The sequence below is a fragment of the Lactococcus sp. S47 genome (genome assembly GCF_016517475.1).
GTDB classification, from domain to species: Bacteria; Bacillota; Bacilli; order Lactobacillales; family Streptococcaceae; genus Lactococcus; species Lactococcus lactis.
The window spans coordinates 1-57,161 of sequence record NZ_JACVUB010000005.1 but is presented as its reverse complement, the minus strand read 5'-3'; the positions used below and the strand labels follow the sequence as shown (position 1 = coordinate 57,161).

Annotated in this window: 66 protein-coding genes (1 of these 66 running past the window's edge); 9 read left to right on the top strand and 57 right to left on the bottom strand. The window is 35.9% G+C overall.

Annotated features, from left to right (window positions below; genetic code table 11):
• From IAE52_RS06475 to rpsJ, 24 genes are all read right to left on the bottom strand, one after another.
• A protein-coding gene (locus IAE52_RS06475; RefSeq protein ID WP_010906298.1) for an adenylate kinase crosses the window boundary here: on the bottom strand, positions 1 to 582 show its 5' portion. The gene continues 66 nt to the left of window position 1, outside the view; 582 of the gene's 648 nt are visible here — the first part of the coding sequence; its start codon is at positions 580 to 582; the stop codon falls past the left edge of the window.
• Positions 583 to 721: 139 nt separating this feature from the next.
• Positions 722 to 2,041, bottom strand: coding sequence for a preprotein translocase subunit SecY (secY, locus tag IAE52_RS06470; protein WP_003129919.1), 1,320 nt, complete (start codon positions 2,039 to 2,041; stop codon positions 722 to 724).
• Between the two features lie 77 nt (positions 2,042 to 2,118).
• Complete coding sequence (gene rplO, locus IAE52_RS06465) at positions 2,119 to 2,562, bottom strand: 50S ribosomal protein L15 (RefSeq protein WP_003129920.1); 444 nt, start codon at positions 2,560 to 2,562, stop codon at positions 2,119 to 2,121.
• 274 nt (positions 2,563 to 2,836) lie between these two features.
• Positions 2,837 to 3,016 carry a 50S ribosomal protein L30 gene (gene rpmD / locus IAE52_RS06460; protein WP_003129921.1) on the bottom strand — a complete coding sequence of 60 codons (180 nt, stop codon included), beginning with the start codon at positions 3,014 to 3,016 and terminating at the stop codon, positions 2,837 to 2,839.
• Positions 3,017 to 3,026: 10 nt separating this feature from the next.
• A complete protein-coding gene (gene rpsE, locus IAE52_RS06455) occupies positions 3,027 to 3,533 on the bottom strand; it encodes a 30S ribosomal protein S5 (RefSeq protein ID WP_003129922.1) in 507 nt (168 codons plus the stop codon).
• Between the two features lie 18 nt (positions 3,534 to 3,551).
• The gene (gene rplR / locus IAE52_RS06450; protein ID WP_003129924.1) at positions 3,552 to 3,899 is read right to left on the bottom strand and encodes a 50S ribosomal protein L18; all 348 of its coding nucleotides are present in this window, start codon (positions 3,897 to 3,899) and stop codon (positions 3,552 to 3,554) included.
• Between the two features lie 216 nt (positions 3,900 to 4,115).
• Positions 4,116 to 4,652: a 50S ribosomal protein L6 gene (gene rplF, locus IAE52_RS06445; RefSeq protein ID WP_003129925.1), complete on the bottom strand. Its 537-nt coding sequence runs from the start codon at positions 4,650 to 4,652 to the stop codon at positions 4,116 to 4,118.
• Between the two features lie 216 nt (positions 4,653 to 4,868).
• Entirely contained in the window at positions 4,869 to 5,267 is a 399-nt protein-coding gene (gene rpsH, locus IAE52_RS06440) for a 30S ribosomal protein S8 (RefSeq protein ID WP_003129932.1), read from the bottom strand.
• 208 nt (positions 5,268 to 5,475) lie between these two features.
• Complete coding sequence (locus IAE52_RS11530; protein ID WP_003129934.1) at positions 5,476 to 5,694, bottom strand: hypothetical protein; 219 nt, start codon at positions 5,692 to 5,694, stop codon at positions 5,476 to 5,478.
• Between the two features lie 559 nt (positions 5,695 to 6,253).
• Positions 6,254 to 6,439, bottom strand: coding sequence for a type Z 30S ribosomal protein S14 (locus IAE52_RS06430; RefSeq protein WP_003129946.1), 186 nt, complete (start codon positions 6,437 to 6,439; stop codon positions 6,254 to 6,256).
• Between the two features lie 18 nt (positions 6,440 to 6,457).
• Positions 6,458 to 7,000 carry a 50S ribosomal protein L5 gene (gene rplE / locus IAE52_RS06425; protein ID WP_003129948.1) on the bottom strand — a complete coding sequence of 181 codons (543 nt, stop codon included), beginning with the start codon at positions 6,998 to 7,000 and terminating at the stop codon, positions 6,458 to 6,460.
• A 19-nt stretch (positions 7,001 to 7,019) separates the two neighbouring features.
• Entirely contained in the window at positions 7,020 to 7,325 is a 306-nt protein-coding gene (rplX, locus tag IAE52_RS06420; RefSeq protein WP_003129951.1) for a 50S ribosomal protein L24, read from the bottom strand.
• 133 nt (positions 7,326 to 7,458) lie between these two features.
• The gene (rplN, locus tag IAE52_RS06415) at positions 7,459 to 7,827 is read right to left on the bottom strand and encodes a 50S ribosomal protein L14 (RefSeq protein WP_003129953.1); all 369 of its coding nucleotides are present in this window, start codon (positions 7,825 to 7,827) and stop codon (positions 7,459 to 7,461) included.
• A gap of 22 nt (positions 7,828 to 7,849) precedes the next feature.
• Positions 7,850 to 8,110 (bottom strand): 30S ribosomal protein S17, encoded by a 261-nt coding sequence (gene rpsQ, locus IAE52_RS06410; RefSeq protein WP_003129955.1) that lies wholly within the window; start codon positions 8,108 to 8,110, stop codon positions 7,850 to 7,852.
• A gap of 20 nt (positions 8,111 to 8,130) precedes the next feature.
• A complete protein-coding gene (rpmC, locus tag IAE52_RS06405; protein WP_003129957.1) occupies positions 8,131 to 8,340 on the bottom strand; it encodes a 50S ribosomal protein L29 in 210 nt (69 codons plus the stop codon).
• Positions 8,340 to 8,753: a 50S ribosomal protein L16 gene (gene rplP, locus IAE52_RS06400; RefSeq protein ID WP_003129958.1), complete on the bottom strand. Its 414-nt coding sequence runs from the start codon at positions 8,751 to 8,753 to the stop codon at positions 8,340 to 8,342. The genes rpmC and rplP overlap by 1 nt, the downstream gene beginning before the upstream one ends.
• 3 nt (positions 8,754 to 8,756) lie before the next feature.
• Complete coding sequence (rpsC, locus tag IAE52_RS06395; RefSeq protein WP_003129960.1) at positions 8,757 to 9,410, bottom strand: 30S ribosomal protein S3; 654 nt, start codon at positions 9,408 to 9,410, stop codon at positions 8,757 to 8,759.
• Between the two features lie 12 nt (positions 9,411 to 9,422).
• On the bottom strand, positions 9,423 to 9,770 hold the full coding sequence (gene rplV, locus IAE52_RS06390) for a 50S ribosomal protein L22 (protein ID WP_010906302.1): 348 nt from the start codon (positions 9,768 to 9,770) through the stop codon (positions 9,423 to 9,425).
• A 15-nt stretch (positions 9,771 to 9,785) separates the two neighbouring features.
• Positions 9,786 to 10,064, bottom strand: coding sequence for a 30S ribosomal protein S19 (rpsS, locus tag IAE52_RS06385; RefSeq protein WP_003129963.1), 279 nt, complete (start codon positions 10,062 to 10,064; stop codon positions 9,786 to 9,788).
• A 159-nt stretch (positions 10,065 to 10,223) separates the two neighbouring features.
• Positions 10,224 to 11,054, bottom strand: a complete 831-nt coding sequence (gene rplB / locus IAE52_RS06380) for a 50S ribosomal protein L2 (RefSeq protein WP_003129965.1) — start codon at positions 11,052 to 11,054, stop codon at positions 10,224 to 10,226.
• A gap of 15 nt (positions 11,055 to 11,069) precedes the next feature.
• Entirely contained in the window at positions 11,070 to 11,363 is a 294-nt protein-coding gene (locus IAE52_RS06375; protein ID WP_003129966.1) for a 50S ribosomal protein L23, read from the bottom strand.
• Complete coding sequence (gene rplD / locus IAE52_RS06370) at positions 11,363 to 11,989, bottom strand: 50S ribosomal protein L4 (RefSeq protein ID WP_003129968.1); 627 nt, start codon at positions 11,987 to 11,989, stop codon at positions 11,363 to 11,365. Before rplD ends, IAE52_RS06375 begins: the two co-directional genes overlap by 1 nt.
• Before the next feature lie 25 nt (positions 11,990 to 12,014).
• Positions 12,015 to 12,638, bottom strand: coding sequence for a 50S ribosomal protein L3 (rplC, locus tag IAE52_RS06365; protein WP_003129970.1), 624 nt, complete (start codon positions 12,636 to 12,638; stop codon positions 12,015 to 12,017).
• A gap of 18 nt (positions 12,639 to 12,656) precedes the next feature.
• Entirely contained in the window at positions 12,657 to 12,965 is a 309-nt protein-coding gene (gene rpsJ / locus IAE52_RS06360) for a 30S ribosomal protein S10 (protein WP_003129973.1), read from the bottom strand.
• 311 nt (positions 12,966 to 13,276) lie between these two features.
• Between rpsJ and mscL the strand changes: the two genes are divergently transcribed.
• Positions 13,277 to 13,645, top strand: coding sequence for a large-conductance mechanosensitive channel protein MscL (mscL, locus tag IAE52_RS06355; protein WP_010906303.1), 369 nt, complete (start codon positions 13,277 to 13,279; stop codon positions 13,643 to 13,645).
• Between the two features lie 39 nt (positions 13,646 to 13,684).
• Here mscL and IAE52_RS06350 read toward each other — a convergent pair whose 3' ends face one another.
• From IAE52_RS06350 to IAE52_RS06305, 10 genes are all read right to left on the bottom strand, one after another.
• Positions 13,685 to 14,974 (bottom strand): MATE family efflux transporter, encoded by a 1,290-nt coding sequence (locus IAE52_RS06350; protein WP_033900722.1) that lies wholly within the window; start codon positions 14,972 to 14,974, stop codon positions 13,685 to 13,687.
• Complete coding sequence (gene thrC, locus IAE52_RS06345; RefSeq protein ID WP_033900720.1) at positions 14,971 to 16,461, bottom strand: threonine synthase; 1,491 nt, start codon at positions 16,459 to 16,461, stop codon at positions 14,971 to 14,973. Before thrC ends, IAE52_RS06350 begins: the two co-directional genes overlap by 4 nt.
• Before the next feature lie 101 nt (positions 16,462 to 16,562).
• Entirely contained in the window at positions 16,563 to 17,120 is a 558-nt protein-coding gene (gene nusG / locus IAE52_RS06340; protein ID WP_003129977.1) for a transcription termination/antitermination protein NusG, read from the bottom strand.
• Positions 17,121 to 17,317: 197 nt separating this feature from the next.
• Positions 17,318 to 17,512: a preprotein translocase subunit SecE gene (secE, locus tag IAE52_RS06335; RefSeq protein WP_003129978.1), complete on the bottom strand. Its 195-nt coding sequence runs from the start codon at positions 17,510 to 17,512 to the stop codon at positions 17,318 to 17,320.
• Positions 17,513 to 17,622: 110 nt separating this feature from the next.
• Positions 17,623 to 17,772, bottom strand: coding sequence for a 50S ribosomal protein L33 (gene rpmG, locus IAE52_RS06330; protein WP_010906305.1), 150 nt, complete (start codon positions 17,770 to 17,772; stop codon positions 17,623 to 17,625).
• A 40-nt stretch (positions 17,773 to 17,812) separates the two neighbouring features.
• Positions 17,813 to 19,630, bottom strand: a complete 1,818-nt coding sequence (locus tag IAE52_RS06325) for an acyltransferase family protein (protein WP_039116455.1) — start codon at positions 19,628 to 19,630, stop codon at positions 17,813 to 17,815.
• A 101-nt stretch (positions 19,631 to 19,731) separates the two neighbouring features.
• On the bottom strand, positions 19,732 to 21,963 hold the full coding sequence (locus IAE52_RS06320; RefSeq protein WP_003129980.1) for a PBP1A family penicillin-binding protein: 2,232 nt from the start codon (positions 21,961 to 21,963) through the stop codon (positions 19,732 to 19,734).
• A 308-nt stretch (positions 21,964 to 22,271) separates the two neighbouring features.
• Entirely contained in the window at positions 22,272 to 22,907 is a 636-nt protein-coding gene (locus tag IAE52_RS06315; RefSeq protein WP_012898614.1) for a DUF421 domain-containing protein, read from the bottom strand.
• A 16-nt stretch (positions 22,908 to 22,923) separates the two neighbouring features.
• Positions 22,924 to 23,355 (bottom strand): DUF3290 domain-containing protein, encoded by a 432-nt coding sequence (locus IAE52_RS06310; protein ID WP_010906308.1) that lies wholly within the window; start codon positions 23,353 to 23,355, stop codon positions 22,924 to 22,926.
• A gap of 113 nt (positions 23,356 to 23,468) precedes the next feature.
• Positions 23,469 to 23,846, bottom strand: coding sequence for a pyridoxamine 5'-phosphate oxidase family protein (locus IAE52_RS06305; protein ID WP_033900715.1), 378 nt, complete (start codon positions 23,844 to 23,846; stop codon positions 23,469 to 23,471).
• A gap of 204 nt (positions 23,847 to 24,050) precedes the next feature.
• On the opposite strand from IAE52_RS06305, the gene IAE52_RS06300 reads away from it, so the two are divergent.
• On the top strand, positions 24,051 to 24,917 hold the full coding sequence (locus IAE52_RS06300) for an RluA family pseudouridine synthase (protein WP_033900713.1): 867 nt from the start codon (positions 24,051 to 24,053) through the stop codon (positions 24,915 to 24,917).
• Positions 24,918 to 24,955: 38 nt separating this feature from the next.
• Here IAE52_RS06300 and IAE52_RS06295 read toward each other — a convergent pair whose 3' ends face one another.
• From IAE52_RS06295 to rlmH, 21 genes are all read right to left on the bottom strand, one after another.
• Positions 24,956 to 25,765, bottom strand: coding sequence for a metal ABC transporter permease (locus IAE52_RS06295; RefSeq protein ID WP_033900712.1), 810 nt, complete (start codon positions 25,763 to 25,765; stop codon positions 24,956 to 24,958).
• Positions 25,758 to 26,495, bottom strand: coding sequence for a metal ABC transporter ATP-binding protein (locus tag IAE52_RS06290; RefSeq protein WP_012898617.1), 738 nt, complete (start codon positions 26,493 to 26,495; stop codon positions 25,758 to 25,760). Before IAE52_RS06290 ends, IAE52_RS06295 begins: the two co-directional genes overlap by 8 nt.
• A gap of 176 nt (positions 26,496 to 26,671) precedes the next feature.
• Positions 26,672 to 27,514 carry a metal ABC transporter substrate-binding protein gene (locus IAE52_RS06285; protein ID WP_200136738.1) on the bottom strand — a complete coding sequence of 281 codons (843 nt, stop codon included), beginning with the start codon at positions 27,512 to 27,514 and terminating at the stop codon, positions 26,672 to 26,674.
• Positions 27,511 to 27,948 carry a zinc-dependent MarR family transcriptional regulator gene (locus IAE52_RS06280; protein ID WP_010906313.1) on the bottom strand — a complete coding sequence of 146 codons (438 nt, stop codon included), beginning with the start codon at positions 27,946 to 27,948 and terminating at the stop codon, positions 27,511 to 27,513. Before IAE52_RS06280 ends, IAE52_RS06285 begins: the two co-directional genes overlap by 4 nt.
• A gap of 80 nt (positions 27,949 to 28,028) precedes the next feature.
• Positions 28,029 to 28,313, bottom strand: coding sequence for a competence type IV pilus minor pilin ComGG (gene comGG, locus IAE52_RS06275; RefSeq protein ID WP_017865155.1), 285 nt, complete (start codon positions 28,311 to 28,313; stop codon positions 28,029 to 28,031).
• 38 nt (positions 28,314 to 28,351) lie between these two features.
• Positions 28,352 to 28,798, bottom strand: coding sequence for a competence type IV pilus minor pilin ComGF (gene comGF / locus IAE52_RS06270; RefSeq protein WP_058203710.1), 447 nt, complete (start codon positions 28,796 to 28,798; stop codon positions 28,352 to 28,354).
• Positions 28,761 to 29,057: a competence type IV pilus minor pilin ComGE gene (gene comGE / locus IAE52_RS06265; protein WP_033900709.1), complete on the bottom strand. Its 297-nt coding sequence runs from the start codon at positions 29,055 to 29,057 to the stop codon at positions 28,761 to 28,763. The genes comGF and comGE overlap by 38 nt, the downstream gene beginning before the upstream one ends.
• Positions 29,029 to 29,427 carry a competence type IV pilus minor pilin ComGD gene (gene comGD, locus IAE52_RS06260; protein ID WP_233610962.1) on the bottom strand — a complete coding sequence of 133 codons (399 nt, stop codon included), beginning with the start codon at positions 29,425 to 29,427 and terminating at the stop codon, positions 29,029 to 29,031. The genes comGE and comGD overlap by 29 nt, the downstream gene beginning before the upstream one ends.
• The gene (comGC, locus tag IAE52_RS06255) at positions 29,420 to 29,803 is read right to left on the bottom strand and encodes a competence type IV pilus major pilin ComGC (protein WP_080735951.1); all 384 of its coding nucleotides are present in this window, start codon (positions 29,801 to 29,803) and stop codon (positions 29,420 to 29,422) included. The genes comGD and comGC overlap by 8 nt, the downstream gene beginning before the upstream one ends.
• A gap of 13 nt (positions 29,804 to 29,816) precedes the next feature.
• Complete coding sequence (gene comGB / locus IAE52_RS06250; RefSeq protein ID WP_080735950.1) at positions 29,817 to 30,890, bottom strand: competence type IV pilus assembly protein ComGB; 1,074 nt, start codon at positions 30,888 to 30,890, stop codon at positions 29,817 to 29,819.
• The gene (gene comGA / locus IAE52_RS06245) at positions 30,784 to 31,722 is read right to left on the bottom strand and encodes a competence type IV pilus ATPase ComGA (protein WP_033900707.1); all 939 of its coding nucleotides are present in this window, start codon (positions 31,720 to 31,722) and stop codon (positions 30,784 to 30,786) included. The genes comGB and comGA overlap by 107 nt, the downstream gene beginning before the upstream one ends.
• A gap of 120 nt (positions 31,723 to 31,842) precedes the next feature.
• Positions 31,843 to 36,762 (bottom strand): PolC-type DNA polymerase III, encoded by a 4,920-nt coding sequence (locus IAE52_RS06240; RefSeq protein WP_162551487.1) that lies wholly within the window; start codon positions 36,760 to 36,762, stop codon positions 31,843 to 31,845.
• A gap of 172 nt (positions 36,763 to 36,934) precedes the next feature.
• On the bottom strand, positions 36,935 to 37,471 hold the full coding sequence (locus tag IAE52_RS06235) for a hypothetical protein (RefSeq protein WP_023189020.1): 537 nt from the start codon (positions 37,469 to 37,471) through the stop codon (positions 36,935 to 36,937).
• Between the two features lie 5 nt (positions 37,472 to 37,476).
• Entirely contained in the window at positions 37,477 to 38,808 is a 1,332-nt protein-coding gene (locus IAE52_RS06230; protein ID WP_033900703.1) for an FAD/NAD(P)-binding oxidoreductase, read from the bottom strand.
• Between the two features lie 15 nt (positions 38,809 to 38,823).
• Complete coding sequence (locus tag IAE52_RS06225) at positions 38,824 to 40,674, bottom strand: proline--tRNA ligase (RefSeq protein WP_003130592.1); 1,851 nt, start codon at positions 40,672 to 40,674, stop codon at positions 38,824 to 38,826.
• 69 nt (positions 40,675 to 40,743) lie between these two features.
• Positions 40,744 to 42,030, bottom strand: a complete 1,287-nt coding sequence (rseP, locus tag IAE52_RS06220; protein ID WP_033900700.1) for an RIP metalloprotease RseP — start codon at positions 42,028 to 42,030, stop codon at positions 40,744 to 40,746.
• 18 nt (positions 42,031 to 42,048) lie between these two features.
• A complete protein-coding gene (locus IAE52_RS06215) occupies positions 42,049 to 42,852 on the bottom strand; it encodes a phosphatidate cytidylyltransferase (RefSeq protein WP_003130590.1) in 804 nt (267 codons plus the stop codon).
• The gene (locus tag IAE52_RS06210) at positions 42,852 to 43,586 is read right to left on the bottom strand and encodes an isoprenyl transferase (protein ID WP_200136737.1); all 735 of its coding nucleotides are present in this window, start codon (positions 43,584 to 43,586) and stop codon (positions 42,852 to 42,854) included. Before IAE52_RS06210 ends, IAE52_RS06215 begins: the two co-directional genes overlap by 1 nt.
• 372 nt (positions 43,587 to 43,958) lie before the next feature.
• Positions 43,959 to 44,291 (bottom strand): preprotein translocase subunit YajC, encoded by a 333-nt coding sequence (gene yajC, locus IAE52_RS06205; RefSeq protein WP_109991337.1) that lies wholly within the window; start codon positions 44,289 to 44,291, stop codon positions 43,959 to 43,961.
• Positions 44,292 to 44,385: 94 nt separating this feature from the next.
• Positions 44,386 to 45,084: a DNA alkylation repair protein gene (locus IAE52_RS06200; protein ID WP_200136736.1), complete on the bottom strand. Its 699-nt coding sequence runs from the start codon at positions 45,082 to 45,084 to the stop codon at positions 44,386 to 44,388.
• 18 nt (positions 45,085 to 45,102) lie between these two features.
• Positions 45,103 to 45,582 (bottom strand): 23S rRNA (pseudouridine(1915)-N(3))-methyltransferase RlmH, encoded by a 480-nt coding sequence (rlmH, locus tag IAE52_RS06195; protein ID WP_003130585.1) that lies wholly within the window; start codon positions 45,580 to 45,582, stop codon positions 45,103 to 45,105.
• 375 nt (positions 45,583 to 45,957) lie between these two features.
• Between rlmH and IAE52_RS06190 the strand changes: the two genes are divergently transcribed.
• The 5 genes from IAE52_RS06190 (at position 45,958) to IAE52_RS06170 (ending at position 51,252) form a co-directional block, all read left to right on the top strand.
• Entirely contained in the window at positions 45,958 to 47,184 is a 1,227-nt protein-coding gene (locus tag IAE52_RS06190) for a S1C family serine protease (protein ID WP_012898631.1), read from the top strand.
• Positions 47,185 to 47,309: 125 nt separating this feature from the next.
• Positions 47,310 to 48,308, top strand: a complete 999-nt coding sequence (locus IAE52_RS06185) for a glycosyltransferase family 4 protein (protein WP_023189027.1) — start codon at positions 47,310 to 47,312, stop codon at positions 48,306 to 48,308.
• 125 nt (positions 48,309 to 48,433) lie between these two features.
• Entirely contained in the window at positions 48,434 to 49,774 is a 1,341-nt protein-coding gene (locus IAE52_RS06180; protein ID WP_010906331.1) for a glycosyltransferase family 4 protein, read from the top strand.
• Between the two features lie 107 nt (positions 49,775 to 49,881).
• Positions 49,882 to 50,106: a YkuJ family protein gene (locus IAE52_RS06175; protein WP_003130579.1), complete on the top strand. Its 225-nt coding sequence runs from the start codon at positions 49,882 to 49,884 to the stop codon at positions 50,104 to 50,106.
• Positions 50,107 to 50,247: 141 nt separating this feature from the next.
• A complete protein-coding gene (locus IAE52_RS06170) occupies positions 50,248 to 51,252 on the top strand; it encodes a hypothetical protein (RefSeq protein WP_033900684.1) in 1,005 nt (334 codons plus the stop codon).
• A 40-nt stretch (positions 51,253 to 51,292) separates the two neighbouring features.
• Here the strand turns inward: IAE52_RS06170 and IAE52_RS06165 are convergent, their stop codons facing one another.
• Together IAE52_RS06165 and polA are read right to left on the bottom strand one after the other, a co-directional pair.
• The gene (locus IAE52_RS06165) at positions 51,293 to 52,045 is read right to left on the bottom strand and encodes a tRNA1(Val) (adenine(37)-N6)-methyltransferase (protein WP_010906333.1); all 753 of its coding nucleotides are present in this window, start codon (positions 52,043 to 52,045) and stop codon (positions 51,293 to 51,295) included.
• A 360-nt stretch (positions 52,046 to 52,405) separates the two neighbouring features.
• Complete coding sequence (gene polA / locus IAE52_RS06160) at positions 52,406 to 55,039, bottom strand: DNA polymerase I (RefSeq protein WP_109991338.1); 2,634 nt, start codon at positions 55,037 to 55,039, stop codon at positions 52,406 to 52,408.
• A 238-nt stretch (positions 55,040 to 55,277) separates the two neighbouring features.
• Here polA and IAE52_RS06155 point away from each other — a divergent pair, with 238 nt between their 5' ends.
• Together IAE52_RS06155 and IAE52_RS06150 are read left to right on the top strand one after the other, a co-directional pair.
• Positions 55,278 to 56,087, top strand: a complete 810-nt coding sequence (locus tag IAE52_RS06155; RefSeq protein WP_109991339.1) for a Cof-type HAD-IIB family hydrolase — start codon at positions 55,278 to 55,280, stop codon at positions 56,085 to 56,087.
• On the top strand, positions 56,087 to 57,010 hold the full coding sequence (locus tag IAE52_RS06150; RefSeq protein WP_033900679.1) for a LacI family DNA-binding transcriptional regulator: 924 nt from the start codon (positions 56,087 to 56,089) through the stop codon (positions 57,008 to 57,010). Before IAE52_RS06155 ends, IAE52_RS06150 begins: the two co-directional genes overlap by 1 nt.
• Positions 57,011 to 57,161 lie beyond the last annotated feature (151 nt).

Below are 57,161 nucleotides of genomic sequence, written 5' to 3'. Positions count from 1 at the left end.
AACAAGTCCAAGTTCAGTGTAGTGTTCAATAATTGGAGCTGATTCTTTAATATTGACATCCAAACGATTTTTAACTGTTTCTGGAACATCATCCGCACGTTGATAAAGGTCATGACTACCACAAACGTCACAAACACCTTCAACTTTAGTTGGATTGAAGATTTTATGATAAGTTGCTCCACAGTTACGGCAGATGTAACGGCCACTTAAACGGTCAACCAAAATATCTGGGTTAACAACGATATTTACAACGGCATCAAGTTTAATTCCGAGTTCTTCAAGCATTGTATCAAGTGCATGAGCTTGGTCAATCGTACGTGGATATCCATCAAGCAAGAAGCCTGAAGCTTTGATATCATCTTGTGCTAAACGTTCTTTAACAATTCCGTTCGTTACTTCATCAGGTACGAGTTCACCTTTATCGATGAAAGATTTAGCAAGTTTACCCATTTCAGTTTCGTTTTTCATTGCGGCACGGAACATGTCACCTGTTGAAATGTGATTTACTCCATAATTTTTAACGATGAACTCAGCTTGAGTTCCTTTACCAGCTCCTGGAAGTCCCATGATTAATAAATTCATTTTGTTTTCTCCTGATTTTAATTTATAAATTACTGACAGAACTGTCAGTAAATTGCAGATGTTCTCTGTGATTTTACCTACACTATTTTAGCGTATTTTTGCTAAAAAATAAAGAAAAACCTTGTCTAATGACAAGATTTTATTTTGTTTCAAGTGGATTATCCATAAATCCTGCATATTTACGTTTGAGTAAATATCCTTCAAGTTGTTTCACTGCTTGTATAGCAACTTGAATCAAGATTAAGAGTGATGTTCCTCCAAGAGCGACAATTTTTGGAAGTCCCCAAACGTTTTGGGCGGCAATTGGAATGATTGAAATCAAACCAAGGAAGAGCGCACCTACCGTTGCAAGACGCATTAAGAGACGTGATACATACTTTTCGGTTCCTTTACCCGGACGAACAGATGGAATGTAAGAGCCTTGTTTTTGAAGGTTTTCAGCCATCTTTTCAGGATTGACCTGAACGAATGAGTAGAAGAATGTAAAGAGCACAATCAATAATGCGTAGAAGAGCATTCCTGTCCAAGTCGTATATGACAAGGCGTCTTGTAAAGTTGACAACCAACCTACATTACTTCCTTGCGAACGTTGCAAGAATTGCAAAATCGTAGCTGGAGCAGTTGTAATTGAACCAGCAAAGATAACTGGGATAACCCCAGCTGGATTGACACGAAGTGGCAAATAAGAACTTGTTGGTGCACCTTGAGTTAATTTAGTATATTGAATAGGTACTTTACGTTCTGCTTGTTGAACAAAAGTTGTTACATAAATAATGATAATTGCTGACAATACTAGACCAATGACAAATAACCAAGACATTGGAATTTCTGAAGGTCGAACGTTTAAGAATTTTTCATCATAAACAGATTTGACCGCCGATGGGATACTAGATACAATCCCAGCAAAGATAATTACTGAAACACCTGAACCAAATCCTTTTTCATTAATTTGTTCACCCATCCAAGTGACAACCATTGAACCAGTGGTCAAAATTGCACCAATCATCAAATAGCTTTGCCAATTTGGATTTTGCACAATATTTAACGAGCTCATGGCTTGGAAACCAGCAGTAATCCCGATAGATTGTGCCATAGCAAGCACTAAGGTAATGTAACGTGTCGCTTGATTCAGTTTACGACGTCCAATTTCCCCTTGTTTTGACCACTCAACAAATTTTGGTAAAATATCCATTTGCAACAATTGAACAATGATTGAAGCAGTAATATAAGGCGAAACCCCCATTGCAAAAAGTGAATAGTTTTGCATGGCATTACCAGAAACCAAGTTCATCATGTTCAAGAAAGGAAGATTACTTACTTCTGTCAAGTTTTGAACGTTGACGCCAGGTACCGTAATATGGGCACCTAAGCGGAAAACAAAAAGGATGAAAATCGTAAAGAGAATTCTTGCTCGGACGTCCTTGACCTTAAAGGCTTCCTTAAGCGTCTTAAAAAACATAAAATCTCCTTAAAGCGTTTTAATTGTAAATAGACAATAAGCGGTTGAAAATTCAACCGCCAATTGTAGTGTAAAAATTAAGCTTCTTCTACAGAACCACCAGCAGCTTCGATTGCAGCTTTAGCAGCAGCAGATACTTTAGCAACTTTAACTGTAAGTTTTTTAGCTGTCAATTCACCGTTAGCAAGAACTTTAACACCTGATTTAACGTCCTTGATGATTTTAGCAGCTACAAGAGTTTCAGCTGAAACAGTTGCTCCATCTTCAAGACGGTTCAGAGTTTCAAGGTTGACAATAGCGTATTCTTTACGGTTAACATTCAAGAAACCACGTTTTGGCATGCGACGGAACAATTCTGTTTGTCCACCTTCAAAACCAGGACGTACTCCACCACCTGAACGAGATTTTTGACCTTTTTGTCCACGTCCAGATGTTTTACCGTTACCTGATGATGTACCACGACCTACGCGATTACGTACTTTACGACTGCCTTCAGCAGCTTTCAATGAATGAAGTTCCATTTTTTTCTCCTTATTTTGTACCTTGCTGTCGCCTATTTTCCATGAAAGGAACGTGAAAAATAAACTCGCCGATACGTTAATATATTTATTTGCCTGATATCAGACTTCTATTATTTTACTATTTTTCGATTGGAATTACAAGCCATTTCGTCGTTTGCAAATATATTTTATTATTCTAAAAAATAGCAAATAATCTTTTTTAAAGTACTCTAGATTTCTGTCAGTAAAAAAACAATCCTGTCAGTAAAGACAGAATTGTTTTTTTTAATATTAATTATGCTTCTTCAACTTTTACCAAGTGAGAAATAGAGTTTACCATACCAAGAATAGCAGGTGAACCTTCTTTTACTACTGAGCTGTTGAGTTTACCAAGACCGAGTGCTTTAACAGTTTTGCGTTGAGCAGGGATACGGCCGATTGGTGAGTTTACCAATGTAATTTTAATTTGAGCCATTTTTTCCTCCTTAGGCGAAATCTGATACAGATTTACCGCGTAATGCAGCAACTTCTTCAGCACGTTTCAATTGATTCAATCCATCAACAGTTGCACGAACAACGTTGATTGGTGTGTTTGAACCAAGTGATTTTGATGTTACGTCAGCAACACCAGCGAGTTCGAGGACGGCACGAACGGCACCACCTGCGGCAACTCCAGCACCTTCTACAGCTGGTTTAAGGAGGATTTTACCACCACCGAAGACACCAAGTGCTTCGTGAGGAAGTGTAGTACCTACCATAGGAACTGTAATAAGGTTTTTCTTAGCTGCTTCGATTGCTTTACGGATAGCTTCAGGAACTTCTTGAGCTTTACCAGTACCGAAACCTACGCGACCGTTACGGTCACCAACAACAACAAGTGCTGCAAAGCGAAGACGACGTCCACCTTTAACAACTTTAGTAACGCGGTTAATTGAAACTACGCGTTCTTCAAATTCGCTTTGTTCGCGATCATTTCTTCTGTTTTCTGCCATGTTTAATTACCCCTTTCCTTAGAATTTCAATCCAGCTTCACGAGCTGCTGTAGCGAGTGCTGCAACACGTCCGTGATAGAGGTAACCACCGCGGTCGAAGACAACTTCTTCAACGCCTTTAGCTTTTGCAGCTTCAGCAACGAGTTTACCAACTTCTGCGGCTTGTTCAGTTTTAGTACCAGTCAATTTAAGTGATGAAGCTGATGCAAGTGTTGTACCAGTTACGTCATCAATGACTTGTGCATAAATGTTTGTGTTTGAACGGAAAACGTTCAAACGTGGAGTTTCAGATGTTCCTGAAATTTTACCGCGTACACGTGTGTGACGTTTTTGGCGGAGTTTGTTTTTATCTGGTTTAGAAATCACAATTCTACCTCTATATAATTTTAAATTTCGATAGTTTTTGCCATCGATTTTCTTGCTGACAGTATTACTAGTAATGCTGTCAGCAAGCGGGGAGTTTTTGTCTGTCTAACAAAGTTAGCATTGACAAAATACTGGCAATTTGACAAGTCAAACCACCAATTACGGATAACATTTTTTGCTAAATAAATGTTCAGGAGAACATTATTTTGACAAAAATTATTTACCAGTTTTACCTTCTTTACGGCGAACGTATTCACCAACGTAACGGATCCCTTTACCTTTATAAGGTTCTGGAGAACGACGGCTACGGATGTAAGCTGCTGTTTGACCAACGGCTTCTTTGCTGATACCTTCAACAACGATAGAAGTTGGAGTTGCAACAACAAATTTGATGTTTTCTGGTGCTTCAACTTCGTCTTGGTGAGATTTACCAACTGACAATACAAGTTTAGTTCCTTGTAATTGTGCACGGTACCCAACCCCGATCATTTCAAGTGCTTTAGAGAAACCAGTTGAAACACCTTCTACCATGTTAGCAAGAAGGGCACGAGTAGTTCCGTGGAGCATTTTCATTTCTTTAGTGTCGTTTGGACGTTTTACAGTGATTTCGTTTTCAGCGATATCAAGTGTGATGTTTTCGTTGAATGAACGAACGAGTTCACCTTTAGGTCCTTTGACAGTGACAGTTGCACCGTTTACTTCTACAGATACGCCTGCAGGGATAACGATGACTTTGTTACCAATACGTGACATTTTTTTCTCCTGTTAAATTATCAGATTTAATTCAATCTGTTTTCACGGGTTTTAAATCAAAATTTGATTTAAAAGAACTTTTATTTTACTGACAGGCATAAAAATATTTCTGTCAGTAATTTTGACTTACGAAAAATTCGCTCGTCAGTTTAATATCATCAAAAGTCGATATTAAAGATTTAGATCAACTCCATCAATGAAGTCTCTCCGAACTAATTACCAGATGTAGGCAATTACTTCACCACCAACATTTGTTTCACGAGCAACTTTATCAGTTACTACACCAGTAGATGTTGAGATGATTGCTGTACCAAGTCCGTTAAGAACTTTAGGAACATCATCAGATTTCACGTAAACACGAAGACCTGGTTTTGAAATACGTTTCAAGTTAGTGATAACTTTTTCACCGTTTTTACCGTATTTAAGGAAAACGCGGATTACGCCTTGTTTGTTATCTTCAACGTATTCAACGTCTTTCACGTAACCTTCAGCTTTGAGGATTTCAGCGATTTGACGTTTGATTTTTGATGCAGGTGCTTCAACAACATCGAATTTACGCATGTTACCATTACGAATACGAGTCAAGAAATCTGCGATTGGGTCAGTCATTACCATAGTGTAATTTCTCCTTATTTGTAGTTTGGGCTTGTTCAAATCCCACTTTCAAATTAATGAGGTCTTTTTCATAAAAAGACCGAACTTAATTAGTATAGCAGAAGTTCCGCACCATGTCAACACTTTTCTTTACAATGTTTTCGGGTGTGTCATGGTTTTTCTATAAAAAAATACTGACAGAATTTCTGTCAGCAACTTTCATCCTGGCTTACGAATTCGGACTTGTTGTATCATTACTTATCTTGTAAAAAAATGACGTTGGGTTAGTATCAAATATTTCCATACCCTCATCATTTGAAGTTATTGCAAATCTATCTTTTGTCCTATCTGTTTTATCCGTTTGTGAAGAGTTTGCAAAAGTTGGCGAGCTGTTAGCCGCAGCAAACATGAACCCCATGTATTTCCCAAGATTCACAGCACCGGCCATAATAATCCCATTCTTTGATTGTGGTCCAGATATAACTCTTTGATATTCTGAACTAAAAATGATGGTACCATTTTTCAGAACAGCTTTACCACCTCCGTCAGTAGTTTGCCATGTTCCGTTTAAAGAAGAATAGTCACCTGCAAGAATTTGTGAACTATTAGCAGCCTCATACTGACTAGTTGAACTTGGACTTATGTCCGAACTTGAACTCGTACTTATACTTGAAGATTGTGAACTACTGCTTGGGAGACTTTCCTTATTTTTTATACTTTGTGACGAACTAGTATGCTCAGCTTTTTCACTTTCTTTACTTCCGCTACCGCAAGCTGTTAAAGTCGCTAAAGCTCATAAAAAAATTACAGAAACTGTTGCATACCTTTTAATTTTAACAAATATCTTTTCCATAAATTTCTCCTATTCTTTAGCTATTATAGCAAATTATTACATTTATTTCACTATTTTCGAAAACGCTCCCATATCATAGAATTCTAAGATACAAAAAAAATTACTGACAGAAATCCTGTCAGTAATTTTTATTCGTTACACGATAATTAACAAATTACCATGAAGCTTTTTTAACGCCTGGCAATTGACCTTTGTAAGCCAATTCGCGAAGACAGATACGGCAAAGTTTAAATTTGCGGTAAACTGAATGTGGACGTCCGCAACGTTCGCAACGAGTATAAGCTTGTGTTGAGAATTTTGCAGGGCGTTGGTTTTTAACAACCATAGATTTCTTAGCCATTTATGTATTCTCCCTATCTTATTTAGCGAACGGCATGCCGAGTTTAGCAAGCAATTCACGTGATTCTTCGTCAGTGTTAGCAGTTGTTACGATAACAATATCCATACCACGAACTTTATCAACATCATCATAGTTGATTTCTGGGAAAATCAATTGTTCTTTCACACCAAGTGTGTAGTTACCGCGACCGTCAAACGCTTTGTTTGAAACACCGTGGAAGTCACGTACACGTGGGAGTGAAACAGTAACCAATTTGTCCAAGAATTCGAACATACGTTCGCCACGAAGAGTTACTTTCGCACCGATTGGCATACCTTCACGAAGACGGAAAGCAGCAACTGATTTTTTAGCTTTAGTAATCAATGGTTTTTGACCAGAGATCAAAGCCAATTCAGCAACAGCTTTATCAAGGTTTTTAGAGTTGTTTACAGCATCTCCAACACCCATGTTGATAACGATTTTATCAACTTTTGGTACAGCCATGATTGAAGTGTAATTGAATTGTTCAGTCAACGCTGGTACTACTTCGTTAGTATATTTTTCTTTCAAACGATTAGTCATATTATTTCTCCTTTCCGCCTTAGTCTAAAATTTCGCCAGATTTTTTGTTGAAACGAACTTTTTTATCGTCAACAACTTTGTAACCTACACGACCAGCAACACCATTTTTGTCGAGCACTTGTACGTTAGAAACGTGGATAGGAGCTTCGATTTCAAGAATAGCACCACTTGGGTTTTCTGAGTTTGGTTTTTGGTGTTTCTTCATGATAGCAACACCTTCAACGACAACTTTATTTACTTTTGGCAAAGCTTTGATTACTTTACCAGTAGTACCGCGGTCTTTACCTGCGATAACTTTAACTGTATCACCAGTTTTTACAAACATGTTTAATTCCTTTCTTACGCCCGATGGGCACCCTAATATTTTGTTACTAGGGGACTATTCTGTTAATAATAACAGTAAAATATGATTCTGTCAAAAAATTTTTCCGACAAAACCATATCTCTATAATGCTTGATTAGAGTACTTCTGGAGCAAGTGAAACGATCTTCATGTAGCCACCTTCGCGGAGTTCGCGGGCAACTGGGCCAAAGATACGTGTTCCGCGAGGAGTTTTATCGTCACGGATGAGCACTGCTGCATTTTCATCAAATTTGATGTATGAACCGTCAGGACGTTTCGCACCAGATTTAGTACGAACGATGACTGCTTTCACAACTTCACCTTTTTTAACTGCTCCACCAGGGGCAGCTGATTTAACTGTAGCTACAACGATATCACCGATACCAGCGAACTTACGTGATGAACCACCGAGAACACGGATAGTCAAAAGTTCTTTAGCACCTGAGTTATCTGCAACTTTCAAACGAGATTCTGTTTGAATCATGCTATATTCCTCCTAGTTTTGCTTAGATAATAACTGCTTCTTCAACGATTTCTACAAGACGGAAATGTTTGTCTTTAGACAAAGGACGAGTTTCCATGATACGAACGATGTCGCCAGTTTTTGCAGAGTTGTTTTCGTCGTGAGCTTTATATTTTTTAGAATAGTTAATGCGTTTACCATAGACAGGGTGGTTACGCTTAGTTTCTACGACAACTGTGATAGTTTTATCCATTTTGTCTGAAACCACGCGGCCTTGATAAACTTTACGTTGTTTGCGTTCCATTTATAGTTTCTCCTGACCTATTATTTGTTCAATTCAGCTTGCACAGTTTTTACACGTGCAATAGTTTTCTTGACTTCATCAAGCTTAGCTGTGTTTTCGAGACGACCAGCAGCAGCTTGGAAACGAAGATCAAACAATTCTTTCTTCAATTCAGCTTCACGAGTTGTCAATTCTTCAACTGACAAAGCGCGCAAATCTTTAAGAAGTGATTTAGTTTCGCTCAATTTCATTACGCTTCACCTCGTTTCACAAATTTAGTTTTAACAGGAAGTTTGTGTGAAGCAAGACGCAATGCTTCGCGTGCAGTTGCTTCATCAACGCCGCCCAATTCAAACATGACAACGCCACGTTTAACTGGAGCAACCCAACCTTCAGGAGCACCTTTCCCTGAACCCATACGCACACCAATAGCTTTGGCTGTGTATGATTTGTGAGGGAAAATTTTAATCCAAACTTGACCGTTACGTTTCATGTAACGAGTCATAGCAATACGAGCTGCTTCGATTTGGCGGTTAGTAATCCAGTGAGATGTAGTCGCTTGAAGACCATATTCACCGAAAGAAATAGTATCGCCACCTTTAGCATAACCACGCATTTTACCGCGGAATTCACGACGGTGTTTTACACGTTTTGGTACTAACATGGATTATTTTTCTCCTTTCACAGATTTTTTAGTAGGGAGAACTTCACCACGGTAGATCCAAACTTTAACGCCGAGTTTACCATAAGTTGTGTCTGCTTCTTCCCAAGCGTAGTCGATGTCCGCACGGAGTGTGTGGAGTGGAACTGTACCTTCTGAATATCCTTCAGCACGGGCAATATCAGCACCATTCAAACGACCAGAAACTTGAGTTTTGATCCCTTTTGCACCAGCGCGCATTGCACGTTGGATTGCTTGTTTTTGAGCACGACGGAAAGCAATACGTGCTTCAAGTTGTTTAGCAATTCCTTCACCAACAAGATGAGCGTCCAAATCAGGTTTTTTGATTTCAACGATGTTGATGTGAACTTGTTTACCAGTAAGTTTGTTGAGTTCTGCACGGAGTGCATCAACGTTAGCTCCTGATTTACCGATAACCATACCTGGTTTAGCAGTGTGCAAAGTTACGATAACTTTGTTAATTGCACGTTCAGTTTCAATCAATGATACTGAAGCATCAGCAAGTTTAGTTTGGATAAGTTGACGAATTGCCAAGTCTTCGTGAAGGTAATCCGCATATTCTTTTTCAGCATACCATTTGGCATCCCAATCGCGAATAACGCCAACACGCATTCCTATTGGATGTACTTTTTGACCCACGTTTTTACCTCCTTATTCTTTCTCAGCTACAACTACAGTGATGTGAGCTGTGCGTTTGTTAATTGGTGAAGCTGAACCTTTGGCACGTGGACGGAAACGTTTCATTGTTGGACCTTCATTAATAAATGTTTCGCTTACTACCAAGTTAGCTTTTTCAAGACCAAAGTTATTTTCTGCATTAGCGATAGCACTATTAAGTACGTTTTCAACTTCTACAGCAGCTTTAGTCGGTGTAAATTTCAAGATTGCAATTGCATCTGCAACACGTTTCCCGCGGATAAGATCGATAACAAGACGAGTCTTACGAGGTGAAACGCGAACTGTTTTTGCAGTTGCTTTAGCTGAAGTAATTTCTGCCATTTTTTTCTCCTCCTATTAGCGACGTGTTTTCTTGTCGTCAGCAGCGTGACCACGATAAGTACGAGTTGGTGCGAATTCACCAAGTTTGTGTCCAACCATATCTTCTTGAACGTAAACTGGTACGTGTTTGCGACCATCGTAAACAGCAATTGTAAGTCCTACAAAGTTCGGGAAGATTGTAGAACGGCGTGACCAAGTTTTGATCACAGATTTTCTTTCGGCGTTGACTTGAGCTTCAACTTTTTTCATCAAATGCTCATCGACGAAAGGTCCTTTTTTAAGACTACGACCCATTTTGCGAGTTTCTCCTTTAAATATTTGTACCACTACCGCTACTAAGGCGGAGTTGGCGGAATTTATAGATGCACTTTCGACATCTCATTAAATTTGACAATAAGTTTTATCAAATTTAACAAGACGCCGAGAAGGCTCTTGTGAAAATAAAGCGACTTATTAGTCGTTGATACGACGAACGATAAGTTTGCTTGATTTTGCTTTCTTGTTGCGAGTCTTGAGACCAAGAGCTGGTTTACCCCATGGAGTCATTGGAGACTTGCGACCAACTGGTTGACGACCTTCACCACCACCATGTGGGTGATCGTTAGGGTTCATTACAGAACCACGTACTGTTGGGCGGATACCCATGTGACGTGTACGTCCTGCTTTACCAAGGTTGATTAAGCTTTGTTGTTCATTACCTACAACACCGATTGTAGCACGGCAAGTTGAAAGGATCATACGAACTTCGCCTGATTGAAGACGAACGAGTGTATATTTACCTTCTGAACCGAGTACTTGAGCTGAAGCACCAGCTGAACGAACCAATTGTCCGCCTTTACCAGGTTTCAATTCAATGTTGTGGATCAATGTACCAACTGGAATGTTAGCAAGTGGCAATGCGTTACCAACTTTGATGTCGGCTTCAGGGCCAGATACAACTGTCATTCCAACTTCAAGGCCTTTAGGAGCCAAGATGTATGATTTAACACCGTTAGAGTAAACGATCAATGCGATGTTTGCAGTACGGTTTGGATCGTATTCAATTGTAGCAACTTTAGCAACAACGTTGTCAGTTGTACGTTTGAAGTCGATTACACGATATTTACGTTTGTGACCACCACCGTGGTGACGAACTGTGATACGACCAGTGTTATTACGACCAGCTGTTTTGCTCATGCTTACAAGCAAGCTCTTTTCAGGAGTACTTGTAGTGATTTCAGCGAAGTCGCTACCAGTCATGTTACGGCGACCGTTTGTGGTAGGTTTGTAAACTTTAATTCCCACGATTTTCCTCCTCTATTATTCTGCGTCTTCGCCGAAGATTTCGATTGTTTTAGAATCTTCAGTCAAAGTAACGATAGCTTTTTTGTAGCCTGATTTAGTACCAGTGTATTTACCAACTCGTTTAGATTTTGGTTTAACGCTGATAGTATTTACTGAGGCAACTTTTACACCAAAGACAGCTTCAACAGCTTGTTTGATGAGAAGTTTATGCGCACGTGAATCTACTTCGAAAGTATATTTCTTTTGATCCATTGCAGCCATAGAAGCTTCAGTAATGATAGGTTTACGGATGATATCATAAAGTGACATTATGCAAGAACCTCCTCAATTTGTGTCAATGCTGATTGAACCACAAGGAGTTTGTCAGCAGAAACGATGTCAAGTACAGATGCTGAATTAGCAGTTGTAACTTTCACGTTTGCAAGATTACGTGCAGAGAGTTCTGCAAATTCGTTACCTTCGTTTGGAAGAACCACAAGAACTTTACGTTCGATTGAAAGTGCTGAGATTACTTTTGCAAATTCAGCAGTTTTAGGAGCTGTAAAGTCAAGTGTGTCAACAGCGATTAATTTACCATCAGCAACTTTTGTTGAGTAAACTGATTTAAGCGCCAATTGACGAACTTTTTGTGGAAGTTTGTAAGCGTAGCTACGTGGGTTTGGACCGAAGACAGTACCACCACCACGCCATTGTGGAGAGCGGGTAGAACCTTGACGGGCACGACCTGTACCTTTTTGACGCCATGGTTTTTTACCACCACCAGACACAGCAGAACGATTTTTGTGTGCGTGTGTTCCTTGGCGAAGGCTAGCGCGTTGTGAGATTACAACGTCGAATACGACTGATTCGTTTGGTTCGATACCAAATACTGAGTCGTTAAGTGTAACTTCACCAGCTTGTGAACCATCTTGTTTAAATAATGATACTTTTGCCATTATAGATTTCTATCTCCTTTCCTTCTTATTTAGCTTTGATTGCTGATTTAACAACAATCAATGATTTCTTAGCACCTGGGACATTACCTTTTACAAGGATAACGTTCTTTTCAGGAAGCACTTGTGCGATAACAAGGTTTTGTACAGTAACGCGTTTGTTACCCATACGTCCAGCAAGTTTTTTACCTTTTGGAACTTTGTTAGCTGCAACAGGACCCATTGAACCAGGACGACGGTGGTAACGTGAACCGTGGGCCATAGGACCACGTGATTGACCATGACGTTTGATTGGGCCTTGGAAACCTTTACCTTTAGAAGTTCCGGTAACATCAACAACATCTCCGGCTGCAAATGTATCAACAGTGATTTCTGCTCCTACTTCAGCGCCTTCGAGTCCTTTGAATTCACGAACGAAGCGCTTAGGAGTCGTATTAGCTTTAGCAGCATGACCTTTGGCAGGTTTGTTGGTCAAAACTTCACGAAGTGTATCGAAACCAACTTGAGTTGCTTCGTAACCATCTGTTTCAACAGATTTTACTTGAAGAACTGTGTTAGGAGTCGCTTCGATCACAGTAACAGGAATTAATTCACCGTTTTCTGTGAAGATTTGAGTCATTCCCACTTTTTTCCCTAAGATTCCTTTTGACATGAGAATTACCTTTCTTAATTAGAGTTTAATTTCGATGTTTACACCACTTGGCAAATCGAGTTTCATAAGTGAATCAACAGTTTTTTGTGTTGGTTCGATGATGTCGATCAAGCGTTTGTGTGTACGCATTTCGAATTGTTCGCGTGAGTCTTTGTATTTGTGAGTCGCGCGGATAACAGTGTAGACGCTACGGTCAGTTGGAAGTGGAATTGGACCACTTACTTCTGCGTTTGTACGTTTAGCAGTTTCTACGATTTTTTCTGCAGCTGCATCAAGGATACGATGTTCGTATGCTTTTAAGCGAATGCGAATTTTTTTAGTTGCCATTTTTTCTCCTCTCGTCTATTGTATTCAATAGGCTAGCTCCACGGGAAAACCGACACGTTAGGTATGGCAATACCTTCGGGTGTGTCGCAACCTCTCGTTTCGTCGCTACATACTGTTTTTAACAGCACTTGTCTATTCTATCAAAGGAGATGTGGCTTGTCAAGGACTTTTTAGACTTTTTTTCATTCTTTCTAAATCTTTTTGGGGAATGAAGGAATTTACTTGAAATGACAAGAAAGCTTACTTTGTCATCTTTAAACTTTTTGGTATAATTGTTTGAAGGATTTATAAACTATTATATAGGAGGATTTATGTTAAAGGAATTTAAAAACTTTATTTTACGTGGGAACGTATTGGACTTAGCCGTTGGGGTTATCATCGGGGCAGCTTTTACTGCTTTAGTTAAATCTTTAGTTGATAACTTGATTAATCCGTTAATCGGAATGTTTGTTCAAAGTACTGCTCTTGCTCATTTGTCAGTAACTGTTGGAAAAACAAAATTCACTTACGGTGCTTTCTTAAATGATGTCATTAATTTCATCATTACAGCCTTTGTTATTTTCATTCTTATCAAATTCATCAACAAACTCTTCCCTAAAAAAGAAGAAACTGTCGAAGAACAAAAAAACGAAGAATTGGAAACTCTCCAAGAAATTCGCGATTTATTGAAAAAACAATAAAAAAATTACTGACAGAAAAGCTGTCAGTATTTTTTTATTTTAAATTTTGATTGTGAGGCTTCGATTAAACTTGATTTTGAGAAAAATAAATCTAAAGAGATTATCAAGTAAAACTGCTAACCAAACTCCCTCTAGCCCTAATTTTAATCCTAAGGCTAAAAATGCTCCTAAAAGCAAGCGAATGCCAAACATCCCTAGCGTTGTGGCATAAAAAGGAAGTTTTGTGTTTCCTATTCCCTGAAAAGCTGCTGTATAAGTTGTTGCTCCTGTGACGAAAAAAGTCGCTAAAAATGAAAACAAAATAACAGTGGTACTTGCATTCATGGCAATTCTGTCAGTAGTGAAAAATTGATTTAGAATATTGGCTGTCAGTAAAAGGGCCAAACCAATCACAAACATCATAATCGTCGCTAACCAGTAGGTCTTTTTGATATAAGCTTTAACATTTTCAATACTATTTTCAGCTGCTGCTTGTGCTACCAAAATTACTGTAACGGTTGCCATTCCGAAAACGGGCATATAATTAAATTGTGTAATGCTTTCACCAATTGCATTTCCTGCAAATACACGTTCGCCTAATCTGACAATAATCATCATGATGAGCAAATCGCCCAAACGCATTGACAAACGCTCTCCAGTTGCTGGTAAACTTAATTTAATCAATTGATGGTCCAATTTTTCTTTATAAAATTGAAGATCGGGTCGCTTATCTTTTAACTTATAATAGAGGAAAAGCGTCCCAATAAATCTAGCAATAACCGCTCCAAGTGCTGTACCCAACACTCCTAAATGGAAAACAAAAATAAAGACAATTGACAGTATCAAATTTAGAAGACTGGCAAAAAAACTTGCCCACATCGGTGTCTTTGTATTTCCATCAGCCCGTAGAAAGGCTCCAAAAGTCGTCATTAAAGCCAAAAGGACAATCAAGCCACCTACTAAACTAAGATAAATAATGGAAAGCTCTAAAACCTGCTGACGAGCACCAAGTAAATAGAGAATAGGTCGTGCTCCCACAACTGAAACAATCCCCAAGGCAAGACCAATTAAAAAAGTCAGTTTGGTAGCAGAATTAATTAATCTTTTCGGGTTTTCCTCTACCTTCTTTGCAATAAGCACTTTGGCAAATAAACTTGAAACAATTGTTCCCAAAGCAATAAAAATCGCCTGATAGACCGTGATGAGATTATTAGCCAAAGAAACAGCTGCTACGGCAGAAAGACTAAGGTGAGCAACAATCATTGTGTCACTCACCCCTACAAGCATTTGTAAGAAATTTTCAATAATCGCCGGAAATGCGAATTTTAATATTTCTCTATTTGTTTTCATTTTAAGCCAAGATATTTTTCTACTTCTTTTTGCATTTCAGCGGCTGGAATAACGGTATGATGTAGAACTTCTGCTTCTTCAAGTCCGATGACTGCTTTTGGTAATGGAATCCCACTCAATTTTTCAAGTGATTTAACGGCAGCAAAGTCGTCTCTATTTACTGACAGCTCTGTTTTATCATTTTCAAGCCCTTCTAAAACAACTTTTGGAAACTTATAAGGACTTGCCGTGCTGACCACAACTGTTTTTTCTTTGGGTTGAATTTGATGATAGACATAATTTGCTACTGCTGTATGAGGGTCCAGAACATATTTTTCATTTTCAAAAGTTTCTTGAATTTCTTTTGAAATTTCATCTTCTGATGCCCAGTCGGCCACAAATCCCTGAAGTTTAGTAATCATTTCTTTAGAAATTTGATAATGCCCTTCTACTGATAGGGCTGTCAGTAAATCTGAGGTTACTTTATCATTTTCGTCAGTTAATTCAAAAATTAAACGTTCAAGATTTGAAGAGACCAAAATATCCATTGAAGGTGAACTTGTTACATAGAATTCACGATTTTTATCATAAAGTCCTGTTTTGAAAAAGTCTGTCAGTACATTATTTTTATTTGAAGCACAGATGAGCTGATGAACGGGCAAGCCCAATTTTTTAGCATAATAAGCCGCTAAGATATTTCCAAAATTCCCTGTTGGAACTGAAAAATTAATTTCTTCTCCGTCAGTAATTTGACCAGTTTTGACAAGTTGTGCGTAAGCATAAATATAATAAGCAACTTGTGGAATCAAACGTCCAATATTCATTGAATTTGCTGACGAAAATTGTTTATTATTTTTCAAAAGTTGATCATGTAAAACTTTGTTATTAAACATTTCTTTTACTGCTGTTTGAGCTTGGTCAAAGTTTCCATCAATTCCAACAACATGAACATTTTCCCCTTTTTGAGTCAGCATTTGTTGCTCTTGAATATGGCTGACACCACCTTTGGGATAAAAAACAATAATTTTTGTTTGGGGCACATCAGCAAAACCGGCCATTGCGGCTTTCCCTGTATCTCCAGAAGTTGCAGTCAAGATAACAATTTCATTAGTCACACCATTTTTCTTAGCCGCTTGGGTCATTAAATGAGGTAAGATAGAGAGTGCCATGTCTTTAAAAGCAATCGTTTCACCATGAAAAAGTTCAAGAATATAGTGATTCCTAAGTCTTTTAAGCGGTGCAATTTCCGGACTATCGAATTTTTCTCCGTATGCTTTTGTCACCATTGATTTAATTTCGTCAGCAGAAAAATCATCAAAAAATGCTTTCAAAACAAGTTCAGCAATTTCTTGATAAGAAGCGTTTTTTAATTTTTCAAAGTCTAAATCAACTTTTGGGAAGTCAACGGGAACAAAAAGTCCACCATCTTCTGCCAAACCTTGTAAAATAGCTTGTGACGCTGTTTTTTTATTTGATTTATCACGTGTTGACTGATAAAAAGTTACCATGATATTTATTCCCCAATCACATTTTTTATAATTATAACAAATATTCTGTAAACTCGCAAAAAGCCACGAATTCTCGTGGCTTTTTTTATTATAATACTTAATTAAGCTTGAATATCTTCAATTTGGTGCATGTCCAATTCAACTGGAGTTGCACGACCAAACATATCAACAGTCAGAGTCAATTTGTCGCCATTGATTTCTGTGATTGGAGCTTCAAATCCTGAAAAGGCACCATCAACAATACGAACACGTTTTCCAACAAAAACATCAAAGTCAATTTCACGAACAACTTTGCCCATGCCAACCAAAATATCTTGAATTTCTTGTTCAAAAAGTGGTGTAGGTTTTGACCTATTCCCGTGTGAACCAACGAATCCAGTAACATTTGGTGTATTACGGACAATAAACCAGGCTTCATCAGTCATATTCATTTCAACCAAAACATAACCTGGGAATAAGTTTTCTTCAACTTCTTTCATTTTGCCATTAACTTCTGTACGAATTGTCTCAGTTGGAATTTCGACACGCAAAATTTTGTCAGCCATGTTATAAAGTTCAGCACGCTCAAGCAAATCTTCTTTAACTTTACGTTCATACCCTGCATAGGTTTGAATAACGAACCAACCTTGGTCAAAACTTACTAAATTATTATCTTCCATTTGAAATACCTCTGTATTTATTTTTTTACTTAATCAGTTAAAATCCCAGCTGACAGAAATTCTGTCAGTAATTTGGGTACAAGAAAAAGGGCCAAGCCCTTATCAGATAATATTATTATATCATATTTATCTTGAATTAAAAGGACTTTTAATAAAATTAGAAAAGAAAAATCTGTCAAAACTGACAGATTTATAGATTATTTAAGAAATGGGATTAAATGGTTAACACTAAATGTAATTCCATGTTGAGTTACCCAATCGAAAATTATGATGAACACCAAGAAGAAAGCTGTATATTCAATGACCATAAAAAAATCACGAACAGATTGTTTTCTGCTTGGCCAAGTGGTTAATTTCATTTCTTCAATAATGCTACCAATAAATTTAAACATAATCTTTTCCTATCACTGCCACAAATTTACTGACAGAGTCCATTTCTTATAAAAGTTTACTGACAGAATGTCAGTTCGACGTGTTTAAACCCTATTAAAGTAAATACGATTTAACGCGTTTCTTTGTGTAATGTGTGTTTGCCACAAGTACGACAAAACTTTTTAACTTCAACTCGTTTTTCTTTCGCAACTGACGAAAGATTGAGGGTGTAATTTCGTGAACCACATATGGTGCACGCTAATCCAGCTTTTCTTAACATATTATCTCTTATTCTATCAAAAATTATTTAGAAGCGCAAACTATTTTTCCACATTGGTCAGACTATTAGCTACTAAAGCGGCGTATTTTTCGGCCCCTGTTCCTTTAGGATGAATATTATCACTGTAGAACCATGAACTTTGACCAGATGCTTTTTTATTCCAATCAATAATTTTCAAATTTTTATATTTCTTTGCCATTTTCGTCAGCAAATTATTATTAGGTTTTGCCCAAACACGGTCTGCGTGGACATTCATCCAATAAACAGGTTTATTACCTGCCACTTTCATCGCAGCATCAATTTCATCTTCTTTAATTGTTCCATTTGTTCCTAGACCAATTAAGTAAGCATCAGGATTAGGCATTTTTGATTTAGCATTCGTTAAGTCTGTCGCCAGTGACTCTGCTTGTCTTCCAACTGCTGCATCAATATACATATGTGGAAAAACTTCTTGAAGATTTGTAGAAGCAGCAACCATAACCGAATCTCCAAGGGCTAGAACATTCATTTGAGAAGCTTTTTCAGCAACTACAGGTTGAACCTTATACTTTTCTGCTACCGCCTTTAAGGACATCGGTACTTTGTTGTTAGCCTCAGCCAGTTGTTTCTTTTGTAGTGCAACCTGTTGGGCCATTATTTTTTCTTCAATCACTCGTTGGTCATGGGGTGAAGGCGGTGAAAAAATAATGAAACCTAAGCTTATTAGAGCAAGCCCTGAAATGAGCATCGGTAAAATATTCTTTTTAAGTTTCCAACCTTTTTCTCGAACAAAATTTTGAAGGATTCCTAAAATATTACTATAATCAAAGCGCTGCGTTGGTAGCTCAATCAAACGATATGAAAGTTCCGTCAGAATAAGAATGAGCGCCAATTGCCAAATTAAATTATACCAAGCGGTAGGAGCAAGTACCTTAGCTTCAGCGAAAGCAAAAACAGGAAGTTGCCACAAGTAAATTCCGTAAGAACGTGAGCCAATATATTCAAAAACAGGGTTTGAAAATAGCTTGTTAGTCGGAAGACTTGGATGTGCCACCAAAGCAACCATTATCACACTGGCCAAACTTGCTAGCCACATTCCGCCATAATAAGTAAATGTCCCTTGAGCAGGCATAAAGATATAAGCAAGCAGCAAAAGCAAAGATAATCCAATAGTCAACTGCCAAGCAATTTTAACCGCTCGTTTATTAACCTTATGTGAAAGTTTATTCAAAGGCCAAATGAAAGCAAGACTAGCCCCCATCATCAAGCTAAAGAAACGCGTATCCGTTCCATAATAAACCCGCGTTGGGTCTGCTCCGGGAACGAAAAGAATTGCCATCCAAATTGCCGAAATCAAGGCCAAAACATTAGCAATGACAAAAATCCGACCTCTTTTTTTAACAAATTTTAGCAAAACAATCAACAGCAAAGGCCAAAGGATGAAGAATTGCCCCTCGATTGATAAATAATAAATATGTTTGAAAGGTGAAGCACCCGCAATATCAGCAAAATATGAACTTCCTTGCGAAATTTGCCACCAGTTTTGAACCGAAAATACAGCAGAAAGGAAATTAGAACGTAATCCCGCCCACAAATTAGGTTGAAAAATGATAATATAAGGTGTCACAAGAAGAAAAATTGCAACTAGTAATGGATATAGACGCTTTAATCTTCTTCCCCAAAACTTCCAAATATTAATCTTCTTATTTTTTTCATACTCGCGAAGGAGCGAATCCGTCACCAAATAGCCCGAGAGAACAAAGAATAAAACAACACCAAGAAAACCACCCTGAACATGGTTTGGCCAGAGGTGATATAGAATAACTGTTAAAACACCAATCGTCCGTAATCCATTAAAACCTGTGACGTAACGCTTCATTTTTCTTCTCGATTTCTATCTTTATTCTTTAAAATTTTCTTGTCTTAAAACTACTACGCTTTACCTCTAATTCTACCATATTTCTACCTCTTTTTTCAGTTTTAGTTGCCAAAAATTCCTTTAACTTTATCCCAAGCATTTTTAGCTGCATCTCCAATATCTTTACCCACTTTTCCGAGGTCCAAACCACCAGAATCTGAAGACGATGAAGAGCTAGAACTAGAGCTTTCTGGTGTATTTCCAGTCGTGTGAGCCTCTGCTTGTTCTTGGTCCACAATATCATCTTGATATTGTCTTTGTTGAGTCCAATAAGGTTCTTGTGCAGCAACACCTGCTTCCGCATAAGGATTTTCAACTGTAAATGCCGTTCCTTTAGTATAAGGTAACATATAACTAGCTTCCTGACGGAAAATGACTGAGGTTTGTCCTTCTGATGAACCTGTCAGTTTATATTTCCCATCCGCATAACCAACCCAGAGAGCCATAACCACATCCGGTGTATAACCTACTACCCATTGGTCTTGGTCTTCATTGGTTCCTGTCTTACCAGCAAGTGTATAAGACTTAGGTGAAGCTTTCCAAGCAGAACCATTAGTATAAGTCCCCAGCATCATTTGAGTCATTTTGTCAGCTGTATCTTTACTAATAACCCGTTTTTTGGTTACCTTTGCTGTTTTTACAACTTGTCCTGCAGCATTTTCAATTTTAGTAATCAAATGCGCATCATTCATCACTCCGCCATTTGCGAAAACTTGATAAGCCTGAGCAATTTGCCATGGATTCGTTTCAACTCCAGCTCCGAGTGCCGTCGGTAAAACATCATTTTTACTACTTAAATCTAAACCAAACTCACGCCCTAAAGCATTTCCGACTTTTGGTCCAATCGCTTGATATGTATTAATAGCTGGAATATTATATGAATTTGCTAAAGCAGTATACATTGGGATTTGTCCACGCCATTGATTATCAAAATCGGTTGGTTTCCAGCCATTATAATCTGCTGGTGAATCATCAACCGTTTTATCAATTGACCACCCCGCTTCAATTGCTGGAGCGTAAACAATAAGAGGTTTGATAACTGAACCAGGAGAACGTTTAGACATTGTGGCATAGTTATAATCAGTAAAGCTATTTGAACCTTCTGTATTAACATTTCCGACAAGAGCATTGACAGCTCCCGTTTTAGGGTCAATAGCAACCGAAGCAGATTGGGCATAAGTTCCATCAGATGCTTGTGGGAAGAAACTTGGGTCAGAATAAGTCTTTTGCAAGCCGGATTGCATATTTTGGTCCATGCCCGTATATATCTTGTAACCATTATTCATGATTTCTTGTAATGTCAGACCATACTTGCGTTCCGCTTCAGAAATTACAGCATTATAATAGCTTGGATATTTATATTGACTACTTTTAGATTGATAATTGTCTTGCAATTGAGCTTGTAAGTCAACTTTCATAAAAGTATCTGCCTGTGACTGCTCCAAATAACCAGCATTAACCATATTTTGCAAAACTGTATTACGTCGGTCAGTCGCATATTTTCCTTTTTCGTAAAGAGGATTATAAATTTCTGGCCCTTTTAACATTCCCGCAAGACTGGCTGCTTCATCAACAGTTACTTCACTTGCTGGAACACCAAAGTATTTCAAAGCTGCATCCTGAATTCCCCAAACACCATTACCAAAGTAAGAATTATTCAGATACATATCAAGAATCTCATCTTTACTATAATGTTTATTGATTTCAAGTGCCAAGAAAAACTCACGCGCTTTACGGTCAATCGTTTGTTCTTGAGTCAAATAAGCATTTTTGGCCAATTGCTGAGTGATTGTTGAACCACCACCAAAACGCCCAAGAGTAACGGCTGCTAGAGCAAAACGTTTCAAATTGACACCATGATTTTTATAGAAAGTTCTATCTTCAGTTGCCACAACAGCATTTGTAATATTTTTGGAAATTTGGTCAATCTTGACCGGTGTTCCTTTTTGACCATAAAGATTTCCAGCTTCATTATTATCTTTGTCATAAATGACTGTTTGTGCCGAAATAGAACTTTGCAGTACTTTAACATTAGCTGTTTTAGCTAAGTAAAAAAGATATGAACCTGTCGAAACAATGGCTACTAAGACAAAAATAATTGTGATTTTTGTCAGATTATAACGTTTCCAGAACCGTTTAATTGGTTTCATGAATTTACCGAACTTCGTTTTAGCCGGTTTTTCTATTTCTTCTTCAAGCTTTTTTTGTTTTTTAGGGCGTAAATTAGGAATTTTTAAACTATTTTTTTTAGATTCCTTTTTATTACGCCGACTGAAATTATTATTTTCAGACATATATCGTTCCTCAGATGCTTTTTATTTCTTTACTTACTCAAATGAATACAGCAATACCTTATTTTAATACTTTTCTGCTTTTTTTGCCTTACATCTTTGTAAGGTATTTAGATTTCATTTTTTCAGTTCTGATTATTTTACCAAAAATCCCTTTGGCTTACAATGTAAGTTTGTAAAACGAAAGGGATTTATGTTTTATTATAAAGGTTTCTCTAGATTTTTCAATTGTTTCACTTCTAACACCAAAATTCTATTTATAATTTAGCTAACTAACTCTAAATTAAAACAAGAGTATTCGCTTTCTAATATTATTTTGTATATCCGTAAAGTTTAAGTTCACCTGATAGGTATTCTCCTAAATATATTTCCTTAATTTGGTTATATCCTTGCAGATTAATTTGTTGTTCAAGCCAATTTTCATCTTTATCAATTAATTCGAGAACATCAAAATTAGCTTGTCCATCAACAATAATTGGATATTTAATATTTTCACCACCAAATTCAATCAATGTCAATTGACCATTTTGTTCTAAAATAGCTCTTTTAACATTATGTATCTCATAGATACCATTAGAACGTAATTTAAACATTAATTCATTAGCAGAGATTCCATTTCTGAGACATTCATTTACTCTCACTTTTCCATCTTGAATCAGAGTCAATGGTTTACCATCAACGATTAATTTTACATAGCGATTGTGCTCCTTTGCAAATTTTAAAATTAATACTAACAGTGTCCATATGATTAGAACCAAGACAAATTGTAAAACCGTAATAGAATCATTATAGATGACTCCACCAATAATTCCCCCTAAAACATAATTTTGAACTTGATCCATTGCTGATGAGGGGGCAAGATTACCTTTCCCCATTAAATTTATTTGAATAATTAAACAAATAATACCTAAAGCAAATTTTAGTATTATTGGGCTGTATAATTGCATTTTAACTCCTAATTTTTTATTTTTCGGGATTAATCAAGTAACTTTTAGTAAGGGTGTATGACTGTTGATCAGCACTAAGGTTAACTTTATAATAATCACCTTTTATCTTTACAATCACACCATCAGCTAATTGCGTGGAATTAACAAAAATATTATTTTTATTCGTTCTTTCGTTTTTAGCGACTCTTTCAATAAATCCAACCATCTGTGAAGATTGAGTATGCTTAGACTGATTAATTTGATAATTTGAATATTGTATACCAATCTCTAAAATAATAAATAATAATAAAATAATACTAAGATCTCTATATTTCGTTTTAATTCTATGCTTAATATATATAGCAAATACAATAACAAGAACTACAAGACTCCCAAAAATAAAGATATATCGAAGATAATCACTAAGTCCAGCTTGCGATTTTAAAAATTCAATATCATAAAATTTCATATTTTTCACCCCTTAATAACTATTATATTAAAAAAATGATTAATAAATCATTTTATAATTATTCAAACCTCATTTAATTTTATAAATAAACCTTCTAAGATGAAATATTATCTTTATAATAGTTGTTCTACTTCCACCGGAGTAAGTTCAAGAACTGCTCGCAAAAATGGATACTTTTCTTTCATCATTTCAAATTCTGGACCATTTGAAATAAGTTTTGCTTTAGCACTCACCCTAAAGCCAATCCCTTGATAGCCATTTTTACCTTCGACTTCTCTAACCCCAAGCATCAGATAAATTGTATCATTCACTTTAATATCCTCTTCTAAATAATGCATCCCTGCTGCTGGTGCCAATATTCGTTCATCACTGGTAAGCTGTAAATAAGAAATCCATGTTCCTGTAACATGAGGACTTTCCTCTGCTCCCCATGAAGTGAGGGAAACTGAACCTTCATATTTTAATGTTTCTTTAAATTTTTTTGTTAGCATTTCTTTCTCTTTCTATAATTCACTCATAATATTTATTATTTTTTACATTTTGAGTTATCTTTATTACGTATTTTTAAGAAGATACTTTGATTATAACAAACCTAGAGTTAATTGAAAAGTAATTCTCTTGATAATCCCGATGCTGTCACCCTTTCAGTTTCTTATATTTTTGGGCCAAATAAAAACTTATAGTATAATGTGAATATGGAATATAACTTCATTTTACCCGAAAATTTTATAGAACAGCCTGTCTCTGATTTACTCGAAAAAACTTGGTTCATTCCTCGTAAACAAAGACACTTTCTAAGAATGAAAAAACATTGCTTAGTCAATAACAAGATTATTAACGAAAATCAGCTCGTCCATGCTGGAGATAAAATCACTCTTATTTTTGATAATGAGGATTTCTCTAATTTATCTCTAAAATTCGGTTCAGCAAATTTAGCTGACATCCTTTATGAAGACGAACATTTGATTGTTGTTAATAAACCTGAAGGAATGAAGACCCACGGAAATACGGCTGATGAATTAGCCTTACAAAATCATGTTGCAGCGGCAATCAACCAAGAAGTTTTTGTTGTCCATCGCCTGGACCAAGCAACATCTGGTGCTGTTTTATTTGCAAAAAATCAATTTGTTCTCCCTATTCTTGGTAAAATGTTTGAAGAAAATAAAATTCATCGTGAATACTTGGCACTAGTCAAAGGTCATTTCCCAGAAAATCAATTTACCATTGATCGGGCCATTGGTCAGAATCGCCATGATAAAAATAAACGAATCCTTTCCGCAAAGGGTCAAAAAGCAGTGACTCATGTTGAGCTTATCAAAAAATTTACTGACAAAACTCTTGTTAAATGTACCTTAGATACTGGAAGAACTCACCAAATACGTGTCCATTTATCTTCATTAAATCATCCTATCATTGGTGATGCTTTGTATGGTCAAAAATCACAGGAGAGAATGATGCTTCATGCTGATAAAATTATTATTCCCCATCCGTTTGAAAATAAAATTTTAGAAATTTCAGCAATTAGTACTAGTTTCCTTGACATTTTAAATAAAACAAAATAAAAAGAAGTGATTTTTTACCACTTCTTTTTATTTATTTCTTAGGCTCGAATCAATCGTTTTAAACTTGAAGTTACCAAGAAAAGGGCGATGAAAATTAAAGTAATTGCGGCAGATGCTGGAGCATCCATATAGTAAGAGGCAATCAAGCCAGCATTTAAACCAATAAAACTTACAATAACCGAGATAAACAACACAGCTTTAAAAGATTTGCCTAGACGCATCGCAATTGAAGCAGGTAAAACCATAATTGCCGAAACAAGTAAAGCCCCCGCTGCAGGAATCATCAGGGCAATAGCAACCCCCGTGACAATATTAAATGCAATCGAAATCCATCGAACAGGAAGTCCATCAACAAAAGCTGTATCTTCATCAAAAGTCATCACGTAAAGCGGACGTAAAAAGAGAATAAATCCAAGCAAAACAACTGCTGCTAAAACAAAAAGCATAATCACTTGCGATAAGGAAATTGTGATAATTGAGCCAAATAAATATTGCTCCAAACTAACACTTGTTGCTCCTTTTGAGGAATTCAAAATCAAAAGGGCAATGGCAAGCCCTGCTGACATCAAAATGGCCGTCGCAATTTCCATATAGTTATGATAAATTGTTCTTAAATACTCTAGAAAAACAGCCGCAATTACAACTGTAATTAAAGTTGTAATCGTTGGATTCCAACTTAAGAGAACCCCAAAAGCGACACCGGCTAATGAAACATGTGATAATGTATCTGACATTAAACTCTGTCTACGTAGTACAAGAAATACACCAAGCAAGGGAGAAAATATTGAAATAGCGGTTGCTGCTAAAAGAGCGTTTCGCATAAAATCATACTGAAATAATTCAAACATCAGTTTCCTCCTTTAATTCTTGTTGCTTTTCTTGAGCTACTCTATCGCGGTCTGTATGCAAATCAAAGCAAGCAAATTTCCCATTTTTATCTTTCAATAAATGGATATTTCGGTCAGCATAATCTTTCACTTCTTCTGGATCATGAGTGACCATTAAAACAGATTTTCCATGTTTATGAGCCGCATGGTGCATCAATTCATAAAAGTCACTACTTGATACATCATCCATTCCTGTTGTTGGCTCATCAAGAATAAATAAGTCAGGATCACTAGCAAACATTCTTGCAATAGCAATTCTTTGCTTTTGCCCTCCAGAGAGTTCACCAATACGCTTATTTCTGTAGTCCCACATTCCTACTGAGTCAAGGGCTGCCTTAACGTGTTCTGAGTCGTGAGCTGTCATTTTTTTAAACCAACCTTGTCTCGGATAGCGTCCGCTCATAACAAATTCATGAACCGAACTTGGAAAACCAGCATTAAAACTTGCAACTTGCTGAGGAAGATAAGCAATTCTTAATTTTTCTCCTCGGTTATTTTTGGGAGAAATTTTTATTTTACCTTTTTTAGGTTTTAAAATTCCCAAAGTTGTTTTTATAAGAGTTGATTTGGCAGCACCATTCTCACCTGTTAATGTGACAAATTCACCGGAATCAACATGATAGCTGATATTTTCTAAAACTGGCTCTCTATCATAATAGAAAGTCAAGTTTTCAACATTGATATATCTCATTTTTTCTCTTTATATCTCTAATAGTAATTCTTATTTCGGTGTTTTTCTTATTAATCTATTTTTATTTCAAAAACACGAAACTCCCGTTCATGAGAACGAGAGTTTCAAGGAGTTTTATGAAAAGATTTTTTGGAAGAAATTCATTATAAATCCTTCATCTTAATTTTTCCTTAAACTCACTTGATAGTTTTCTTTAAAGCAGTCAAATTATCTTGCATCAATGTGAGATAATTGTCACCATTTTTTTTCTGCTCGTCAGATAATCCTTCAACAGTATTGATACCAATAAGGTTTGCCCCTACTGATTTTGCTAAAGTCTCAGCAATTTTACTGTTAGCATTTCCTTCAAAATAAACATTTTTTAGTCCTGCTTTTTCCATTTCAACTTTTAAATTAGCTAGCGTTGATGCTGAAGGTTCTACTTCTGGATCCAATCCAGCAATCGCAATTTCTTTCAAACCATAATCACGACTTAGATAAGCAAAAGCTTCATGTTGTGTAATAAATGTTTTTTGTTTAGCATCTTTCAAAGTATCAAATTCACTGTCTAGCTTTTTCAATTTAGCAACATAACTCGCTGCATTTTTTTCAAAAGTTGCTTTATCATCTGGGAATTTTTTCCCAAGCTCAGAGGCAATGGTATTAACTTCAATAATTGCTTGCTTTGGACTAATCCAAGTATGAGGGTCACCAGATATCTTATCAACATCCTTGCTGGCTTCGATTTTAATCCCTTTATTATTTACTTTTTTGGCCCATTTTTCAAGGTCATTAGAATTGTAAACAAAAGCTTCAGCATTTGTCATTGTCGCAACTTGCTTTGCACTTGGTTCAAATTCATGAACTTCCTGATTAGCAGGGACAATATTTTCGACATCGACTTTGTCACCAACAATTGCCTTCGTAAACTCATACATTGGCTCAAAAGTCGTGACAACTTCTGGCTTACTGGCTGATTTTTGACAACCTGCCAAGAGTAAAACTGCTGGAATAGCAAGTAACATCAATATCTTTTTCATTGAAATTCCTCCGTAAGTGCTGATAAGAATTTACTTATCACTTCTTGTTCTTCGTCAGTAAATTTGTTCCCTAATTCCTGGTAAGTACTCAGAGTTTTCTCGTGATGAGTAGCATGCTCCTTAGCAACCGGAACCGCTTTTTCAGTCAAGCTCCAAAGGACCACGCGTTCGTCATTTGTGGCTCGACTTGATTTAATTAGTTCTTGCTCTTGTAATTTCTTTAGAGCTTTAGTTACTGCTGCTGGAGAAATCTTTAGTTTTTCGGCAATTTTAGCATTTGTCGATATTTGTTCTGCCAAAAGCATTAAAATATGTTCTTGTGTGCTCGTTAGTTTCACATCACTTTCGCACTTACCAAGTAATATTTCATGCTTATTTTCTGCAAATTGCATGATTGTCCCAAGAAACTGGTCGATTTGATTTGCTAAACTCATCGTATTTCGTCCTCCATAATTAGTTTACTGGTTAATTATATAGCAAAGAAAAAATAATGTCAACCAGTTAACGTTATTTTTTAATTTTTTATTTGAAAGTTTGCGCCATCTTTTAGATGGATACTAAATTGATAAGTTTTTTCATCACTTGAATGGTCAGTAATTTTTGAACTGGCTGACGAATCTGTCAGTAAATTGTAGGACAAATCTCCTGAATCAAAATGAATTTGACCTTGAGATTTTAAATCAGTCTTTAAAGCTACTGACACCATTAATTCAGCTGTTAACTGCTCCTTTTCACTTCTTAATTGTCGAGCATCATCTATTTGCCTTTGCAAATAGAACTGAAGAAACATTGAAAACATCAATAATAAGACTAGCGTATATAGAAGTATTCCTCCTCTTACGTATCTTCCGGAAATTGATAAATAAATGTTCTCTCACCTCCTTGATTAAAATCAATTCTTATGGTTATTAAATTTTTAGTAGCTTGAATCTTAGCCGCTTTTATATCATAAAGCATTGGCTGATAACCCTGGCCTTTGTCATCAGTCTTCCGGAAATCATCTCTCATAAAACCAAACCTTAGTTTTTTGTCTTTAGTTACATACAGAAAATCCTGCTCTACCCTATCTAATTTTGTTCCTGAGAGTTCAAAACGCATTTGCTGACAGAAAATTTGCCAATCTTTTATGCTATCACTTTGACTAATCGCCACTTGTTCTTTCAACATCTTTGTTAAACCTGAGATGACAAGGACTGAACCAGAAATTGCAAGAAGTGCCACCAAACACTCCAACAAGGTAAATGCTTTAACTTTGAAGTTCAAGTTGCATAATTTCCTTTCCATGATTACTAATAATCAGTAAATTTTGGTTTTCTTTTATCTTTATATCAGAACCGTTGATTGATAATTCTGTTAAATGACTTTCAATCGCCATTTGTGCCACGTTTAAAGCTTCAATCTTTTGATTTTCTTCCGTATCTTTTTGTCTTACTTGCACAAGAGAACTTACGATAAAGCTGACTAGAAAAGCGAGTAGAGCTATACTAATTAAACTTTCCAAAAGCAAATATGCCTTAACTGATTTTCTTTTTAAATTTTCCACTGCCTATCTCCAATTGATAAGTGATGAACTTTTTTTCGTAAGGTAAAGAAATTGTGAGTTTTTGTAAGCTAGAATTCTCTCCCTTATCATCAAATTTAACTGTAAAATCTTTAACTGCTACCTCCTTTGGAATTGTGATACTTCTATCTTCACAGATTAATTCTTGATTTTTAGCAACTAAACTTTCAGATTTTTGAAGCAGTGCAGCATCTTCTTGACTCCTTTTATAGAAATTTTCAAACTGGAGAACAAACAATTCTCCCTTAAAAAGATGGACTGTTTGTATTATTTCTAAAGAAAAAAGAGTTGTGATAAAAGAAATAATCAACAAAACTAGAAGAGACTCTAGTAAAGTAAATGCTCTAGTCATTAAAATTTCGTTCTTCATTTTTATTCTGATCATAGTAATTATCGTAAGCAGAAATTTGTTTTTGAGTAATCATCCCAGCGCTGAGCAATTCTGACAGAGTCGGCTTCTCATCATCATGATCTAATTCATAAAGTTGGGCTTGACTTTCTACTACTTTCACAACTGCCGCTTCTCCAGTTTTTTGAACTTGTGATTTTTCTTTAATTAAATTTGGAACAAATAGTAATATCAAAATACTAATAATAGCTAGTACAATTAACATCTCTATCAAAGTAAAAGCTCTTAGCTCTTTCTGACGGCATTTTTTTTCACAAATTTTAACGAATAAAAATATTTTTTGTATTTTCTTTAAAATAAACTTCTTAGTTCTTTCCATTTTTTCATCCTTTCTATATTCCAGAACCCATATTTGAATAGATGGGGAGTAACATGGCTGCATATAGCAAAATAATCATCAATGCTACAAAAATAAAAACAAGAGGTTGGATTAATTGCATTAAACGATCTATCTTTGTAAAAAATTGTTCCCAACATTCATCCGCATACAGCGAAAGCTCTAAGCCTAATTTATCTTTAATAGCTCCATATTCAATCATTAACGAGAGCTCGGGTAAAAAAAGCGCAAGTTTACTGACAGCTTGTTCAAAAGACCGACCAGCATTCAATTCTAAATCAAGATTCTTGCCAACTTCTGAAAAAATTCGACTTTTTTGTTTTTTCATCAAGTTAATAATTTGACGTAATTCAACACCTTGAGCAATTAGATTTCCCCATTCTCTTGCAAAGTAAGCTGTTAAATATAAACGGATAAAAGAATGAACCAGAGGTAATTTAACAAGAAATGTAAAATTCATTATTGCTGATTTTCGTTTTAAAAGAGTTACTGACAAAGCTGTCAGTAAAAATATAAAAGCTCCAAACGAAAAAAATACTAAGGGTAAATGATTAATCAATAGAGTAGCAAAGTTACTGCCACTATTGAGTTGTGGTAGTAAATAATTTTTTAAGCCCCACATAATTCCAACCAGAAAAATTAATAACAATATTGGATAAGTAGCAACTTCCACTAATTTATTTTTAACTTTAAGCTGTTTTTTTAGATGAAGTTCAACTAATTGCATCGTCCCTGACAAGTTACCATGCACTTCTACCAAAGCAAGTTGTGTCACCACATTTTTAGAAAATGAAAGACTTTCTAAAAGCTCTGATAAAGCTTGACCAGAAGCGAGACCTTCTTTCATTTTTAATGTAAATTCTTTTTCCACAAGTTTTGATAAAGATAAGAAATTTATCACTTCTCCTAAATTAAATCCACTATTCAAAAGATTTCCCATCAGTTGGATAAGTTTGGCTTGTTTAATCAGTCTTAATTTTTTCCCTTTTGGCTTCAGTAGGTGTGAGATATCCATTTGTAAGTAGCTGATCAATTTTTTTATTCCAATTTTCTGATGACCAAGACTCAAATTCGTTTTTGGCAATGTCTAATACTCCTTTCCCAGCTATTAAACGCTGATAAACAACACTTGATAAAGCATTTTTTATTTCCCAATGACTTAAACCCAGCTCTGATAATCTCTGAATGACACCTCTAACAGAAGAGGCATGAACGGTTGAAAACACTGTATAACCTGTCAAACTAGCCCGTAAAACTGCTTGAGCGGTCAATTTATCACGAATTTCACCAACGATTAACAAATCTGGGCGATGCCTCAGTGATAATTTAATTAATTCATCATAACTATTACCAATGACTTCGTTGACTTGTAACTGAATAAAATCGGAATCAATCAACTCAACGGGTTCTTCAATAGTGATAACTTGTAAATCTGTAAAATGACGACGAGCTAAATCAAACATTAAAGATGTTTTTCCCGAGCCTACTGGACCGGCAAAGAGATGCAATCCTCTTTTACAATCATAATTCTCTAGCTCTTCATCAAACCAAAAATCAAGTTCTTTGTTTTGATCATGCAAGAGACGTATTACTAAAGATTCATTACCCTCGAAATCCCCCACTGTTGAAAGACGCAAACGTTTTGCATTACTTTCCTCTAATTCATACCAACAAGCTCCCAATTGAACTCGTCTGCGTTCTCCTGTATTCATCCCAGCTAGAAACTTAAAGTGAGTAAGTAGTGCTAAGCCAACTTCTAACCCAATTTCTTCTACCAGAACACGCGCTGTCATTTGTCGAAAATAAAGTTTATACTTTTCTTTTGAAGCAATCAGATAAATATCTGATGCATCTCTATCAATTGCTCTTTGAATTAATTCTTTTGCCATTTTTGGTATCATACTAGACTATACGCAAATAATCAGTTAATGTAACAAAAAAGCCGAAAATTTTTCGACATTTTGTTATTTCTAAAAATAAAAATACTCTTATCATTTAAGATAAGAGTATTTTATGAAAAATCAAAAGAAATCATCAAATAGACTTAATTGATTATCATCAGGCATTCCTTCAAGAACACCCATATTGGTCATGTTTTCAATAATCGTTTGTGAAACACCACCACGCTTACGAAGTTCCATTTTACTTAAAAATTCACCTTCAGCACGCGCTGCAACGATTTGTTTTGCTACGTTTTCACCCAATCCGTCCATTGTTACAAATGGCGGAATTAAAGTATCACCATCAATAACAAACTCAGTAGCCTCTGAGCGATAAAGGTCAATTTTACCAAAAGTGAAACCACGCTCTAACATTTCATTACAAAGCTCTAAAGTCGTATAGAGGTTAGTTTCAACATTTGTTGCATCAAAACCTTTATCTTTAATTTCTTTCATTTTGGCTTTGACTGCTTCAAGACCTGCTCCCATTACCCCAATATCAAAGGCAGTTGCTCTAATAGAGAACCATGCACAATAATACAATATTGGATGATGAACTTTGAAATAAGCTACCCGTAAAGCCATCATAATATAGGCTGCCGCATGGGCTTTAGGGAACATGTATTTAATCTTTGAACAAGACTCAATGTACCATTCAGGAACATCATGTTCTCGCATAGCTTCTACATATTTTTCACGTTCTTCGGCGGGAATTTTATTCCACATTCCCTTACGCACCCGTTCCATAATTGTAAAAGCAAGACCGTTTTCTAGCCCCTTATGAATAAGATAAACCATGATATCATCCCGGCAGCCAATAACGCTTGATAAGTCGGCAATCCCTGAACGAATTAAATCTTGAGCATTTCCTGACCAAACGTCCGTTCCGTGTGAAAGTCCAGAAATTTGGAGTAAATCTGCGAAGTTTTTAGGTTTGGCTTCGGCAATCATGTTCATTGAGGTGAAAGTTCCCATTTCAGGGATTCCCAAAGTTCCTAATTTTACCCCTAACTGTTCTTCGGTCAAGCCCAAAGATTCTGTCCCAGTGAAAAGCTTCATCACTCCTGGGTCATCCATTGGAATATCTTGAGGAACAATACCAGAGAGACTTTGTAATTTTCGAATCATCGTGGGGTCATCATGTCCAAGGATGTCAAGTTTTAAGATATTGTCATGAATCGCATGGAAATCAAAGTGAGTCGTTTGCCATTCGGCATTAACATCATCGGCCGGAAATTGTACAGGAGAAAAATCATAAACATCCATATAATTTGGAATAACGATAATCCCACCAGGGTGCTGTCCTGTTGTTCGTTTAACACCAGTTGATCCAGCAGCTAAGCGGTCAATTTCTGCATTTCCATAAAATTGATCATAATCACGTTCATAACCTTTGACAAAACCAAAGGCTGTTTTTTCAGCAACCGTACCAATTGTTCCTGCTCGAAAGGCATAATCTTCACCAAAGATATCTCGAACGTCCAAGTGAGCAAGGGGTTGATCATCCCCAGAGAAGTTCAAATCGATATCGGGAACTTTGTCTCCCTTGAAACCTAAGAAAGTTTCAAAAGGAATATCATGCCCATCTTTGATGAGTTTATGATCACATTTAGGGCAATTTTTATCTGGCATGTCATAACCAGAACCGAAAGATCCATCATCATAGCATTCAAAATATTGACATTCTGGGCAACGATAATGTGGAGCCAAAGGATTTACTTCGGTAATCCCAATCATTGTCGCAACAAGTGATGAACCAACAGAACCCCGTGAACCAACGATATAGCCTCGGTCATTAGAACGTTTTACAAGTTCTTGTGAAATAATATAAACAACTGAGAAACCATTTCCTAAAATCGATCGAAGTTCTTTTTCAAGTCGTGCGTCAATAATATCTGGCAATGGATTACCATACCACTCATGTGCTTTTTCATAAGTTAAGCGAACAATTCGTTCTTCGGAGGTTTCTCCTCCATCAAAAACCATCTTAGGTGTATATAAATCATCCCGAACTGGAGTCAATACATCAAATTCATCCGCCATCTTTTGCGTATTGTCAATGACAATTTCACGCGCGGTCTTCTCATCAAGAAAACTAAAGGCTTCAAGCATTTCATCAGTTGTTCTAAAATGAGCTTCGGGTAATGGAAGAGGTTTGGCATGTTCCCCATGTCCTTGAGTCCAGTTAATTTCAGCTCCAAGACCAAGCGAGCGAACAATAATTTCTCGATAAATAGCATCTTCTGGGTTCAAATAATGTAAATTACCTGTGGCCAGAACTGGCTTGCCTAAAGTCTTACCAATTTTTATCAAATCTTTAAGCGTTTGTTCCAATTCTTTTTCTGATTTGAAAGAACCACCAACAACAAGTGAACGATAAAGAGCTGGTGGAAATACTTCGATAAAATCATAAAACTTGGCGATTTCAAGCGTTTCTTCAAATGTTTTATTGATTGCTGCATCAAAAACTTCACCAATTTCGCAGGCCGAACCGACCAACAAACCTTCACGGTTGGCTTCTAAAACAGAACGTGGAACCCGAGGAAGACCAGCATAATATTTAACATTCCCAAAACTAACAATTTTAAAGAGATTTTTTAAACCTTCTTGTGTCTTGGCATATAAAGTCACGTGTTTTGGACGAACTTTTTTATAAGAATCTTCACTGACCAATTTGTCATTAAGTTCTAAAAGACTTGTCCACCCTGTATTTCTAGTACGTAACTCTTCCAAAAATACAAAGAGCAAACGTCCGGTTGCTTCCGCATCAAAGTTGGCCATATGGTGATGTTCAAGTCCAATTTGGAATTTCTTAGTCAATTGACCCAAACCAAAACGTTTCATTTCTGGGTAGAGATTACGGGCAAATTCAAGGGTATCAACCACTGGTTGCGTGATAATCGGCAGACCATTTCGTGAATAGTTCATATTCATGAAGCCCACGTCAAATGTTGCATTGTGGGCAACAAGAATTGTTCCTTCACAAAACTTTTGGAATTTTGTTAGAACTTCATATAATGGTTTGGCATTTTTGACATGGTCATCTGTAATTCCGGTTAATTCTGTTGTAAATTCGCTCAAACGATATCCTGGATTGATAAATTCATCAAATTCATCAATTGGATTTCCTTTGTGCATTTTTGTTGCCGCAATCTGAATCAAATCATTATGAACTGCCGAAAGTCCTGTTGTTTCCACGTCGAATACAACATAAGTTGATTCATACATGTCAACGTCAGTTTCATTGTAAACAATCGGAATTTTATCTTCAACAAGATTGGCTTCGACGCCATAGATAATCTTGACGCCATTCTTCTTTCCAGCCGAGTGAGCTTCAGGGAAAGATTGCAAACCACCATGGTCAGTAATTGCAATAGCTTTATGTCCCCATTTAGCAGCCTGAGCAACCAAACTAGAAGCAGAAGGAATGGCGTCCATTTGACTCATATTAGTATGCGCGTGAAATTCAACACGTTTTTCATCTGATTTGTCTTCACGAACATTTTGTGTCGGAATTTCAATCAAATCAGTCAATTGTAGGACTAAATCATTTTTGAAATTATCCCGTTGAACATTCCCGCGGACTCGACACCATAGTCCCGCTTTAATTTGTTTGGCTAGCTGAATTTCTTCCTCGCCACGTAGCCATTTCTGAACATAAAAACTTGAAGTGTAATCAGTCATTTCAAATTCAAGAAGGTAACTAATATTCCCTGTTTTACGTGATTTAATTTCACGGAGTTCGCCTTTAAAGACATATCCTTCAAAAACAACCGGTCCGTTAGTCGAAAATTCACTGACAGAACGCATCGGAGTGACGGGTTCATTATTTTTGATTTCGCGACCTAATTGAATTTTATCTGATTTTACAGCTTTGATTTGAAGAGCAACACGGTCAATGGTTGGTTTAGGTTTAATTTCCACAACCGCATTAGCGGTCATCACCAAATCATCTTTGTATTTGTCGTGTTCAATATTTCCTTGTACACGCAACCAAAGAGCATCAGATAAGCTGTCAGTAAAATTATCTTCTCCATCAGTACGGTCAGCTATAATTTTTTCATTCATAGCTTTGACAGTACTGACAATTTGGTCAAATTGGGCAATTTCTTCATCCTTACGACCCCATTTTGAAATCATAAAAGTTGAAGTTTCATCAGCCATTTTTAATTCTAAAATATGGTTGACTTTGCCTGATTCTTTTCCCGTAAACTCACGGTGTGCGGCTTCAAAAACAAGTCCCTCAAAAATAACGCCAAAACCTTCTCCAGCAATAAAAGACATGCTGGTAATTGGACTTTGTCCGCTGATTTTTCGGCCAAAGAAAATGCCGTCAGAAAGTGCTGTTTCCACAAATTCTGGTTTTGCTTCTCTGGTATTTTTGCTTTCCCGTTCTTCTGAACGTTGTTTTTTGATTTCAGAAATTTGGGCTTGTTCTGCAGTTTGAGCCGCCAAGCGAGCCGCAACTTTTTCAGCGTGAGCAGCTGCTTGCATTTCTGTCAGCTCCTGGTCAACTAGAGGGGTTATTCTTAATTCTCCAAAACCGAAAGACTTAAATTTTTCCTCTAGAATTGGAAAATATTTTTCCACAAAAAAATCCATTTGCGGATTATCTTCCACCATTAAGTGAATTTTTTCTTCTTCTTCCTTTTCAAGATGATATTTCTTAAAAATACTTGAAAAAGCAGAATCGCATAATTCTGGAAGTGTAAGTGCATATTGATAATAATCATTCAGATTTTGCTCATCAATATTTTGATTTCGACTGCTGACAGAAATTTCTGTACGAGCAATTGTCGAAAAAGCAGTTTCCGTCAGTTCTGTCAGTAATTTATATGTATCAATTGGTAAAATCTCATCAAAAATTAACTGAAAGTGCCAGAGCTTACTTGCCGTGTGCACTTCAACATTTTCAATATCAGCATGCTCAAATTGGCTAGAACGACGCAAATTTGGTGGCATTTTGATTTGTTCCATCAATTTTTCAAACAGATTTTCCATGTTTTTTTGACCCTTTATCTTATTTTTTCTATCCTTAGCAAATAGAATTTCATTTCTCATTATAGCATAAAAAAATGTTGCTTTTCATACTTTTTTAAGAATAAAATAACTGACAAAACTGTCAGTTATTTTATTTTAAAATTAATAGTTACTGACAGAGCTGTCAGTAAAACTATTTACCAGTTGAGCGATTTTCTTCATCCATTTCCCAAAAATAGAGTGCTTCTTCTACTGTCTGTGCTTCGCCACGTTTCATATAGCGAATCATATGACTGACAGCTTCTATTGTTTTAAATTGTGTGGGAATTCGTCGAAAATGATTTAATTCTGTCTGAATTTTTTCTTCATCTTCTTTAAGTTTGTTCAAATCAGCATTTAAAGATTTCATTTTTAGAGAACTTTCACCCTCTAAAGCTAATTTTTCTTTAAATTTTTTTGAATCATATCTGAACAAAAGACAAAAAATGAATAAATAGACAACTGAAATCACCAACAAAAGAACTAATGACAACTTTAAAAATATTCCTACTCCTAAAATAATAAGAAGAACTGCTAATTTTAAAATCAATGATAGAGTTTGATGAGTATGAACTTTTTGCTTATCAGAGTGTTCAGCAAAAGATTCAATGCTTTGTTGAACTTTCTGCAAATCCTCAAGCAAGTGAAGCACTTTTTGACAATAAACTATCTCTTTATTAGTCGTTTCCACACAATCTACCTTTCATTCTCCCTTACTAGTCGAGCTAATATGCGATTGAGACCCCGAGGGTCTTTGTAGCCATGTTCAAAATAAAAGTCTGTGAACTCAATATCCTCAATTTTTAATTCTTGTTGAATCGCAAGTGAGAAAATATTGACGTACTCTGCCATATCGCTCGTTTTTCCAATACATTGTAAACCAAGAATTTGATGAGTGCGTCTCTCATAAATCATCCAAATATTACTTGGTGAATGTCCGTCTAAGTGTTCATTTAGTAAATGAACCGCATCTGCATCATAACCAGCATCAACTGCCTGTCTTATTGTAATCCCAGTCATAGCCATCACTAAATTATTCATTGGAACATGATAAGTTCCCTGACTACTATTAATTTTTTGGCGAGGAGCAAGTAAATTAATCGCCGCAATTTCACCATCGCGAACAGCATCCGAAGCATGTGGCAGATAATAGCTTTTTCCCAACAAATTAACATAAGTCGTTGAAACATCTCCGACAGCAAAAACATCTGGACAAGTGGTTTGCATGTATTCATCAACAATAACCGCTCCGCTATCTCCTAACTCAACTTGTTGATTCAGAAGATAAGAATTAGGCCGAAAACCAATCGTAAAGATTACTCCATCAACAGGAATTTTCTGACCATTTGCTGTTTGAATGATTGTATTTTCTTCGTCAAACCCAATTTCTGTCACTTCTGTATTTAATAGAAGACGCATTCCCTCTGCATTCATCCAACTTTCCAATAAATGACTTGCTGGTTCATCAAGATAATCGTTTAAAAGATTTTTATTGCGATGAATGAGTGTTGTCTGAATTCCTCTTTCTTGGGCAATCCGAGCAACTTCAACTCCGGTCATTCCACCACCAATTACTGCAATATTTTTGGCTGTTTTCAGAAATTCATCTGTTTTTATTGCATCATCCATACTTTTTAAAAAGTAAAGTTTGCTTTTTTTATCAAAAGGAACAGAGGTCATTGCCGGATAAGAACCCGTAGCAAAAATCAATTTATCATAGAGAGCGAGTTTCGTCTTTTTGGAATTGACTCTCCGATAAAATAGCCGTTTATTTTTGGTATCAATCTCTTCAACCACCGTTTCCATTTGCATGTTTAAACCAGCAGCTTTTAGTTCTTCTACCGATGAATAACTAGATTGATTAAGGACAGATTTTTGACCCGCCAGATAAGAAATAATTCCTTGAGAAACAAAAGAAACCTGATTACGCTTATCATAAAGCGTAATTTCGGCTTCTGGGTATTCTTCAAGCGCACGTAATCCGGCACAAATTCCGGCGTGGGAGCTTCCAACAATAACAATTTTCATAGTAAATCTCTTTTATTATTTACTTAAAATTTCAATGGTATTGACAAGTTCATCTTTATTAATTTCAACAACTTCACCTGTCGCACGAATTTTAACTTCAACAACACCCTCAGCAGCTTTTTTACCGATTGTCACACGAACTGGCAAACCAATCAAATCGCTGTCAGCAAATTTAACACCTGCACGTTCATTACGGTCATCTACTAAGACCTGATAACCTTTGCCACGCAATTTTTCTTCAAGTTCAGAAGTCAATTCCATTGCTGCTTCATCTTTAACATTAACTGGAACAAGATGAATATCAAATGGTGCTAATTCTTTAGGGAAATTAATTGACCAGCTAAATTTAAATTCTTCTCTTGGCGTTTTTTCAACATAGATACGAGCAAATTGTTCCAAAATAGCTGAAAGCAAACGACTTACACCGATTCCGTAACAACCCATGAGCATTGGAATTGAACGACCATTCGCATCAAGAATATTGGCATTCATCGCTTCTGTATAGCGAGTTCCTAATTTAAAGATATGTCCAATTTCGATACCACGCGCAAATTTCAAAGTTCCACGGCCATCTGGTGAAATCTCACCTTCATTAACTGTACGTAAATCAACAAACTCTTCAACTTCATAATCACGGCCAAAGTTAGCATTTTTATAATGGAAACCATCAACGTTAGCTCCAACCACAGCATTTTTAATTTGTTCAACTTTGCGGTCAGCAATAATCTTGACATTTTCAAGCCCGATTGGTCCAAGTGAACCAAAATGAGCTCCAAATTTTTCTTCAACTTCTGCTTCACTGGCAGCTTCAATAAATGATGCTCCAAGATAATTGGTCAATTTGACTTCGTTGAGTTGGTCATTACCATTTAACAAAATAACCACTAATTCATCATCTGCGTGATAAACCAATGTTTTAACTGTTTGTTCTTCATCAATTTCAAGGAATTTTGAAACTTCATCAATTGTTTTAGCACCTGGTGTCGCTACTTTTTCAAGTTCAAGTTCTTCAGTATAAGCTACATTTGGTTCAAATTGACTGCTGGCCATTTCAATATTTGCCGCATAATCACCACCTTCAGCGTAGACAATTGTATCTTCACCAGCAATCAACCATTTGCCAAGTTCTTCTTTGATTTCTGAAAGGACAGATTCTGGAATTTCTTCGATTGATGTAATATTCTTACTCAAAACGAGCCATTTTTCAAGATTGATTCTATCATCTGTAATAGCAATAAATTCTTGACTATCTTTACCACCCATTGCTCCAGCATCGGCAATAATTGGTTTAAAGTTTAAGCCAGCACGTTCAAAGATTTTTTCGTAGGCTTTTTTGTAATCATTATAAGTCTCGTCCAATGAATCTTGGTCAGCATGGTAGCTATAACCATCTTTCATCAAGAACTCACGACCGCGCAATAGTCCATAACGTGGACGTTTTTCATCACGGAATTTTGGAGCAATTTGGTAAACATTAAGTGGTAATTTTTTATAAGAAGTAATTTCATCACGGACAAGAGAAGTCATTGTTTCTTCATGTGTTGGTCCTAAAATAAAATCAGAATTATCACGGTTTTTTAATTTATATAAATCCTCACCATATGTGTCATAACGGCCAGATTCACGCCAAAGGTCAGCTGTCAAAAGACTTGGGGCAAGAAGTTCTACTGCACCAATTTCGTCAAACTCTTCACGCATGATATTTTTCAACTTTTCAAGTACGCGGTTTGCTAATGGCAAGTAAGCATAAATTCCTGCTGAAACTTGACGAACATATCCTGCGCGCATAAGTAAGGCATGGCTGATAACCTGGGCATCAGAAGGCATTTCCCGAAGGGTTGGTATAAGCATTTTTGATTGTTTCATAATTTTAAAATTTCCTTTATGAGTTTGGTTCAGCTTCTTTCCTTTTGAAATAGAAGACGAATAGATATATTAATTTACAAAGGCTCGGAGAATATCATTCCATGTTACTGCTACAAAGAGCACAAGCATGAAGACAACTCCTACCATTGTGATGATTGATTCCTTTTCTTGTGAGAGTGCTTTGCCACGAATTGCTTCAATAATATTTAGGACAATTTTTCCACCATCAAGTACTGGAATAGGAAAAAGATTGACAATCCCTAAATTAATTGAAAGCATAGCTAAAAGATTAATAATCGTCGGCAAACCTGCTCTCGCGGCTTGGCCACTGAGTTGATAAATAGCAACTGGACCACCAAGTTTATCAAGACTCGGTCGTGCAATCAAACTTCCTAAAGCTTTAAAGATTGCTGTAGCTGATTGGCCTGCTTGAACAAAGCCACCTGTAATCTTATCAAAGAAACCTGTTTTCATTGATTGCATAATGCCAACACGGTAACTTCCGTCCATTTTTTTAGGTGTAACTGATAAGGTTTCCGATTTGCCTGAACGGCTAACTTCAAGTTTTAATTCTTTTCCTTTAGAACCTGAAATTTCAGTAACAACATTGTTCCAATCTGCCGTTTTAGTTCCATTGACTGCTTCAATTTTATCACCAGCTTTTAAGCCAGCATTGTAAGCGGGTGTTCCTTTTTCAACTTGGCCAATAGCATTAGTAGTTGAAGGAACGCCTCCTTGAACAAAGGTTAGAACGATAAAAGCAATGATTCCTAAAATAAAGTTATTCAAAGGACCACCGAAGTTTGTCAACATTTTATGAAAGACACCGGCTGATTGATATTGAACATCGAGTGGTGCAATCCGAACTTCTGTTCCATCTTCTTCAATGATTGTTGCATCATGATCAACAGAATAACGTTTGATTTCCCCAAAAACTTCTCCTTCAATGAAAAGTTCTTTTTCAAAATCATATTCAGTAATCAACATTGGAATTGCTTCTTCTAATTCAACATGTTCTGACAGATTAATTCTTCTGACGATATTACTGACAGAATTTTCAGCTTCTGGATTTACTACTTCAGATTTACTGACAACAAGACTTGCAGCTTGTCCTTTTTTGATTTCAGTCTTGTCATCACCCCAACCAGCCAAACGAACATAGCCACCGAGTGGAAGAATTCTTATCGTGTAAAGTGTCCCATCTTTTGCTTGGTGAGCAAAAATTTTCGGGCCCATTCCAACGGCATATTCACGCACTAAAATTCCTGAACGTTTTGCCCACCAAAGATGGCCATATTCATGGATAGCGACAATAATACCAAAGATAATAATAAAAGTAATCAGTGTTTCTATCAATCGACTTCCTCCTTAAAATTAGAATAGTCCAAGTAGATGCATAATCGGGAAAACAAAAATCAAATTGTCAAAGCGGTCAAGAATTCCACCATGACCTGGTAAAATTTTACCTGAATCTTTTACGCCAAAATGACGTTTAATACTTGATTCCACAAGGTCCCCAATCTGACCAACCACTGAAAAGATAATTGTAAAGATAACAAGTTTCACAAAGCCAATTTGCGGCAATTCCTTAGTAAATAAGAAATACATGACTAAGGCAACAACAACGGCTGAAACAATTCCTCCAACTGAACCGACCACTGTTTTATTTGGTGAAACAGATGGCAAAAGTTTTTGTGGAAAGCGGTCTTTAAGCGAGCGGCCAAAAGCATAGGCCCCGATATCTGTCGCCCAAACGATAAATAGAGCTAAAAAGACAATATAAACACTTGTTTGACGTGCTGTCAGTAAATTTTGAAAACCAATCCCTACATAGAAAGCCGAAAGAAAAGGGAAACCAACATCAACAAAAGAATATTTCCCGTTTGAAAGGACCATTCCTGTTAACATCATGAATAAAAAGAGTGTAAAGAGCATCACTCCCCCGTCAGCATTTAGACCTAACCAATGTTTACCGACTGGCAAAGCAAGTGACAAAGCAGCTAAAGTCGCTAAAATTCCTTCAAATGAAAAAACTTGTAATTTATACATTCTAAATAGCTCTTGCATTGCAATAATAACAAGCAGAGCGACTAAAATTTGAAAGTAAGCTCCTCCAAGAAGCAAGAGGGCTAAAAAGATTCCTCCCGCAACTACTCCTGTGATAATTCGTTGCATCATTATTTGACTCCTCCATATCTGCGGTCACGCTTTTGAAAAGCAGAAATAGCCTTGTCCAATTCTTTATCATCGAAATCTGGCCAAGCAGTTTGCGCAAAATATAATTCACTATAAGCTGACTGCCAAGTCAAGAAATTAGACATTCTTTGTTCACCAGATGTTCTGATAATCAAGTCTGGATCCCGAAGATTTTCAGGCAAAACAGCAGTTTGTAGATGTTTTGACAACTCTTCTTCTGTCAGTAAACTTAAATCCTGACCACTTTTAGCAAGCTCTTGAATGGCTAAAATAATATCACGACGGCCACCATAATTCATTGCAAAATTCAAAATCATTCCGTCATTTTCTGAAGTTTCTTGAGCCGCACGGTCAATTGAATCTAACGTTGCTTTTGGCAAACCTTCGCGTTCACCAATCATCTGAATCTGAATATTTTCTTCTTTTAAAACTGGAACATATTTACTATAAAAATCGATAGGTAAACTCATGATGAATTTCACTTCATCAACTGGTCTTGTCCAATTTTCTGTGGAAAAAGCATAAACGGTCATCACTTTTATGCCACGTCTCGCACCATGAACAGCAACATCTTTTAGCGAATCCATTCCTGCTTTGTGTCCAAAGATTCGTGGTTTCCCTTTCTGCTTAGCCCATCGTCCATTACCATCCATGATAATTCCGATATGCTCTGGAAGTAATTCTTCTTGCTCTTTATTTTTTAAGTTATTAAACATAGTACCTCACATGAGAATTTTATGCAAAAATATTTATCATAAATTCACCATTATGCTCTTTGGTTATTAAAGTTTTTTTACACCAAAGACTCTAAGAAAGAAATTCTCTTCTTCTTATTTTTTTCTTTATCAATTTATTCAAAAACTTTCTCTACTGTTTTTTTCAAAAAAGACAGTATTACTTTTCCATTTTACCATATTTTAATATAGATTTGTATCTCAAATTTTATTGGTCAGTAATCATAAGTTATTCTATTTGCTAAAATCAACTGACAGATAAATCTGTCAGTAAAATATTTTATAAAAAAATCCTGTCAGTAACTGACAGGAAAATAAATGAAATCTATTTTCTCATTAAATGTAGAAAAGAGATTAGTTTTCTTCAATTGGGCTTTCCACTTTTGTTTCGGCCGGTGTTTCTTCAACAACAGTTGTTCCTGGTGTTACACCACTTTTTACAGTTTTTACGGCTGCACGGTCGAAAGTCAAAATCACACCTTCACAATCAAGTTCAATTGTTCCTTTTGCTGAATCAATGCTTGAAAGAATTCCGTGCAATCCACCAATTGTTACGATTTCTGAACCTGGTTGCATTGCATCCAATTGTTCTTGGCGTTTAGATTGTTGTTTCTTTTGTTGACGGTTCATGAAGAACATCATCCCACCCATAACGACAACGATAAAAATAAGAGATAAGCCTGACATTTCTGTCTCCTTTATAAGTTTTATTCAAATTTAAGTTCACTTTCGAACATTCTTCTTATTCTATCATAGTTTGAAAACTCTGTCAAATCAAGCTTTAGAGATGTTTACTTGCTTCTCGAATTGAAAGTTTTGCCATTTTATTTTCATGTTCTTCAATAAATTTTATGACCCAAGCAGAATTTGTTTTTGCCAAATCTCGCAAAGCCCAACCTATTGCTTTCGTAATAAAAAATTCATCAGCAAAAGAACTTCCTAAAAGATTTTTTTCAATATTATATGAAAGTAATTCTAAATCTGTTTGATTTTTAAAGCTTAATTGACAGTCAATTGCAATTCGTCGAATCCAAAAATTTTCGGCTTGAGCCCATTCTTTTACGAGAGTCTTGACCTGTTCATAAGCAGTTGAGTCATTTTCGGTCGCTTGTTTACGACCTGTCAGTAAAAGATGACCAACTAATTCATCTAAAGCATCAACCGTATCCCACCATGATTTACTGACAGTCAATTTTTTTATCTTTTCCATGTCATCAAAAATAAGCCATTTCTTCATTTGATAAAGATAATCTAAAGCCAGATATTGAAATTCACGCTCAGGCAAATTCCAAAATTCAAAAACAAGCTCCCAATCAATTTGCTTATCTCCCTTCTTTTCCTTTAGAAAATCTTTTGCCAAAAGACGTCTTTCTGGCGTTTTTAAACCAATAAATTCAAACTGGTGACGCAAATATGCTGCTTGTTTTTCAGCATTTTCTTCATTCTTATATTGGCGAAACTCTTCTATAATATTAATCATTTCATTCCTTTCAAATTTTTACTTATGATAAGCCGAACCTCGATTAATCATTTGTGCCCGATAAATTTGTTCTACTAAAACCAGACGCATCAGTTGATGAGGAAGTGTCATTCGCCCAAAAGAAATTTGCAAATCACTTCGTTGATAGACTTCCTTTGAAAGTCCTAAAGAACCTCCAATTACAAAAACAAGATTTCCTGTTCCGTAAACTTCAGCTTTCTTCACAAAATCAGCCACTTCCTCTGATGACATTAATTTTCCTTGAATGGCTAAAATCGCTAACTGATCTCCTGCTTGAATCCGTGATAAAATTTTCTCACCTTCACGTTTTTTCAATGCCTCTGCTTCTTTTTCGGAAGCATTATCTGGAATTTTTTCATCTGCTAGCTCAATAATTTCAAGTGGCAGCATCGTTCCCATTCGTTTAACATATTCAGCAATTCCATCTTTTAAATACTTTTCTTTAAGTTTTCCAACAACTACTAATTTAATCTTCATTTTTATTTTTCTCTCTAAATTAAAACTTTATTACTTAAAAATTAACAACTTTTCCCCAGTTTTTTGATTACTTTTACACTTTCAAGAATAAAAACATTTATAAATTCTTAAATTTATTTTATAATTTTACCCTTTTCCCCCATTGAAAACAAGATGAAAACATGATTTATCAACATTTTTTTACTTTTTTCCACTTTTCTGTGGAAAACTTTATTAAAATATCCACTTATCCTCATTAATTTTTAGATTATCCACAAAAATGTGGAGAAACTATATTAGTTTGATTTTTGTTACTATTAAGGTATTATTAAGTGAGAGTAGATATAATTACATCATAGAAATGCTACAAAGAGTAATAATTGAAAGGAATTATTTATGGCAAAAGCTAATATAGGAAAATTGCTATTAACAGGTGTCGTGGGCGGAGCCATCGCACTTGGAGGAAGTGCAATCTATCAAAGCACTACAAATCAATCGGCAAATAATAGTCGTTCAAATACAACTAGTACAAAGGTTAGTAACGTTTCGGTAAATGTCAATACCGATGTTACCTCTGCAATTAAAAAAGTTTCAAATTCTGTCGTTTCTGTTATGAATTATCAAAAAGATAACTCACAAAGTAGTGACTTCAGTTCAATTTTTGGTGGAAATAGCGGTTCAAGTTCATCGACTGATGGCTTACAGCTTTCTAGTGAAGGCTCTGGTGTCATCTACAAAAAATCTGGTGGTGATGCCTACGTTGTAACTAACTACCACGTTATTGCTGGTAATAGCTCACTTGATGTTCTGCTTTCTGGTGGACAAAAAGTCAAAGCTTCTGTGGTTGGTTATGATGAATACACAGACCTTGCTGTTCTTAAAATCAGTTCTGAACATGTCAAAGATGTGGCGACATTCGCTGATTCTAGTAAATTAACAATTGGTGAACCTGCCATTGCCGTTGGCTCACCTTTAGGTAGTCAATTTGCTAACACCGCAACTGAAGGAATTTTATCTGCAACAAGCCGTCAAGTGACTTTGACCCAAGAAAATGGTCAAACAACTAATATCAATGCAATTCAAACAGATGCTGCCATTAACCCTGGTAACTCTGGAGGGGCTTTGATTAATATTGAAGGACAAGTTATTGGAATTACTCAAAGTAAAATTACAACAACTGAAGATGGTTCTACTTCTGTCGAAGGTTTAGGATTTGCGATTCCTTCTAATGATGTCGTAAATATCATTAATAAACTTGAAGCTGATGGTAAGATTTCACGCCCTGCTTTAGGTATCCGAATGGTTGACCTTTCACAATTATCAACAAATGACAGTTCTCAATTGAAATTACCAAGCAGTGTAACAGGTGGGGTTGTTGTTTACTCCGTCCAATCTGGACTTCCTGCTGCCTCAGCTGGTTTGAAAGCTGGAGATGTAATTACAAAGGTTGGCGATACAGCAGTAACTTCTTCAACAGACTTGCAAAGTGCTCTTTACTCACACAATATCAATGATACAGTAAAAGTTACTTATTATCGTGATGGTAAATCAAATACAGCAGATGTTAAACTTTCTAAATCAACCAGTGACTTAGAAACAAGCAGTTCATCTTCTTCTAATTAATAACTTAATAATTTAATAAAAGTCTTCTGTAAATAGAAGGCTTTTTTCATACTAAAGTCTGAAATTTTTAAAAATAATAAATTTCCATTTTTCTTTTATTGATTTATGGTAAAATAAAGTTAAGCATGAAAATTTTACTTTACTTAGAAGCCGAACAATTTTTGAGTCATTCAGGAATTGGTCGTGCAATGAAACATCAACAACGCGCCCTTGATTTAATGGGCATTGACTGGACAAAAAATCCTGAGGATGATTATGATATCCTCCATTTAAATACTTATGGCTTTAGCAGTTGGAAAATGTTAAAGAAAGCAAAAAAAGCTGGAAAAAAAATAATCTTCCATGGTCATTCGACCAAAGAAGATTTTCAAAATTCCTTTATTGGCTCAAATATTGCTGCTCCTTTCTTTAAACAATATTTAATGCACTTTTATCGTGCTGCTGATTTAGTCATTACACCAACTGATTATTCTGCTAGTTTGCTCCGTTCTTACGGAATTAAATGTCCAATCTTACCTATTTCAAACGGAATTGATTTGACTAAATATTCTCGAAGTGAAGCCAAAGAGCAAGCCTTCCGTGAATATTTTTCACTAAAATCTGACCAAAAAGTTGTCGTGACAGCTGCCCTTTATTTTAAACGTAAAGGGATAGATGATTTTATTAAAGTGGCTGAAAGAATGCCCGATGTGACTTTCATTTGGTTTGGTTATCAAAATCTTTGGACTATTCCTGGTTGGATTCGTCGAATTGTTAAGAAAAATCATCCGAAAAATGTTCTTTTCCCAGGTTATATCAAGGGAGATATTTTTGAAGGAGCCATGTCTTCTGCAGATGCCTTCTTTTTCCCTTCTCGAGAAGAAACTGAAGGAATCGTTGTTCTTGAAGCACTTGCTAGTCACCAAAAAACTGTCGTTCGAGACATCCCAGTTTATCATGGCTGGCTTGATTCAACTTGTGTAAGTATGGCAACAGATGTTGAAGGTTTTGTCAATCAACTTCAGGATGTTTTAGATGGAAAGGTTGACAAGACAAAAGAGGCTTATCAAGTAGCTGAAAGTCGGACAATTGAAAAAGTTGCCCAACAATTAGCTGATGCTTATCAGCAAACTTTAGAACTTTAATTTTTAAAAATTACTGACAGAAAGAAAAAGTAGTTGCTGACCAAGCTGTCAGTAAAATTTTCTTACTAAAATTCTTGTCAGTAAAAAAATAAAAAATTTACAGAAATATAAACGGGAATTTATTTATGAGAGTTGGACTTTTTACAGATAGTTACTTTCCACAAATCAGTGGAGTAGCAACAAGTATTCGCACTTTGGCCCTAGAGCTTGAAAAATTAGGGCATGAGGTTTTCATTTTTACAACAACAGATCCAAATGCTGATGTGGACCACGAACGAAATATTATTCGGCTGCAATCCATTCCTTTTGTGAGCTTAGCAGAACGTAAAATTGTCCTCAAAGGTGTTTTTGCTGCTTATTTAATTGCTAAAGAATATGATTTAGATATCATCCATACGCAAACTGAATTTGGAATGGGAATTTTAGGTAAAATGGTTGCTGCTCAATTACGCATCCCTGTCATTCATACCTTACATACTAAGTATGAAGATTATGTTTACTACATCGCCAAAGGACGCTTAATCCGTCCAAGTATGGTTAAATACATTATTCGTAATTTCCTGCGTGGAACTGAAGCGATTATTTGTCCAAGTGAAATGGTTTTGGAAACTGTCAATAGTTACGGTGTCACTCTTCCTAAACGTGTCATTCCAACAGGAATTGAAATTGACCGTTTTAAACGTGATGACATTGAACCTGAAGAAACAGCAAAATTAAGAGTCGAGCTTGGTCTGGCCGAAAATGAAATCATGTTGCTCAGTCTCTCACGGATTGCGGCTGAAAAAAATATCCAAGCAGTGATTCATGCATTACCAGATATTTTAGAAGAGTTTCCCGTGAAACTTGTAATCGTTGGTCATGGCCCATATGCCGAAAATCTAAAAGAATTAGTTAAAGAACTTGAACTTACTGATAAAGTTGTCTTCACAGGCCCAGTTGAAAATGAGAAAACAGCCTATTATTATAAAGCTGCTGACTTCTTCATTTCTGCTTCTACTTCAGAAACCCAAGGCTTGACTTATCTTGAAGCAATGGCAGCAGGGACAAGAGTCCTAGCTGCTAAAAATCCTTATTTGTCTGAATTAATTAATGACGATGAATTCGGACAACTCTTCATTGGTGATGATGATTTAGCTGAAGTTACCAAAAAGGCAATTCGTGATTTACATCCCATTGATAAAGATAAATTTGAAAAGAAACTTTATGAAATTTCAGCGGAAAATTTTGCTAAAAAAGTTTATCTCTTCTATATTGACACCATTATTGAATACAATAACCTTAAGTCTATTGAGGCGGAACGTTTTCCAATGAAAATGGAAGATACCATTCGTCAAATGCCAGTTACTGTTAAACGTTCACTTAAAAGAGAACAAATTCGAGCAAAATATTTTGCCAGAAAAGCCAGTAAACTTGCCAAAAATCTACAAAGTTATGTTAAAATAGATAAGGACAAAGAACAGGACTAATGGGGTCAATCCTAAGAACTGTCCCTTTGAAAAACAATTGGAAGTAAAAAACAATTTTATAAAAACAGAGTTTTGCTTTGCAGAACACCGAAAGGAATTTTTAAGAAATGAAATCACATTTGTTAGCAATTATGAATCGCTTAAACCGTTTGGTTGAAGGTGGTGACCCAAAAGAAACTTATAATTTTGAACGTGAAGGCGAAGTAATGCTTACTGTAAGTTACAGTCCAGAAGATGAAGCTTTTGCTTTGCGTTATCCTAAACAAAAAGATGCTTCATTGTTCGATGATATCGACCTTGTTGCCATTGAAATTTATGATATGATTTATTAAAAAGTTACTGATGAAAAGATTAGGATAAACCTAAGAGCTTTCATCAGTATTTTTTTATCTTAATTCTAACATTTCTTAAATGTTGTTGAACTTTTACATTTTTTATAGTAGAATATCAATAAAAAACAATTGGAGATGTTTATGAAAAAGAAAATTTGGATGTCCTTGGGACTTGCTGCACTTGCAGTTTTTTCCCTTTCTGCTTGCTCAACTAAAAACTCTGATGAGGCCAAAAAGGCCTTTATTTCAGATACAGTTGCCTTGAATAATTCTAAAGACTATAATGCTCAAAAAGTAAAAGTTGATATTAATGAATTCAAAATTCATGGTGGTGGAGATAATTCTGAATTCAACAAGATTTTTAACAAGGGTGCTGGACTCGATTTTAATATTGGACTTGATAAGACTAACCAACTTGCAGTTCTTGATGGAAAATTGACAGTCGCTAAAAAAGATTATGATTTAGGATTTATGATGTCACAAAAAGGGCTTTATATTAGTAGTTCAGACATTAAATCACTTTATGATAACAATAAAGATTTAATTCCAAGTCCTGCCGAGGATACGGCTACAATTTACGGAGCTATGATTGATAGTCTCAATAAATCATATTTGCTGATTGATTCGCAAACGCTTGATTCAAATGTTCAATCTTCTAAAGATAACTGGGAATCAACGCTTAAGCAACTTTTTGAATCAAATTCAAAAATGAGTGAAGCTGATTTAGAGAAACAATATAAAGAGATTCCGAATTCTGATTTCACCAAATCTGGAAATAAAGTGACTGTGGAATTTTCTGGTAAAGATATTGACCTCAATGATTTAATCAATAATTTGAGTGCTACTTATTCTATTCCTAAAGAACAAACAGAGCGATTAATCAAAGAAAGTAAAAATATTGATATCAGCAAACTTTCTGTTAAATTAACTGTAGATAAAAAATCTCATGAAATGACTGGAAAACTGACTGGTAGTATTTCTAATACAAAAGAAAAAACAAGTGCTGACCTTGATATATCTTTAGCCTCAACGCGTAGCAAACTAAAAGAAACACTTAAAGAGCCTGCTGCTACAGACACTAATACACTCGAAGAAGTGCAAAATGCAGCCATTGAAAAATTAATGGCGCAAGCAAGTGCGATTTAATAAAAAAGTTACTGACAGAAATTTCTGTCAGTAACTTTTTTTAATGTTTTCCATAATAAATTTCATCAATTTCATCAGTGTAAGTTCCGTCATCATTATGAACAATCAAAGGCGGTAAGAAAATTTCGCCCCCTTCTTTGCCGTCTTTAATCGCATCAATCAATAAAATATTTGCTGGTTGATTTGCCTTAGGATAAACAAATTGAATCCATTTAGGTTGCAAATTATTAGCACGCATTTTGTCTACAATTTCTAAAAAACGCTCTGGTCTATGAACCATGGCAATGTGTCCGTTTGTTTTGAGTAATTTTTTACTGACAGAAAAAATTTCATCCAGATTTGTCGTCAATTCATGACGGGCCAAAGTATAATGCTTACTTTCATTTAAATGACTTTCATCTGAATCCACTTTAAAATAAGGTGGATTACAAAAAATCAAATCTGCACTTGAAGTATGAAGATGGTCAAGCGCCCGATTAAGATTATCATTAATGACAGACATTCTGTCAGTAAGTCCATTGAGTTCAATTGAACGAGTTGCCATATCAGCCAAACGTTCTTGAATCTCTAATTCAATAATTTGAGCATTTGTTTTAGAACTCGCAAAAAGTCCGACAGCTCCATTTCCCGCACATAAATCTACAATTTTACCCCGTTTTGGTAAGCGCGGAAAACGAGCTAACAAAATCGCATCAATACTAAAAGAAAAAACCTCTCGGCTTTGAATAATTTTTACCCCACTGCTGGCGATTTCATCAATTCTCTCATCCATGTTCAATTCGATATTTTCCATTATTTTATTATAACACAGCCAGTAAGGCGAAACAAAATTTCGTGCTGTTGGCTCTCCATCTAATTACTATTTCGCTCCCTTCGTCAGCTGAATTGTCCATACTCTCTACGGCAGTAAACTACCAAGTTCTAGTGGCAATCAAGTCCCATCGGGCTTAGCGGGTTGCCTTTCGACTAATCCGAAAAAGGGCACAGCCAGCGAAGATACGGGCAATGAGTATTTTAACATAGCCCCTAACCTTTCTTCTAACAGTACCCGTTAAAAAACGATAATCAGCCCCAGCTAATTATCGTTTTTATTTATTATTTTTTTTCAATAAACGTGAAGAAGTGAACGGTTTAATTCTATCATTAATCTTTATTATTTAGCTTCATACCAAGTCTTACCAGTATTTTCATCCACTTTTAATGGGACAGCAAGTTCAATCGCTTCTTCCATCGTTTGTTTTACCAAGGCCTTAATTTCATCTAATTCCTCTAAAGGAACATCAAGAATAATTTCATCGTGTACTTGCAATAATAATTTTGATTTAAAATCACGAGCACTCAAAGCTTTATCCAAATTAATCATCGCAATTTTTAAGATATCAGCTGCCGAACCTTGAATTGGTGAATTAATAGCCGTCCGTTCTGCAAAACCACGAACATTAAAATTACGAGCATTAATATCTGGAATCTTACGACGACGGTGACTCATTGTTTCAACAAAACCTTTGTCTCGTGCCTCGCGAACAATATTTTCCATATAGGTTTTAATCCCAGGATAACGTTCAAAATAAGTTTCAATGTAATTTTTAGCATCTTTTCTTGTAATTCCAAGATTTCTTGCTAAACCAAAATCGGAAATTCCATAGACTACTCCAAAATTGACTGCTTTAGCATTTCTACGATCATTAGCAGTCACATCTTCTGCTTTTTCAATGCCGAAAACACGCATAGCCGTTGAAGTATGGATATCAGCTCCATGTTTAAAGGCATCAATTAAATGTTCATCCCCAGAAATATGTGCCAAAACTCGCAATTCAATTTGTGAATAGTCAGAACTCAATAAAAGCGAATCCTTGCTTGGGACAAATGCTTTACGAATTTTTCGTCCCTCCTCAAGTCGAACAGGAATATTTTGTAAATTCGGGTCAACTGAGCTCAAACGTCCAGTTTGAGTCAAATCTTGAACATAACGTGTATGAATTTTTCCATCATCTGCAATTTGAGGAATCAGACCTTTCACGTAAGTTGATTGTACTTTATTGATTTGACGATATTCCAAAATTTTTGCTACAACGGGAGATAAAGCAGCTAAGTCTTCTAAAACATCCACTGCCGTTGAATAGCCTGTTTTTGTTTTCTTTCCAACCGGTAGCTGTAATTTTTCAAATAAAATCACACCCAACTGTTTTGGTGAATTAATATTAAATTCTTCACCAGCCAAGTCGTAAATTTCACGCGTCAAAGAAGCCAATTTTTCTTCATTTTCCGCACCAATTTCTTCCAGTGTATTTTGGCTGACAACAATCCCTGTAATTTCCATTTTTGCTAAAACTTCTGCTAATGGTAATTCCATATCAGATAAAAGATGCTCTTGTTCATTTTCAAGCAATTCAGCCATCATTTTTTCTTTGGCCAAGGCAAGCACTTTAATTTTACGAGCTAAATGTTCAAATAAAACCGCATCATCAGGTAAAGCAATTTTTGTCCCTTTGCCAAAAATTTCTTCATCCGTTGCCAAATGTCCGCTATTGAAAAGTCTTGCAATCGTCGAAATTTTATTATCTTCTGTTGTTGAAATTAGATATTTTGCAAGCATTGCATCAAATTTGACCAAAGGTAATTCGATATTCAAGTGACTTAAAAGTACTCGATTTTTCTTGAAATCATAAGTATTTTCAGGGAACTTCATTTTTGTCAGTAAATCTATATTTTTAGAAACATAAATTTTCTCAGCATTTCCCCAGGCAAAAGCCACAATTTGCTCACGATGATAATTTTCCCCTAAAGTTTCCAAATAGAAGAAATCATCAGCATTTACCTTTTCACTGATAGAGCCATCAGTAACTATTTCAAAATCAATTTCGTCAACAACTTTTTCGTCAGTAACTTCTCCACCAGCCTCAGCCAATAATTTACTTTTGAATTGAGCAAATCCCATTTCATCATAAAATTGACTAAGTTCATCAACCTTTTTACCTTTTAAAAGCGTATCATCTAAGCCAATTTCAATTGGAGCTTTCGTATTTATCGTTGCCAATTGTTGTGACAAAAAGGCCATTTCTTTGTCAGCAATTAGATTTTCTTTCATTTTGCTGGCTTTCAAAGAATCAACATTTTCATAAAGATTTTCAAGCGACCCAAACTCTTGCAAAAGTTTAAGACCAGTTTTTTCGCCAACTTTTGTCACGCCAGGGTAGTTATCAGAAGAATCGCCCATTAATGCTTTTAAATCAATAAATTGGGCTGGAGTCAATCCCATTTTTTCTAAAAGATAATCAGGTGTAAACTCCTCAAACTCAGCAACACCCTTCTTAGAAATTTCAACTCGCGTATTTCCATCCACAAGTTGAATCATATCCTTATCACCCGTCACAATAGTAACATCAAAATTAACATCTGGGGCTTCCGCCATTTTGTCCAAAGTCCCAATAATATCATCAGCCTCATAGTTAGCTAACTCATAATGACGAATTCCCAATTTCTCAATCATTTCCTTGATAAAAGGTAATTGCTCACGAAATTCATCTGGTGTTTTTGAACGTCCGCCTTTATAGTCAGCAAACATTTCCGTACGAAAAGTTGTTTTTCCTGCATCAAATGCAATCAAAATATGTGTGGGCTCAATCCGTTCCATCAAAGAAGAAAGCATTGTATGAAATGCAAAAATAGCATTAGTATGTAACCCATTTGGCGCTTTAAAGCGATCTATCTGATTATATAGCGCAAAAAAGGCTCGAAAGGCAACCGATGACCCATCAATTAGTAAAAGTCTGTTCTTGTTCTCCATTTTATTTCCTATCTCTTCCATATTTCTATACTTTTATCCATTCATCTAAGTAAATATTATCTTAAAACACATAAAAACGAGCTTTACTAAATTATAACATTTTCACCACTTCTTTTGGAATTGCTCAACTTTAAGCATAGTCATTCAATTATTTTAAAAATAAATAATCAATAATCCTTGACATGGAACGCGTTCCATAATTTAAAATAGACTTAATCAAACAAAGGAGCTTAATCACATGAAAATTAAACACATTTTTACAGATATGGATGGAACATTACTTGACTCACACGGAAGTGTATCAGACACGAACCACTGGTCTATTTATTACAGTGACCTTCCAATCACATTAGTTTCAGCCCGCAGTCCCTTGGAAATGAGCAATATTGTAGAAAAATTACAACTCAGAACCCCTCAAATCGCCTTTAACGGGAACCTAACCTTCACCCAAAATCAATTTGGACTACAAATTATTGATAAAAATCCCCTAGCTTCAGAAACCGTCTCACAACTATTAAATTACATCTCAACAGAATTTCCCAATGTCAGCTTAAATTGGTACAGTCTTGCTCACTGGTACATTAACAAACAAGACAAAGGAACCTTTATCCAAAAAGCAATAACAGGTATAGAACCTAAAATCAAAGCCTTTGATGGTCAATCAGAAATATATAAAATAATGATGATTATCTTTGATTCTCAAGAACTCTTACAACTTCAAGCTCAACTAAATAATCTAAACATCCCCAATATTTCAGTTCAACAAAGCGGACAATGGTATTTAGAAATTACATCTGATAATAAAACAAAAGCCGACGCTGTACAATCAATACTTGATAATAAAAATTTAGACTTTCAGGAAATTGCCGCTATTGGTGATGGTCATAATGATATTCCACTTCTCCAATCAGCTGGACTCGCTATTGCCGTAGATAATGCTAACTCCGAGGTCAAAAAACATGTTAAAATGGTTGTAGCAAAAAATACTGACGATGGTGTCGCTGAAGCAATATCAGCTATTAATACCATTAACGAACAGGTGATATAATGACCTCTTTATCCGATTTATCGAAACTTAGCGGCTATTCAAAAGCTACCATCTCTCGTGCCCTTTCTGGGAATGGCTATGTTTCAAAAGAAACACGTAAAATTATTTTGGACTTAGCTAAAGAACTTGACTATACTCCCAATGCAATCGCACAGGATTTATCGGCTGGTACAACAAAAAATATTGGAGTTGTCCTCCCCTACGTCAAGCATCCGTTTTTTGGGCAAATATTAGAAGGGATTCTGGATAAAAGTTTTGAAACTGGCTATAAAATCGTCATCCTCCCTTCAAATTACGACCAAAATCTAGAAATTCAATACTTAGAACAACTCCGTAAAAAAGCATTTGAAGCATTAATTTTTACCTCAAGGGAAGTTTCTGAACAAACCGTTCATAAATACCAAAAATATGGCCCAATTATTTTATGCCATAAACCTAAAAGTAAAAAAATAGCCGCCAGTTATGCAGAAAGAAAAATTGGATATCGAAACGCTCTAGAATGGCTTCAAGAACAAAATTGTAATAATATTGGGTTTCTCTTTGCACGTTATAAAAGTCCAACTACATCTGTTACTCTCCAAACCTATAAAGAAATATACGAAGAAAAAATAAGAGATGAACAAATAAAAACGGGTGCAGTATCTTCAGCAGACGGTTACAAATTGGGGCCCCAACTTACACAATTTGATGCAATATTTGCTAATTCTGATGATATTGCTGCTAATGTTTGGCGTTGGTTTGAACAACAAAAAATACCTAAACCTGTTATTATTGGCCAAGAATCATTAATATCTGGTCAGGTTCTCAAAATTCCAACCGTAAATAATCACTTTCAACAAGTAGGACGTTGTGCATTTGAATTGGCTATTTCCAAAGAAATTCAGCAACTAGCAATTAAATCAGAGTTTATTCTAAATCGTTAAATAAAAAAGGCCCGAGAGGTCTTTTTTATTTATTCATACATCCTATCTCTTGAATCTCGTTAGCGAGATAAAAAAAGAGGAGCCATAGCTCCTCCAGTTCACTTGGCCACTCGCCTATCTCCCAGGGGGCAACCCCCAAGTACTTCCGCCG

Bases quoted from the DNA above. Each gene is read 5' to 3' on its own strand.
- IAE52_RS06430 (WP_003129946.1), bottom strand. From the start codon at position 6,439: ATGGCTAAGAAATCTATGGTTGTTAAAAACCAACGCCCTGCAAAATTC.
- rpmD (WP_003129921.1), bottom strand. From the start codon at position 3,016: ATGGCTCAAATTAAAATTACATTGGTAAACTCACCAATCGGCCGTATC.
- IAE52_RS06215 (WP_003130590.1), bottom strand. From the start codon at position 42,852: ATGATGCAACGAATTATCACAGGAGTAGTTGCGGGAGGAATCTTTTTA.
- comGG (WP_017865155.1), bottom strand. From the start codon at position 28,313: ATGTTTTCAATGTTTCTTCAGTTCTATTTGCAAAGGCAAATAGATGAT.
- rpsH (WP_003129932.1), bottom strand. From the start codon at position 5,267: ATGGTAATGACTGACCCAATCGCAGATTTCTTGACTCGTATTCGTAAT.
- nusG (WP_003129977.1), bottom strand. From the start codon at position 17,120: ATGGAAGATAATAATTTAGTAAGTTTTGACCAAGGTTGGTTCGTTATT.
- rpsE (WP_003129922.1), bottom strand. From the start codon at position 3,533: ATGGCAGAAAACAGAAGAAATGATCGCGAACAAAGCGAATTTGAAGAA.
- rplF (WP_003129925.1), bottom strand. From the start codon at position 4,652: ATGTCACGTATTGGTAACAAAGTCATCGTTATCCCTGCAGGCGTATCT.
- IAE52_RS06320 (WP_003129980.1), bottom strand. From the start codon at position 21,963: ATGTCTGAAAATAATAATTTCAGTCGGCGTAATAAAAAGGAATCTAAA.
- rplD (WP_003129968.1), bottom strand. From the start codon at position 11,989: ATGGCAAAAGTATCATTATTTAAACAAGATGGTTCACAAGCTGGTGAA.
- IAE52_RS06315 (WP_012898614.1), bottom strand. From the start codon at position 22,907: ATGCAATTATACAGCCCAATAATACTAAAATTTGCTTTAGGTATTATT.
- rpsQ (WP_003129955.1), bottom strand. From the start codon at position 8,110: ATGGAACGCAAACAACGTAAAGTTTATCAAGGCCGCGTGGTTTCAGAC.
- IAE52_RS06190 (WP_012898631.1), top strand. From the start codon at position 45,958: ATGGCAAAAGCTAATATAGGAAAATTGCTATTAACAGGTGTCGTGGGC.
- rplP (WP_003129958.1), bottom strand. From the start codon at position 8,753: ATGTTAGTACCAAAACGTGTAAAACACCGTCGTGAATTCCGCGGTAAA.
- IAE52_RS06375 (WP_003129966.1), bottom strand. From the start codon at position 11,363: ATGTCACTTTATGATATCATCCGTAAACCTATCATTACTGAAGCTTCT.
- rlmH (WP_003130585.1), bottom strand. From the start codon at position 45,582: ATGAAGATTAAATTAGTAGTTGTTGGAAAACTTAAAGAAAAGTATTTA.
- IAE52_RS06210 (WP_200136737.1), bottom strand. From the start codon at position 43,586: ATGTTTAATAACTTAAAAAATAAAGAGCAAGAAGAATTACTTCCAGAG.
- IAE52_RS06185 (WP_023189027.1), top strand. From the start codon at position 47,310: ATGAAAATTTTACTTTACTTAGAAGCCGAACAATTTTTGAGTCATTCA.
- secY (WP_003129919.1), bottom strand. From the start codon at position 2,041: ATGTTTTTTAAGACGCTTAAGGAAGCCTTTAAGGTCAAGGACGTCCGA.
- rplN (WP_003129953.1), bottom strand. From the start codon at position 7,827: ATGATTCAAACAGAATCTCGTTTGAAAGTTGCAGATAACTCAGGTGCT.
- IAE52_RS06325 (WP_039116455.1), bottom strand. From the start codon at position 19,630: ATGAAGCGTTACGTCACAGGTTTTAATGGATTACGGACGATTGGTGTT.
- IAE52_RS06180 (WP_010906331.1), top strand. From the start codon at position 48,434: ATGAGAGTTGGACTTTTTACAGATAGTTACTTTCCACAAATCAGTGGA.
- IAE52_RS06305 (WP_033900715.1), bottom strand. From the start codon at position 23,846: ATGCTAACAAAAAAATTTAAAGAAACATTAAAATATGAAGGTTCAGTT.
- rplE (WP_003129948.1), bottom strand. From the start codon at position 7,000: ATGACTAATCGTTTGAAAGAAAAATATACTAACGAAGTAGTACCAGCG.
- IAE52_RS06290 (WP_012898617.1), bottom strand. From the start codon at position 26,495: ATGAGATATATCAATGTTGAAAACTTGACTTTCTATTATGATAGAGAG.
- IAE52_RS06225 (WP_003130592.1), bottom strand. From the start codon at position 40,674: ATGAAACAATCAAAAATGCTTATACCAACCCTTCGGGAAATGCCTTCT.
- rplC (WP_003129970.1), bottom strand. From the start codon at position 12,638: ATGTCAAAAGGAATCTTAGGGAAAAAAGTGGGAATGACTCAAATCTTC.
- yajC (WP_109991337.1), bottom strand. From the start codon at position 44,291: ATGTCAGGCTTATCTCTTATTTTTATCGTTGTCGTTATGGGTGGGATG.
- comGA (WP_033900707.1), bottom strand. From the start codon at position 31,722: ATGATACCAAAAATGGCAAAAGAATTAATTCAAAGAGCAATTGATAGA.
- IAE52_RS06200 (WP_200136736.1), bottom strand. From the start codon at position 45,084: ATGATTAATATTATAGAAGAGTTTCGCCAATATAAGAATGAAGAAAAT.
- IAE52_RS06285 (WP_200136738.1), bottom strand. From the start codon at position 27,514: ATGAAAAAGATATTGATGTTACTTGCTATTCCAGCAGTTTTACTCTTG.
- IAE52_RS06280 (WP_010906313.1), bottom strand. From the start codon at position 27,948: ATGAGTTTAGCAAATCAAATCGACCAGTTTCTTGGGACAATCATGCAA.
- IAE52_RS06310 (WP_010906308.1), bottom strand. From the start codon at position 23,355: ATGAAATTTTATGATATTGAATTTTTAAAATCGCAAGCTGGACTTAGT.
- comGC (WP_080735951.1), bottom strand. From the start codon at position 29,803: ATGGAAAGAACTAAGAAGTTTATTTTAAAGAAAATACAAAAAATATTT.
- IAE52_RS06230 (WP_033900703.1), bottom strand. From the start codon at position 38,808: ATGAAAATTGTTATTGTTGGAAGCTCCCACGCCGGAATTTGTGCCGGA.
- comGD (WP_233610962.1), bottom strand. From the start codon at position 29,427: ATGACTAGAGCATTTACTTTACTAGAGTCTCTTCTAGTTTTGTTGATT.
- IAE52_RS06170 (WP_033900684.1), top strand. From the start codon at position 50,248: ATGAAAAAGAAAATTTGGATGTCCTTGGGACTTGCTGCACTTGCAGTT.
- rplV (WP_010906302.1), bottom strand. From the start codon at position 9,770: ATGGCAGAAATTACTTCAGCTAAAGCAACTGCAAAAACAGTTCGCGTT.
- IAE52_RS06175 (WP_003130579.1), top strand. From the start codon at position 49,882: ATGAAATCACATTTGTTAGCAATTATGAATCGCTTAAACCGTTTGGTT.
- rpsJ (WP_003129973.1), bottom strand. From the start codon at position 12,965: ATGGCAACTAAAAAAATTCGCATTCGCTTAAAAGCATACGAACATCGT.
- IAE52_RS06155 (WP_109991339.1), top strand. From the start codon at position 55,278: ATGAAAATTAAACACATTTTTACAGATATGGATGGAACATTACTTGAC.
- comGF (WP_058203710.1), bottom strand. From the start codon at position 28,798: ATGGAAAGGAAATTATGCAACTTGAACTTCAAAGTTAAAGCATTTACC.
- IAE52_RS06350 (WP_033900722.1), bottom strand. From the start codon at position 14,974: ATGAAAACAAATAGAGAAATATTAAAATTCGCATTTCCGGCGATTATT.
- IAE52_RS06240 (WP_162551487.1), bottom strand. From the start codon at position 36,762: ATGGAAAATCTGTTTGAAAAATTGATGGAACAAATCAAAATGCCACCA.
- IAE52_RS06150 (WP_033900679.1), top strand. From the start codon at position 56,087: ATGACCTCTTTATCCGATTTATCGAAACTTAGCGGCTATTCAAAAGCT.
- polA (WP_109991338.1), bottom strand. From the start codon at position 55,039: ATGGAGAACAAGAACAGACTTTTACTAATTGATGGGTCATCGGTTGCC.
- IAE52_RS06165 (WP_010906333.1), bottom strand. From the start codon at position 52,045: ATGGAAAATATCGAATTGAACATGGATGAGAGAATTGATGAAATCGCC.
- mscL (WP_010906303.1), top strand. From the start codon at position 13,277: ATGTTAAAGGAATTTAAAAACTTTATTTTACGTGGGAACGTATTGGAC.
- thrC (WP_033900720.1), bottom strand. From the start codon at position 16,461: ATGGTAACTTTTTATCAGTCAACACGTGATAAATCAAATAAAAAAACA.
- secE (WP_003129978.1), bottom strand. From the start codon at position 17,512: ATGTTTAAATTTATTGGTAGCATTATTGAAGAAATGAAATTAACCACT.
- rpmG (WP_010906305.1), bottom strand. From the start codon at position 17,772: ATGTTAAGAAAAGCTGGATTAGCGTGCACCATATGTGGTTCACGAAAT.
- rpsS (WP_003129963.1), bottom strand. From the start codon at position 10,064: ATGGGTCGTAGTCTTAAAAAAGGACCTTTCGTCGATGAGCATTTGATG.
- IAE52_RS06300 (WP_033900713.1), top strand. From the start codon at position 24,051: ATGGAATATAACTTCATTTTACCCGAAAATTTTATAGAACAGCCTGTC.
- rplX (WP_003129951.1), bottom strand. From the start codon at position 7,325: ATGTTTGTAAAAACTGGTGATACAGTTAAAGTTATCGCAGGTAAAGAC.
- rpmC (WP_003129957.1), bottom strand. From the start codon at position 8,340: ATGAAATTGAGCGAAACTAAATCACTTCTTAAAGATTTGCGCGCTTTG.
- IAE52_RS06295 (WP_033900712.1), bottom strand. From the start codon at position 25,765: ATGTTTGAATTATTTCAGTATGATTTTATGCGAAACGCTCTTTTAGCA.
- IAE52_RS11530 (WP_003129934.1), bottom strand. From the start codon at position 5,694: ATGGCCGGTGCTGTGAATCTTGGGAAATACATGGGGTTCATGTTTGCT.
- rplO (WP_003129920.1), bottom strand. From the start codon at position 2,562: ATGGAACTTCATTCATTGAAAGCTGCTGAAGGCAGTCGTAAAGTACGT.